Raw genomic sequence first — 55,970 nt, 5'->3', positions numbered from 1 at the left:
GGCCGGCAGGGCAAGCCGCTGCTGGACCCCGTGCCGCCCGAGCATGCGGCCAATCGCAAGAACGAGCGCATGGAGCGCCGCGAACTGCTCTACACCGTGGTGCGTGACGCCATGGTGCGCGCCGGCGTCCTCTCCGCCAGCTACAAGTTCAAGGTGCTGTCGCTGGACCAGCGCGGGCGGCAGTTCCTGGTGATGATGGACCTGGCCCGCGAATATGGCGGCGAGACCGTGCGGCTGTCGGAGATCGAGGCCCTCATCGCCCAGACAGCCAAGACCCGCTACGACATCCTGGTGACGGCGGTGTACTGGCGCATCAACGACCATGTGGCGGTGGGGATTCCGCAAAAGGGCGTGGCGCCCCAGGGGGCCGGCCTGCAGGCGGCGCCCGCTGCCGCCCGGCGCCCTGCGCCAGCCGCCGTGCAGGCCACGCCTTCCGCCCGTGCGCAGGACGCCGTGCCCCTGCCCCTCGTCTCGGCCCCGGCGCCCTTGCGCGCCGCCGCCAGCGAGGGCCCGCTGCTGCGGCCTGCGCCTGCCCCCACGGCGCCGCTGCGGGCCGCCCCGCGCTACGAACCGATCGAGGCGGACGAAGTGGCGGCGTTCAAGCGCGCCCTGGCCGCCGCGGCGAGCACCACGGCCGCCGCTGCCCCTGCAGGCGCCCGGCCCGGGGTTCCCGTGCAGTCGGGGCCGCTGCTGCCCCCGTCGCAGCCCACGGGCTTTGAAGACACTGAAATGCCGGGCGTCGAGCGGGGTCCGGACCTGAGCACCACACAGTACGGCGAACTGAACTGAGCGCGGGCCGTCCCACCCCGCGGCGGCGCGCAGCACCCGCCGGGCGCGCACGCCGCCCCAGGTGCCCAGGCGTTGAGTGGCCGGTTCAGTGGCCGGCGAAGTCCACCAGCGTGTACAGCGACAGCCCGGATTCCCGCAGGCGCTGCGAGCCGCCCAGCTCGGGCAGGTCCACGATGGCCGCGCCTTCGGTGACGGTGGCGCCCAGCTTCTCCAGCAGCTTGCGGCCGGCCATCATGGTGCCGCCCGTGGCGATCAGGTCGTCAATCAGCAGCACCCGGTCGCCCGGCTTCACGGCATCGGTGTGCAACTCCACCGTGGCGCTGCCGTACTCCAGCTCGTAGGTCTCTTCCACGGTGGTGAAGGGTAGCTTGCCCTTCTTGCGGATGGGCACGAAGCCCACGTTCAGCTCGTAGGCCACCACGGCGCCCAGGATGAAGCCGCGCGCATCCAGCCCCGCCACCACGTCCGGGCGCAGGGCCTTGTCCATGTAGCGGTGCACGAAGGCGTCGATCAGCACCCGGAACACCTTCGGGTCCTGCAGCAGCGGCGTGATGTCCCGGAACTGCACGCCGGGCGCGGGCCAGTCTGGCACGGTGCGTATGTGCTGGCGAAGGTATTCGTTCACGCTGAGGGGCTGCATGGGCGGGCTCGGTAGCAAGGAGACAAAAGGACGATGGGCGGGAACGGCCTCCAGGGCCGCCGCTCGCCGCAGGGAGTGTATCCAGCCGCCAGCGCCTTGCGGCCGGGGCCCATCCATCCGGCGGCCCGGGCGGTGTTGGATTCAGTCAGTGCAAAACGCTGCAAATAATATAGCTGCTTGCGCAATGCAGACGGGCGCTGGAGCCGGATTTTTCCTATAACCGCGTGACCGGCGCAACCACTGCCGCAGCCGCTACCCGCGCAGCAGCTTGTCCTCGGCCAGCGCCAGTGCGGCCGGGTGGCCCGAGAGCACCAGCGTGTCCCCGGCGGCCAGCTGCGCGCCATCCACCGCCGCGCTCACGTGGCCGTCGCCGCGCCGCAGGTTGACCACCTGCACCCCCATGGCGGGCAGCGCCAGCTGGCCCAGCGTGCGCCCCAGGGCGGTGGCGCCGGGCGGCAGGTTCAGCGTGGCCAGGCGCTCCTGGTCGCGCTCGTTCGTGGTGTCGTCGTCGGCGCCGTGGAAATAGCCGCGCAACAGGTTGTAGCGCGCGTCGCGCTGGTCCTGCACCAGGCGCAGCACCCGCCGCATGGGCACGCCCACCAGCGCCAGCGCGTGGCTGGCCAGCATGAGCGAGCCCTCGATGGCCTCGGGCACCACCTCGGTGGCGCCCGCTTCCTGGAGCTTGTCGAGGTAGAGGTCGTCCTGCGTGCGCACCACCACGGGCACCTGCGGCGCATGGGCACGGGCGTTGGCCAGCACCTTCAGCGCGGCGGGCACGTCGATGTAGGTCACGGCCACGGCGCTGGCGCGCACCAGGCCGGCGGCCATGAGCGCCTGCAGGCGCGTGGCGTCGCCGTACACCACGGAGTCACCGGCCGCGGCGGCCTGGCGCACGCGGTCGGGGTCCAGGTCCAGCGCCATGTAGGGGATGCTTTCGCGCTCCAGCATGCGCGCCAGGTTCTGCCCGCAGCGCCCGTAGCCGCAGATGATGACGTGCTTGTTGGTGTTGATGGACTTGCGCGCGATAGTGGTCATCTGCAGCGACTGCTGCAGCCAGTCGCTGGCCACCAGCTTCATCACGATGGGGTTGCTGTACATGATGAGGAACGGCGTTGCCAGCATCGACAGCACCATGGCCGCGAGAATGGGGTTCATCAGCGCCGGCTGCACCAGGCCGTTGGCCTGCGTCAGCGACAGCAGCACGAAGCCGAACTCCCCCGCCTGCGCCAGGTACAGGCCCGTGCGCAGGGCCACGCCCGTGGTGGCGCCCATGCCGCGCGCCAGCACCAGGATGAGGGCCAGCTTCAGCACCAGGGGCACCGTGAGCAGCCCCAGCACCAGCGCCCAGCGGTCCACCAGGATGTGCCAGTCCAGCATCATGCCGATGGTGATGAAGAACAGCCCGAGCAGCACGTCGTGGAAAGGCCGGATGTCCGTGCCCACCTGGTGGCGGTATTCGGTTTCGGACACCAGCACGCCCGCGATGAACGCGCCCAGCGCCAGGCTCAGCCCGGCCAGCTCGGTCAGCCAGGCGAGCCCCAGCGTGATCAGCAGCAGGTTCAGCATGAACAGCTCATCGCTCTTGCGGCGCGCCACCAGCGTGAGCCACCAGCGCATCAGCCGCTGGCCGCCGGTGAGCAGCAGCCCGACCAGCACCGTCGCCTTGACCAGCGCCCAGGCCAGCGCCGTGAGCAGCTGGTCGGACGACGAGCCCAGGGCGGGGATCAGCACCAGCAGCGGCACCACGGCCAGGTCCTGGAACAGCAGAATGCCCATCACGCGCCGGCCATGCTCGCTCTCCAGCTCCGCGCGCTCGGCCATCAGCTTGACCACGATGGCGGTGCTGCTCATGGCCATCACGCCCGACAGCGCCAGGGCGGTCTGCCATCCGATGTCCCACACCCCGCCGGCCCAGCGCGCAAGCACCAGGGCGGCGCCCGTGACCACGGCCATGGTCAGCACCACCTGCATCAGCCCCAGGCCGAACACCTGCCGGCGCATGGCGCGCAGCTTGGGCAGGCTGAATTCCAGGCCGATGGCGAACATGAGGAACACCACGCCGAACTCGCCCAGGTGGCGCACACCCTCGGAATTCTGGGCCAGGGCCAGCGCGTGGGGGCCAATGAGCACGCCTGCCGCCAGATAGCCCAGCATGGGCGGCAGCTTGAGGCTGCGGCAGGCCACCACGCCCAGCACCGCGGCCAGCAGGTAAAGCAGTGTGAGGGCGAGAGAAGACATGGGTTCGATGCTATCCGAGCCGCACCCTCCGTTCACCAACTTTCGTGCCGTGGACCAAGGCCCCGCCCCCGCCGGGGAAAGCCGCCCCTGCGGGGCCTCGGGCACCGTCCGGTCGATAGAATCACCCGGATGACCGCACCTGCCTTGCCCCCCCTGGACACCAACAAAGTCCTCCGACTGGCCCGGGACACGTTGGATATCGAGGCTGCGGCCGTGCTGGGCCTGAAGGTCCGGATCGGCGACTCCTTCCTCCAGGCGGTGCAAGCGATCCTGGCCGTACGCGGCCGGGTGGTGGTGATGGGCATGGGCAAAAGCGGGCACATCGGCCGCAAGATTGCTGCCACGCTGGCCTCCACCGGCACCCCCGCCATGTTCGTCCATCCGGCCGAGGCCAGCCATGGCGACCTGGGCATGATCAAGCCCGTCGATCTGGTGCTGGCCGTTTCCAATAGCGGCGAGGTGGACGAAGTCACCTCCCTGCTGCCCGTCATCAAGCGCCTCGGGGCCACGCTGATCGCGATGACGGGGCGCGCCGGCTCTACGCTGGCCAGACATGCGGACATCGTGCTGGACAGCGGCGTGGAGCGCGAAGCCTGCCCGCTGCAGCTGGCCCCCACCGCCAGCACCACAGCCCAGCTGGCCCTGGGCGACGCGCTGGCCGTGGCCCTGCTGGACGCCCGGGGCTTTCGCCCCGAAGACTTCGCCCGCTCCCACCCCGGCGGCTCGCTGGGCCGCAAGCTGCTGACGCATGTCAGCGACGTGATGCGCTCGGGCACCGAGGTGCCGCGCGTGGCCCCCGATGCCTCGTTCAGCGAACTCATGCGCGAGATGAGCACCAAGGGCCTGGGCGCCTCGGCCATCGTGGACGCCGCGGGGCAGGTTCTGGGCATCTTCACCGACGGCGACTTGCGCCGGCGCATCGAAGCGGGTGCCGACCTGCGCACCGCGACCGCCGCCGAGGTGATGCACCCCAACCCCCGCCGCATCGCCCCCGACGCCCTGGCCGTGGACGCCGCCGAGCTGATGGAGGCGCACGCCATCACCAGCGTGCTGGTGGTGGACGCCGCTGGCGCGCTCACCGGCATCGTGCACATTGGCGACCTCATGCGCGCGAAGGTGATATGACGTCCCCCGTGTTGCAATTTCCGCCCGAGCTGCTGCTGCGCGCCCAGCCTGTGCGCGTGGCCTTCTTCGACGTGGACGGCGTGCTGACGGACGGCGGCCTGTACATCAGCGAATCGGGCGAGACCCTCAAGCGCTTCCACACGCTGGACGGCCATGGGCTCAAGCTGCTGCAGCGGGCGGGCATCACCCCCGCCGTCATCACCGGGCGCGACTCGCTGCCCCTGCGAGTGCGGCTCAAGGCCTTGGGCGTGGAGCACGCCGTGTTCGGCACCGAAGACAAGCGCCCTGCCGCCGAGCAGATCCTGGCCACGCTGGGACTGGACTGGCCGCAGGCCGCGGCGATGGGCGACGACTGGCCCGACCTGCCGGTGCTGCGGCGCAGCGCCCTGGCCTGCGCCCCCGCCAATGCACAGGCCGAGGTGCGCCACGCCGCCCATTTTGTGACCCAGGCCCGCGGCGGCGACGGCGCGGCGCGCGAGCTGTGCGACCTGCTGCTGGTGGCCACCGGCCGCTACGCCGCATTGCTGGCGGACTACACCGCATGAGCCGCACCCCCACCACCGTCCGGTGCCGCAAGGCAGAGGTTCGCCCGTGACCCCCGTGAAACGCAACATGCTCCGCCAGGGCTGGGAACAGTTCTCGCTGTACCTGCCCGTGGTGCTGATGGGGCTGCTGGCCCTGGGCACCTGGTGGCTGGTGCGCAACGCGCCCATGCCGCTGCTGCCGGCCACCCAGCGCCAGCCCGCGCACCAGCCCGACTACTTCATGAAGTCGTTCTCGGTGAAGAGCTTTGACGCCACCGGCCGCCTGCAAAGCGAAGTCCAGGGCGAGGAAGCGCGCCACTACCCCGACACCGACACGCTGGAGATCGACCGCGCGCACATGCGCTCCGTCACGCCCACGGGGCGCCGGACGGTGGCCACCGCGAACCGCGCCCTGACCAACGCCGACGGCTCCGAAGTGCAGCTGTTCGGCAACGCCATCGTCACCCGCGAAGCCCTGCCGCCCAAGGCCGGCGCGCCCGCCCAGCCGCGCCTGGAGTTCCGCAGCGAATTCCTGCACGCCTACACCCAGACCGAACGCGTGCGCTCGGACCGCCCCGTGATCCTCACCCGCGGCGACGACCGCTTCACGGCCGACGGCATGGACTACGACAACCTCGAACAGGTGCTGCAGCTGCGTGGACGCGTGCGCGGCGTGCTCCAGCCAGGGACGGCTCGGCGGTAGCCCGGCACGGCCGCCTCGCCACCCGCCAGCCACGTCACCTACACGACCCCTCCATGGCCTCTCCCCTAGTCTTCATCACCGGGGCCTCCAGCGGCATCGGCCAGGCCCTGGCCCTGCGGTTCCACCGGGCCGGCTACCGCCTGGCCCTGGTCGCCCGGCGGACTGACGCCATAAAAACCTGGGCCAGCGCCCAGGGGATCAGCGCAGATAGCTATGAAATTTATAGTGCTGATGTGGCGGTGACCGACAGCATCGTGGCGGCCGGCGAAGCCTGCCTCGCACGGCAGGGCGTGCCCGACGTCGTCATTGCCAACGCCGGCATCAGCGTGGGCATCGACACCGCCGTGCGGGACGACATCGACGTGATGGCACGCACCTTTGCCATCAACAACATCGGCGTGGCGGCCACGTTCCACCCGTTCCTCGCGGCCATGGCCCATCGGGGCAGCGGCACCCTGGTCGGCATCGGCAGCGTGGCCGGCATCCGGGGGCTGCCGGGGCACGGCGCGTACTGCGCCAGCAAGGCCGCGGTCATCAGCTACTGCGAAAGCCTGCGCGGCGAAATGCGCCCGCACGGCGTGCGGGTGGTGACCCTTTCCCCCGGCTACATCGACACGCCGCTGACGCAGCAGAACCGCTACCGCATGCCCTTCCTGATGCAGCCGGCCGATTTCGCGGACCGCGCCTTCCGCGCCATTGCAGCGGGCGTGAGCTACCGCGTCATCCCCTGGCAGATGGGCGTGGTGGCCAAGGTGCTGCGCCTGCTGCCCAATGCCGTCTTCGACAAGCTGCTGGCCGGCCGCCCGCGCAAGCGGCGCCAGCACGAGTAAGCACGCTGCCCCCTGGGAGCTTTCCCGCCGCGCACCCGCCAAACCCATGAAAAAAGCCCCCGGAGGGGCTTTTTCGTTGCCGGCAAGGCGCCAGCGGGGTCAGGCATCAGTAGCCACCGTTGCCGCCGCCGTAACCGCCACCGCCGCTGCGGCCACCGCCGCCGCCATTGCGGGAACCGGAGCCGTAGGGGCTGCGAAAACCGCCTTCGCTGCGGCCGCCGTAGCCACCGCCGCCGCCTTCACGGCCGCCACCGTAGCCGCCGCCACCGCCGCCTTCACGGCCACCGCCATAGCCGCCGCCACCGCTGCGGCCACCGCCGAAGCCACCACCGCCGAAGCCACCGCTGCGGGGTGGGCGGGGTTCCATGGGGCGAGCTTCGTTCACCACGATGCTGCGGCCGCCCAGGGGCTGGCCATTCATTCCGTTGATGGCGGCCTGGGCTTCGGCATCGCTGCCCATTTCCACAAAACCAAAGCCCTTGGACCGACCTGTGTCGCGCTCCATCATGACCTTGGCGCTGGTGACCGCACCGAACTGGCCGAAGGCCTGCTCCAGGTCGTTGTCGCGCACCGAGTACGGCAGGTTGCCGACGTACAGTTTGTTGCCCATCGAGGGACTCCTCAAAAACACATGGATAAAGCGATGGAGTCCCGAAAACGCAGCCAGCTAATCTCAATGACGCTCTCAGCGCGAAACTGACGGATCACCGCAAACTTTGGTATGCGGGGTGTGCCCGCAAACCCATTATGCGCCACACTTTTGAAGAAAAAGCAAGGGGCAAAAACCGACTGTGGCAAGCACGCCCGTGCGGGCATGAAAAAAGGAGCCTGTGGGCTCCTTTGTCATCGCCTTGGCATGCCGCAAGGCATGCTCAGGGGTGCGATTTTTAGTAGCTGCTGCGGCCACCGCCGTAGCCGCCGCCACCAAAGCCGCCGCCACCGCTGCGGCCACCGCCGTAGCCACCACCGTTGCCGCCGCCGAAGCCACCGCTGCGGGGGGGACGGGGTTCCATGGGACGGGCTTCGTTGACCACGAGGTCACGGCCGCCGAAGTTCTGGCCATGCACGCCTTGGATGGCGGCTTGGGCTTCAGCATCGCTGCCCATTTCGACAAAGCCGAAACCCTTGGAGCGGCCGGTGTCGCGCTCCATCATGACCTTGGCGCTGCCCACGGAGCCGAACTGGCTGAAGGTTTGCTCCAGGTCTTGGTCGCGGAAGGAATAGGGCAGGTTGCCCACGTAGAGTTTGTTGCCCATGAAGGACTCCTGAAAAAACATGAAAACGCGATGGAGCCCGACGCAATCAACAAACCTGTGACGACTTCAAAGACGCGAAACTGACCATTCACCGCTGAACTGATGCCCCCTTGCAGGCAAAAGGGCAAACCCATTATTAATCACTTTATGCCCGCTGTGGGGTTTTATTTGAGTGCCTGTTGCGCCGCGCGGGCAGCGCCGCAGGGTTTTTAGGGGAATACCCGCAGGCGGCAGGGTAGAATCGACGGGTCTTTGGGGAGTAGCCCGCCCGCCGCGCAACGCGCCGGGGGCATGCGTCAACAAACTTGGGCTCGGTGAGCCTATGGCGCATGCGGTTCTTGAACTGGGCGAGACCATTGACTGCATGCCGATCCAAGGCCGGAGTCGGGGTGCAGTCAATGCGTTTCGAACCACATCCGGCCGGACAGGACCCCACATGGAACCGTTTTTCGTCTCCACCGCCATCGTCGCGCTCGCCGAAATGGGCGACAAGACGCAGCTTCTGGCGCTAGTGCTCGCAGCGCGCTTTCGCAAACCCTGGCCCATCGTGCTGGGCATCCTCGGTGCCACCCTGGTCAACCACGGCCTGGCCGGCGCCGTCGGCGCGTGGGTCACCACCTTCCTCGGGCCGCAGGTGCTGCGCTGGATCCTGGGCGCCTCGTTCATCGCCATGGCCATCTGGATGCTGATTCCCGACAAACTCGATGAGGGCGAGGCCGACGGCTCGCCGCGCTGGGGGGTGTTTGGCACCACGGTGGTGGCCTTCTTCCTGGCCGAGATGGGCGACAAGACGCAGATCGCCACCGTCATGCTGGCCGCGCAGTACAACGCCTACCTGTGGGTGGTGGCCGGCACCACGCTGGGCATGATGATCGCCAACGCGCCGGTGGTCTGGCTGGGCGAGCGCATCACGCGCCGCGTGCCCATCCGCGCCGTGCACCTGGTCTCGGCGGTGATCTTCCTGGTGCTGGGCCTGCTGGCGCTGTTCGCGCCCACGGGCAGCTGAGGGACGCACTGGCGGGCGCTTTTGGTATATTTGCCGAACGCGCCGATTTGCCACAGCTTGCGGGCGCTTTATAAATTCAGCTAAAGACCCGTCCGACACATCTGCCCGGCCTCGTTTTTAGCGACGCCGGGTTTTTTTATGTCGTTTTTTGCCACGCCCCAGACCATGCACTTCCCGGAGGCGCTGCCGCTGCAAAGCGGCGCGTCCATCCGCGACTACCACCTGGCCTACGAGACCTATGGCACGCTCAATGCCGACCGCTCCAACGCCGTGCTCGTGTGCCATGCCCTCAATGCCTCGCACCACGTCGCGGGCGTGTACGCCGGGCAGGACAAGAGCGAGGGCTGGTGGGACAACATGATCGGCCCCGGCAAGTCGGTGGACACCGACCGCTTCTTCGTCATCGGCGTGAACAACCTGGGCTCGTGCTTCGGCTCCACCGGCCCCATGCACACGCACCCCGACACGGGCGAGGTCTATGGCGCGGACTTCCCCGTGGTCACGGTGGAGGACTGGGTCAACGCCCAGGCCCGGCTGCTCGACCGCCTGGGCATCACGCAGCTGGCCGCCGTGCTGGGCGGCAGCCTGGGCGGCATGCAGGCGCTCAGCTGGACGCTGCAGTACCCCGAGCGCATGCGCCATGCCGTGGTTGTGGCCAGCGCGCCCAACCTCACGGCCGAGAACATCGCCTTCAACGAGGTGGCCCGCCGCGCCATCGTGACCGACCCGGACTTCCACGGCGGCCACTTCTACCGCCATGGCGTGGTGCCCAAGCGCGGCCTGCGCATCGCCCGCATGATCGGCCACATCACGTATTTGAGCGACGACGTGATGAACGAGAAATTCGGCCGCAGTCTGCGTGCCCCCACGCTCCCCGCTGCGCGTGGTTCGCTGCCCCCCGAGGGGGCTGGTCCGGCTCGGGGCGGCCCAGCGCCGGACCTCCGCGATTACCTGTACAGCACGCAGGACATCGAGTTCCAGATCGAAAGCTACCTGCGCTACCAGGGCGACAAGTTCAGCGACTACTTCGACGCCAACACCTATTTGCTGATCACCCGCGCGCTCGACTACTTCGACCCCGCCCGTGCGCACGGCGGCAACCTCACACGGGCGCTGGCCCGCGCCACGGCGAAATTTCTACTGGTGAGCTTCACCACCGACTGGCGCTTCTCGCCCCAGCGCAGCCGCGAAATCGTCAAGGCCCTGCTCGACAACCGCCGCCGCGTGAGCTACGCCGAGATCGACGCGCCCCACGGCCACGACGCCTTCTTGCTTGACGACGCCCGCTACATGAACGTGATGCGCTCTTACTTCAACAGCATTGCCCAGGAGGTGCAACCATGACCGAACGCGCCGCAATGCAAGCGCTGGCCCGCCTAGTGCCCCCCGGCTCGCGCGTGCTGGACCTGGGCTGTGGCGACGGCGCCATGCTCGACTACCTGCAGCGCGAGCGCGGCTGCAGCGGCTACGGCGTGGAGATTGCCGACGCCAACGTGCTGGCCTGCGTGCAGCGCGGGGTGGATGTGATCCAGCTCAACCTGGACGAAGGGCTGGCCCTGTTCGAAGACAACAGCTTTGACGTGGTGCTGCAGATCGACACGCTGCAGCACCTGCGCAACGCCGAGGTCATGCTGCGCGAGACCGCGCGCGTGGGCCGCACGGGCGTGGTGGCGTTTCCCAACTTTGCGCACTGGCCCAACCGGCTGTCCGTCCTGCGCGGGCGCATGCCGGTGACGCGCCGGCTGCCCTACCAGTGGTACGACACGCCCAACATCCGCGTGGGCACCTACAAGGACTTCGAGGTGCTGGCCACCAAGAACCGCCTGCGCATCCTGGACTCTTTCGGGCTACAGGACGGGCGCGAGGTGCGCTGGCTGCCCAACGCCCTCGCGGGCACTGCGGTGTTCCACTTTGAACACGCTTGATGGCCGAGTTGCCACCCTCCCGTTGAGCCGTTCACGCTGAGCGCAGGCGAAGCGCCGCGCAAGGCCATGGCGGCATCCAGCGGTTGCGACACGCCGCTGTCAAGCGCATCGGCTAAGGTGCGGCCTCCACCACCGGAGACCCGCATGAAACGCATTGCTCTGCTGCGCGCCGCGACCGCCGCCGCACTGCTCACCACCGGGGCGCTCGGCGCCATGGCCCAGCAGGCCTGGCCGCCCACCCCCACCGTCATCGCCCACCGGGGCGCCTCGGCCCTGCGGCCCGAGCACACGCTGGCCGCCTACCAGAAGGCGATTGACGACGGTGCCGACGTCATCGAGCCCGACCTGGTGATCACCCGTGACGGCGTGCTGGTGGTGCGGCACGAGAACGCCATGGCCATCCTGAACGCCGATGGATCGGTGAAGGAGGCCACCACCGACGTGGCCGACCGCCCCGAGTTCGCCGCGCGCAAGGCCACCAAGACCATTGACGGCCGCCAGATCACCGGTTGGTTCACCGAGGACTTCACGCTGGCCGAGCTGAAAACCCTGCGCGCCCGCGAGCGCATTCCCGCGCAGCGCCCGGCCAACACGGCCTACAACGGCCGGTTCGAGATCCCCACGCTGCAGGAGGTGATCGACCTGGCCCAGGCGGCGACGGCCCAGACCGGGCGCGTGATCGGCATCTACCCCGAGACCAAGCACCCCACCTACTTCCAGTCCATCGGCCTGCCGCTGGAGGCCCCGCTGCTGGCCGTGCTGGAGAAGAACGGCTGGAACCACCAGCACGCGCCGGTGTTCGTGCAGTCCTTCGAAGTGAGCAACCTGCAGGCGATCCGCCAGCGCAGCAGCGTGCGCCTGGTGCAGCTGGTGGCGCCCTCGGGCCGTCCCTACGACTTTGTGGCGCAGGGCGCGGCCAACACGCGCAGCTATGCCGACCTGATCACGCCCGAAGGCCTGAAGCAGGTGGCCACGTACGCCAACGCCATCGGCCCCTACAAGACGCTGGTGGTGCCCGTGAAGGACGGCATGCCTGGCGCGCCCACCGGCCTGGTGGAACGGGCGCGGGCTGCGGGGCTGGCGGTGCACATCTGGACGCTGCGGCCCGAGAACGCGTTCCTGCCCGCAGGCTTGAAGAAGGCGCCCGCCACCGACGCCACGCTGCGGGGCGACAGCGCGGCCGAAATCACCGCGTACCTGCGCGCCGGCGTGGACGGCTTCTTCACCGACGACCCGGCCGTGGGCCGCGCAGCCGTGCAAGCTTTCCAGGCGGGTCGGTAAGGGGTCGCCGGCCAGTCTGGCCCCGGCAGCGCCGAGCTTGGGTTGGTTTGCTCCTGTATTTATAGCGTATTGCGCTTGCTGCTATTGCGTTAAGGGCGGTTTCTGACGAGCGCCGGCAGGCGGGCATGGCCTGCCTGATGCTCCAGTGTTCGCACCGGGCTTCGTTTATGCTGGCCGTTGCCCCACTGCAAGCTCCTTTCCTGCCCGATGCCGCTCCTTGCCGCCCACGTACCGACCATGCTGGCCGCGATCATCGTGTGCTCGCTCATGATGGCCGCTTCCGTCGCGCTGGTGGGCTGGGGGCGCCACCGCGAGGGGCTGTGCCATTGGGCGGCGGCGCTGCTGGCCAACGCGGTGGCCCATTTCCTCCTGGTGCTGCGGGGCCAGGTACCGGATGGGCTTTCCATCGTGCTGGCCAACGGGGTTCTGTCTGCGGTGGTGAGCGGGCTGACGGTTGCGATCTACCGCTTCCAGGGCCGGACGGCGCCCTGGGCCGTGCTGGTGATTCCGCCCGTGCTGGCGGCGGCCAGCGCCCAGGCGTTCAGCGGCAGCTACCCGGCGCGCGTGGCCTGTGTCGGCATCGTGCTGGGCCTGCAGTCCGCCTGGGCGGTGGCGGCCACGCTGCGCTACCGGCACACCACCGTGGGCCGCGGCTGGTGGCTGCTGGCCACCGGGCTGGGCGTGGAGGCGGTGGTGCTGCTGGTCCGCTCGGTGGCGGCCCTTGCGCTGCATGGCACGGAGGCGAGCCTGCTGCAAAGCAGCGGCTTGCAGACCTTGATGTTCCTGGCCACGCTGTCCGTAGTGCTGGTCAGTTCGGTGGGCTTTGTGTTCATGTCGCGCGACCGTGCCGACGAAAACAACCGCGTGCTGGCCGCCGTGGACCCGCTCACCGACGTGGCCAACCGCCGCTCGCTCATCGCGGCGCTCGACCGCGACGTGGGCCGCGCACTGCGCAGCCGCGAACCCCTGGCCGTGATGATGGTGGACATCGACCACTTCAAGCGCGTGAACGACGTGTACGGCCACCCCGCCGGCGACCAGGTGCTGTGCAGCGTCGTCAACGTGCTGCGCGAGCGCGTGCGCGCGCAAGATCTGGTGGGCCGCTACGGCGGGGAAGAATTCATGGTGGTGCTGCCCGACACGTCGCTGGCCGGCGCCGAGCAGCTGGCGCGGTCGCTGTGCCGGGCGGTGGCGGATTCGCGCTGCCACCTGCGCGGCGGGCGCAGCGGCCCGGCCACCGAAATCGCAGTCACCGTGAGCATCGGCGTCTTTGGCGGCCGGCTGGAGCAGGGCGACAGCTGGGACATGCTGATTGCAGCGGCCGACCGCGCCCTCTACCAGGCCAAGGAAAACGGGCGCAACCGCGTGGAGGTGGCCACCGGCCTGCGCCGTCCCTCAGGTGCCGGCACCGCGCACAGTGAGGAGGCGTCCACCCTTCCCGGCGGCCCGCCGCGCGGCTGACCCGGGTGCCGCGGCGCATGCCCGCGCGCAGGCCCGGGGGATGTGCAGAGCATCCCTTGGCGGCGCCCAGGTGTTGTGTTGGAATGCGGGATTGCACCATGCACCAGGAGAGTTCCCATGAATGCCCGCGTCCCCTCCCAAGTTCTGCAGCCGGCCCTGGCCCTCGAACGGGTCAGCCAGGCGTGGGACAACGACATCGTTCGCCAGCTCACCGACTACATCGCCATCCCGGCCAAGTCGCCCATGTTCTCGCCCGACTGGGCCGCGCAGGGGTTGCTGGACACCGTGGTGCGCAACGCCGCCGCGTGGGTCGAATCGCAGAAGGTCGAGGGGCTGAAGCTCGAAGTGGTGCGCCTCCCTGGCCGCACGCCGGTGCTCTTCTTTGAAATCGACGCCACCCAGGCCGGCGCCACCGACACCGTATTGATGTACGGCCACCTGGACAAGCAGCCCGAGTTCAGCGGCTGGCGCAACGACCTCGGCCCGTGGACGCCCAAATACGAGGACGGCAAGCTCTACGGCCGCGGCGGCGCTGACGACGGCTATGCGGTGTACGCCAGCATTGCCGCCGTGCAGGAATTGAAGCGCCAGGGCGTTGCGCACCCGCGCATCGTCGGCCTGATCGAGACCTGCGAGGAAAGCGGCTCGCGCGACCTGCTGCCCTACATCGATGCGTTGAAGCCCCGCATGGGCCACGTGGGCCTGGTGGTGTGCCTGGACTCGGGCGCGGGCAACTACGACCAGCTGTGGCTCACCACCAGCCTGCGCGGCATGGCCACGGGCACGCTCAAGGTCGAGATCCTCACCGAGGGCATCCACTCCGGCGACGCCTCGGGCCTGGTGCCCTCGTCGTTCCGCATCATGCGCCAGGTGCTGGACCGGCTGGAAGACAGCCAGACCGGCCGCCTGCTGCCCCAGAGCTTCCACTGCGAGGTGCCCGCCGACCGCCTGGCCCAGGCCCGCGCCACCGCCGCCATCCTGGGCGACGAGGTGTACAAGCGCTTCCCCTGGGCGCACTACGACTGCGGCGGCGCCACCACCTTCGCGCTGCCCACCACCACCGACCCCTTGCAGGCGCTGCTCAAGCGCACCTGGGAGCCCACGCTCAGCGTGACCGGCGCCGAAGGCTTCCCGGCGCTGCAGGACGCCGGCAACGTGCTGCGCCCCTACACCGCCTTCAAGCTCAGCCTGCGCCTGCCGCCCCTGGTGGACGCCGCCCAGGCCGTGCAAGAGCTGAAGACGCTGCTGGAGGACAACGCGCCCTACCAGGCCAAGGTCACCTTTGAGGGCGCGGGCGGCGCCACCGGCTGGAATGCGCCCAGCAACACGCCCTGGTTCGAGCAGGCGCTCAACGCCGCCTCGCAGGCCCACTTTGGCGCGCCCTGCGGCTACATCGGCCAGGGCGGCACCATCCCGCTCATGAACATGCTCAGCGAAGGCTTCCCCACCGCGCAGATGATGGTCTGCGGCGTGCTGGGCCCCAAGAGCAACGCGCACGGACCCAACGAGTTCCTGCACGTGCCCTACGCCAAGAAGCTCACCGCCGTCGTGGCGCAGGTGATTGCTGCGATGGCCGCCAACGCGGGTACAACCCCCTGAGGCGCTGCGCGCCTTCCCCCTTCTCTCGAAATCGCTTCGCGACTTCGGGACGGGGGACGATGCCTTCGCTGCGGGGCGGCCCTTGCTCGGCATCCCTCGTACTGCGCTCCGCCTGATCCGCGTTCTGCTCCCTTGTTCGTGCCTGCCCTTTCACCATGACCCTTGATGACGACGAACTCGCGCCCTCGACGCTGACCACGTTCACGGCCAGCGATGGCGAAAACCTGGCGGTGCAGGACTGGCCGCTCCCCGAGGGCGAGACCCACACCCAGCGCGGCACCGTGCTGCTGGTGCATGGGCTGGGCGAGCACGTGGGGCGCTATGACGCCGTGGCCCGCCGGCTGAACGACTGGGGGTTTTGCGTGCGCGGCTATGACCAGTACGGCCACGGCGAATCGGCCGGTCCGCGCGGCGGGCTCACCCGCGACCTGCGCCTGCTGGACGACCTGGCCGACATGGTGGATGCCCTGCGCGCGCGCATGCCCGCAGGGCGGCCGCTGGTGCTGCTAGGCCACAGCATGGGCGGCCTGGTGGCGGCGCGCTTCGTGGCCATGAACCTGCGGCCCGTGGACGCGCTGGTGCTGTCGTCCCCCGCGCTGGACCCGGGCCTGAACGCGGTGCAGAAACTGCTGCTGGCCACGCTGCCGCGCATCGCGCCCGACCTGCGCGTGGGCAACGGGCTCGATGCGCAGTACCTCTCGCACGACCCCGCGGTGCCCGCCGCCTACCTGGCCGACCCGCTGTGCCACGACCGCATCAGCGCCCGCCTGGCGCGCTTCATCGCCGAGGGCGGCCCGGCCACGGTGGCGCGCGCCGCGCACTGGAGCGTGCCCACGCTACTGATGTGGGCCGGCAGCGACAAGCTGGTCAACCCAGCCGGCAGCCGCGCCTTCGCCGCAGCCGCCCCGGCGGGCGTGGTGCAGTCGCATTGCTTTGGTCCGCTCTACCACGAGCTGTTCAACGAAAGCCCGGGGCTGGCCGCCCCGGTTTTCGACCTGCTGCGGCAATGGCTGCAGCACCGATGCCCTTTGCCGGCAGTGAACCCGGCCCGCGCTGCTCTTTGAATGAAACAGGCCTCCAGCGCTTATGCAGCAAGCGCTAGAAGCTATGCTTTTTGAAGCAATCCACCCAGCATCCCGAAGAGGTCGTCGGCGTTGCCGAACCCGCCTTCCGGGGCTTGGCCCTGCGGGCTGAGGTGGTCCACCAGGCCGGGCAGCACCTGCGCCAGCTGGCCCGCCGCCGCCCCCTGGCCCACGCCCAGCTGGGCGGCAATCTGCGACAGGGGGCCGCTGCCCAGCACCTGCGACAGCTGTTCGCCCGAGATGGCCTGGTTGGGGCCGGAGCCCAGCCACGAGGCAATCACAGGGCCCAGCCCGGCCTGCTGGAACTTGGCCATCAGGCCCGGCAGCCCGCCCACCGGGCCGTCGTTGCTGAGCAGGGACATCACCGCCTGCACCAGCTGGGGGTTCTGCGCCGCCAGGCTCAGCAGGCCCCCCAAGGCCCCCCCCAGGCCGTCGCCAGCGTCGCGCGCGCCCGCGCCCTGCGACGCATTGTTGATGACGGCACCCAGGACGGAATCGAGCAAGCCCATGGCGATCTCCTGCACAAGAAGCAAAAAGGAAAGGAAAGAGGAAGGAAGCGCAGCGGAGGTTGGCCCGCAGGCACCCCCACGGCGATGGTACGCAGCCGGGCTGGCATCCGGTGTCAACAAACGTGAATTCCGCGGTGCCTTGCCCTCTGCTTTTGCCGGTGCCACGCCCTGGCTTCGACAGGCTCAGCCCGAACGGGTGGGGGGCCGCCACTTGCGCCGCAATCCACCCCTGCCGCCCCTGCCGGCGCGGCCCCAGGCCCATGACGCCCAGGCGGGCTACTTCGCGGTCCGCTTTTCCAGCAGCGGCTCGCTCACGCCCTGCACGCCCACCAGGCCCAGCACCGTGACCAGCGAGGTCTGCGCGCCCTTCCAGGCGTCTGTCAGGTCGATCCACTCGGACAGCGCGTGGAAGCCGCCCGTCTTGCCGCCGCCGCCGATCACGATGGCCGGGATGCCCAGCGACATGGGCACGTTGGCATCGGTGCTGGCGCCGCCCAGCACCGTCTTGCGGCCAAAGGCGGTGTTGGCGCCCACGGCGGCCTCCACGATCACCGAGTCCGCCGCCGTGCGGCCGCCGGGGCGGTCGCCGATGAGCTTGGTGGATGCGCTCAGGGTATTCACGCCCCAGCGGGCGTTTTCTTCGGCCACGGCGCTGTCCACGGCGGCCAGCACCTGCTTTTCGGTGGCCAGCAGCGGGTCCATGGCGTCGGAGCGGATGTCCACCGCCATGCGCGCATCGGGCGCGATGGTGTTCACCGACGTGCCGCCGCCCACCGTGCCCACGGTGAACGTGGTCTTGGGCGTGGCGGGCGTGCGGATCTCGGCGATCTTGGCAATGGCGCGGCCCATGCCGTGGATGGCGCTGGGCACCTGGCCAAACGCCGCGTAGCTGTGGCCGCCCGGGCCCTTGAAGGTGACCTCGTGGCGGTGGCTGCCCGTGCCCAGCATCAGCACCGTGCCGTCGGGCGCGGGCTCCAGCGCCACCATGCCGTCGATGTCGCGGTGCTCCTGGAAGAGGTGCTTCATGCCGCGCAGGTTGCCCAGCTCTTCCTCGCCCACATTGCCCACGAACACCAGGTCGCCCACGGTGGCGATGTGCTGGTCGTTCAGCACCTTCAGCCACGACAGCAGCACCGCCAGGCCGCGCGCGTTGTCGGAGATGCCGGGCGCGTAGAGCTTGCCGTCGCGCTCCTTCACCTTCACGTCGGTGCCCGCAGGGAACACGGTGTCCAGGTGGGCCGACACCACCAGCTTGGGCCCGTGTCCCGTGCCCTTGCGGATGCCCACCACGTTGCCTTCGGCGTCGATGGCGGCGCTGGCCAGGCCCAGGGCCTTCATGCGGGCCAGGAAGGCCTCGGCGCGCTTTTGCTCCTTGAACGGGGGCGCCTCGATCTCGGTGAGCATGCGCAGGTCCTCGGTCGCGCGGTCGTGGTCGGCCTTCACCGCGTCCAGCAGCTGGCGGACCTGGGGCGCCGCCATGAGCTGGGTGTAGGCCTTGTCCACCGCAGGACGCAGCGTGGTGGGCGTGGGCGCGACAGCGCCGAACTGGGCATGGGCCGCCAACGGCAGCAGGGCGGTGGCGGCAAGCGCCACGGCACCCGCGAGGGACGTGGCACGGAAGGTACGCAGAGGGAGCGTCATGGTGATCCAGCGAAACGAAAACAGAATGAAGAAGCGGGGTGATCGGCCCGTCCAGCGCTGCAGCAGGCGTGCTGGACGGACCGGAATGCCCTGCAATTGTTGGACCGAACCCCACCCGGGGGCTCTGCTTTAATCTGCCCAGCCGGCAGTTTTTCTTACATGCGCAAACACATCCCCAGCACCCGCGCCCTCCTGGTCTTTGACGCCGTGGCGCGCCACCACGGCGTGAGCAAGGCCGCCGAAGAACTGTGCCTCACCCACAGCGCCGTGAGCCAGCAGCTGCGCCTGCTGGAGGGCCAGCTGGGCCTGCAGCTGGTGCAGCGCGGCGCCCGCGGCTCCACCCTCACCGACGTGGGCCGCCGCTACCACGCGCAGATCGCGGGCGACCTGCTGCGCCTGCAGAACCACACGCTTGAAGCCATGGCCCAGCGCCCCGACGGCACGCGCCTGCTGGTGGGCTGCGTGCCCGTCTTTGCCGAGCGCTGGCTGCTGCCCCGCCTGCCCGCCTTTCTGGCCGCGCACAAGGGCTGCAGCCTGCACCTGCAGGTGTACCCCACGCAGATCTACATGGCGGAGATCCCGTTCGACGTGGCGGTGCAGTACGACGACGCGGCCTGGCCCGGGGTGGTGCCCGCGCCCTTGATGCCCGAGGTCTGCGTGGCGGTGTGCGCGCCGCAGTCGCGCCACCGGCGCGCCATGGAGCGCGGGGACTTCCGCGCCGTGCCGCTCTTGCAGCTCAGCTCGCGCCTGGGCGCGTGGGACGACTGGCTGGGCCGTGCGGGCATCACGCGCGCGCCGGGCCACACCCTGGGCGGCCACCGTTTCGACCTGTTCTCGATGCTGGTGGAGGCGGTGCGCGCCGACTTGGGGATAGGCCTGGTGCCGCGGTACTTTGTGGAGCGCGAACTGCAGTCCGGCGAGCTGGCGCTGGCCCACCCGCACCACGACAGCGGCACGCGGGGCTACAGCCTTTTTGTGGCGCCGGGGCGTGCGCAAGACCCGGCGGTGGCGGCCTTTGCGCGGTGGCTTTCCGCCACCGCGGCGGCGGTGTCAGACGGCGCTTGAAACCCGTTTGCGCTGCGCCCCCAGCCAGGCCAGCGCCAGCCCCGTCGCCACGATGGGCACCAGCGAGCCCGCGTTCAGCAGCGTCCAGCCCTGGGTGGTGACCAGCACGCCCGAGGAGAACGCGCTCAGCGCCAGGGTGGCGTACACGCAGAAATTGATGGCCGCCTGGGCGCGGTCTTTTTCCTCCGGTCGGTAGGCCGTGAGCGCGAGCGTGGTGGAGCCGGTGAACAGGAAGTTCCACCCCACGCCCAGCAGGAACAGCGCAATGCCGAAATGGTGCAGCTCCACGCCCATCAGCGCCACGGCCACGCAGGCCAGGTTGAGCAGCACGCCCACGCCCATCACCGGCAGCACGCCAAAGCGCTTGATGAGGTGGCCGGTGAAAAAGCCCGGCGCGAACATGCCGATCACGTGCCATTCCAGCACCAGCGCCGACGCGCTGAACTCAAAGCCGCACACCTGCATGGCCAGCGGCGTGGCGGCCATCAGTAGGTTCATCACGCCGTAGCCCAGCGCGGCCCCGATGATGGCCACGGCCAGCGCCGGCTGGCGCAGCAGTTCGGACAGCGGCCGGCCCGTGGCCTTCTGCCCCGCGGCGTTGAGCACCACCGGCTGCGCCTCGAAGCGGATCGCCGCCATGCAGGCCATGGCCACCAGCGCCACGCCCACCAGCGCGATGTAGGCACCGGCAAACGGCACGGGAAACAGCGTGCGCGTGGCATTGGCCAGGTTGGGGCCGGCCACCGCGCCCAGCAGGCCGCCGGCCAGCACCAGCGACACTGCCTTTTCGCGGTATTCGGCGGTGGACAGCTCGGCCGCGGCAAAGCGGTACAGCCCGCCGTTGGCGCTGTAGTAACCGGCCACCATGGTGGCGGCGCACAGCAGCCAGAAGTTGGCGCTGAACGCGGCCCAGGCGCATAGCGCGGCCGAGCCCGCGCCCACGGCCAGCCCGATCTGGAACGACACCTTGCGCCCCCACAGCGTCTGCGTGCGCGCCACCAGGGGCGTGGCCAGCGCGCCGCCCACCACGTAGCCCATCACCGGCAGCGTGGCCATCCAGCCAAAGGGCGCCAGCTGCAGGCCCACCAGGCCGTTGATGGCGATGAAGACCACGTTGTTGGTCAGAAAGAGCCCCTGGCACAGGGACAGCAACCACAGGTTCTTGTTCACAGGAGGTGCGCCAATCCGAAAAAAGGGAGAAGGAAGGTACGGGGAAAGCGGAGGAATCGGGGCGGGACCGTGCCACCGCCAGTATTGCGCTGCCGGGCCAGGTCAAAGTCCGACTTGTTTGCTCTGGAATTATGCAGCGCCGTTGATGAAGATCAGCGGAACGGTGGGGCCGCGTGGCTAAGGTGGCGCCCTGCGTCGCGGCACCCGCCGTGGGTGCCGGCGCTGGAACCTGTTTGTGATGCAATCCCCCACCCCTGCCGCAGCGCAGCCCGCCGCTGCCCTGCCCGCCCTGGAACTGGTCTGCCCCGCCGGCAGCCTGCCCGCCCTCAAGGCCGCCGTGGACCACGGCGCCAGCTGTGTCTACCTGGGCCTGCGCGACGCCACCAACGCCCGCAATTTTGCGGGCCTGAACTTCGACGAAGCCGCCATTGCCAATGGCATTGCCTACGCGCATCAACGGGGCTGCAAGGTGTTCATGGCGCTCAACACCTACCCGCAGGCGGGCAACCCCGGCCCCTGGCGCAGCGCGCTGGACAAGGCGGTGGACCTGGGCGTGGACGCCGTCATCCTGGCCGACCCCGGCCTGATGCAGCACGCCGTGCAGCGCCATCCCGCGCTGCGGCTGCACCTGTCCGTGCAAGGCTCGGCCACCAACTACGAGGCCATCAACTTCTACCGCGAGCAGTTCGGCATCGTGCGGGCCGTGCTGCCGCGCGTGCTGTCGCTGGAGCAGGTGCGCCAGGTCATCGACCGCACGCCGGTGGAGATCGAGGTGTTCGGCTTCGGCAGCCTGTGCGTGATGGTGGAGGGGCGCTGCGCGCTGTCTTCGTACGCCACGGGCGAATCGCCCAACACCCACGGCGTGTGCTCGCCCGCCAAGGCCGTGCGCTGGCAGGAGACGCCGCGCGGCCTGGAGTCGCGCCTGAACGGCATCCTCATCGACCGCTACGGCGCGGGCGAGAACGCGGGCTACCCCACGCTGTGCAAGGGCCGCTTCGACGTGGGCGACGACGAGAACTACTACGCCATCGAGGAGCCCACCAGCCTCAACACCCTGGAGCTGCTGCCCCAGCTGCTGAAGATGGGCGTGCGCGCCATCAAGATCGAAGGCCGCCAGCGCAGCCCCGCGTATGTGGCGCAGGTCACGCAGGTCTGGCGCGAGGCCATCGACCAGTGCCTGGCCGGCCCCCACCGCTTTGCCCCCAAGACCCACTGGATGGCGCGCCTGGACCAGGTGGCGGAGGGGCAGCAGCACACGCTAGGTGCCTACCACCGCCCCTGGAAATGATGGCTTTGAGATGACTTGTGCGGCCGTCCACTGCAGCCCTTTTGCCGGGCCGCGTGAATCCTTACAAACCGTTCACGCTGAGCTTGTCGAAGCGCGGCACCAGGCTTCAACAGGCTCAGCCCGAACGGGCGGGGGATGGCTGGAGGCCCTTGCGCCGCTGTGACGGCCTGCCATGCGAACCGCGCCCCGTGAACCACCTCTGGAATGCTTCCCCATGAAACTCTCCCTCGGCCCCCTGTTGTACTACTGGCCCCGCGAAACGACCTTTGCGTTCTACGAGGCCGTGGCGGCCACGCCCATCGATGTGGTGTACCTGGGCGAGACCGTGTGCTCGCGCCGCCATGAGCTGCGCCTGCCCGACTGGCTGGCCCTGGCGGGCATGCTGCAGGAGGCGGGCAAGGACGTGGTGCTCTCCACGCAGGTGCTGATCGAGTCCGGCACCGAGGTGGCGGCGCTGCACAAGATTGCCGCCCAGGACGAGTTCGCGGTGGAGGCCAACGACATGGGCGCGGTGCATTGCCTCACGCGCCATCCCGGCGGCCCCCGCGGCTTCGTGGCCGGCCCGCACCTGAACCTGTACAACGCCGATGCACTGCGCTGGATGGCCGGCCTGGGCGCGCGCCGCTGGGTGATGCCGCTGGAGATGTCGCAGCAGGCGCTGGCCACCGTGCTGGCCGAGCGGCCCGAGGGCCTGGAGACGGAGGTCTTCGTCTACGGCCGCATGCCGCTGGCGCACTCGGCGCGGTGCTTTACCGCCCGCCACCGCAACCTGCCCAAGGACGACTGCCAGTTCAGCTGCCTGCAGCACCCCGACGGCCTGCCGCTGCGCACGCGCGAGAACGAGGGCTTCCTGGTGCTCAACGGCACGCAGACCCAGTCGGCCCGCGTGTACAGCCTGGCCGGCGAAGTGGCCGCGCTGCGCGCCCTGGGCGTGGATGTGCTGCGGCTGAGCCCGCAGAGCCGGCACATGGAAGACGTGATCGCCGTGTTCGACGAGCTGCGCAGCCCCGGCGCGCAGCCGTCCGACGGGGCCGCGGCGCAGCGCCTGCAGCCGTGCCTGCCCGACCAGCCCTGCAACGGCTACTGGTTCGGCCGCCCCGGCCTGGAGCAGGCCGGCGCACTTGCGGCGCAGCCGCGCTGACACGCCGCAGGCCCCACGCCGCCGCGCCGCCCCGATGTACGCCGGAGAACGTTTCAACAGCATCAGCCACCTGGTGGGTGCGCTGCTGGCCGCGGCCGGCACGGCCGTGCTCGTCACGCTGGCGGCGCGCCTGGGCGACCCGTGGAAGGTGGTGTCCTTCAGCATCTACGGCGCCATGCTGGTGGCGCTGTACGCGGCCTCCACGGCCTACCACAGCGTGCGGCGCCGGGCAGCCAAGGCGGTGCTGCAAAAGCTCGACCACTGCAGCATCTACCTGCTGATCGCGGGCAGCTACACGCCGTTCGCGCTGGTGTCCCTGCGCGGGCCGTGGGGCTGGGCGCTGCTGGGCACGGTGTGGGGGCTGGCGGTGCTGGGCATCGTGCAGGAGGTCTGCTGGGCGCGCGGGGCGCGCGTGCTCTCGCTGGTGCTGTACGTGCTGATGGGCTGGCTGGCCCTGGTGGCCGTGGTGCCGCTGTGGCAGGCGCTCACCCCCGGCGGCTTTGCCTGGCTGCTGGCGGGCGGGGCCTGCTACACGCTGGGCATTGTTTTCTACGCGCTGGACCACCGCGTGCGCCACGGCCACGGGCTGTGGCACCTGTTTGTTCTGGGTGGCAGCGTCTGCCACTTTTTCACCGTGCTTTTCTACGTTGCGCTGCCATGAACCTGCCTTCCCACTCCGCGCTGCCCGAGCCCTTGCGCATTCCCGCGCCCGTGGGCGCCGTGCTGTCGCGCCTGCCCGCCTATCCCGGCTCCGTGCTGCTGGTCACGGCATTGAACCTTGCGCTGGCCCGCCATCTCCCCGACGACGTGGGACAGCTGCTGCAGCACAAGAAGATGCGCGTGCACGTGCGCGACGCGCGGGTGGGGTTCGACTTTGCCTGGACGGGCCGGCGCTTTGCGCCCCACGCGCCCCTGGTGCCGCCCGCAACGGCCGACGTGACGCTCAGCGCCACGGCGCACGACTTCCTGCTGCTCGCGCAGCGGCGCCAGGACCCGGACACGCTGTTCTTCAGCCGGCGCCTGTCGATGGAAGGCGACACCGAACTGGGCCTGGTGGTGAAGAACGCGCTCGACGCCATCGAGCTGCCCGTGCTGGACCCGCGGGAATGGGCCCGCACCCTGTCGCCGCGCGCCGTGCGGGCGCGGCTCTTCGGGGGCCGGCCATGACGGCCCCCGGCCCGGACTTTCCCCTGGTGTATTCCTGCTCGGGCTGCTCCAGCGCCGCGCAGCTGGCCAACCACGTGGCCCTGCAGCTGGACCGCCGCGGCGTGGCCGAGATGTCGTGCATTGCCGGCGTGGGCGGCGACGTGCCGCACCTCATGAAAATCGTGCGCTCCGGCCGGCCCATCATCGCGCTGGACGGCTGCCCGCTGGTGTGCGTGAAAAGCACCCTGGCGCGCCACGGCATCGCCGCCGGCCGGCACTACCAGCTGCAGCACTACGGCGTGAAGAAGCGCACGCACGAGGACTTCGACCCCGTGCAGGCCGCGCTGGTGCTGGAACAGGTGGAGGCGGACCAGGCAGCGCAGCCCCTGCAGCGCCCCGCCGTGGCGGAGGCCTCGCATGGCTGACCCCCACACCGCCGCGCGCCGCGTCATCGTCGCCATCTCCGGCGCCAGCGGCGCCGTCTATGGCGCGCGGCTGCTGCAGGTGCTGCAGGGCCTGCCCGGCATCGAAACGCACCTGGTCGTCTCCGGCGCCGGCTGGCGCAACCTGCAGCACGAGCTGGACATGGACCGCCTCGCCGTGGAGGCGCTGGCCCACCACGTGCACGACGTGGACAACGTGGGCGCGGCCATTGCCAGCGGCTCCTTCCGCTGCCACGCCATGGTGGTGGCGCCATGCTCCATGCGCACGCTGGCCGCCATTGCGCACGGCTTGGCCGACAACCTGCTCACCCGTGCGGCCGACGTGGCCCTCAAGGAACGCCGCCGCCTGGTGCTGATGGTGCGCGAGTCGCCCCTGCACCTGACCCACCTGCGCAACATGGTGGCCGTGACCGAAATGGGCGCCATCGTCTGCCCGCCGGTGCCGGCGTTCTACCTGCGGCCCACCACGCTGGGCGAGGTGGTGGATTTCAGCGTGGCGCGGGCGCTGGACCTGATCGACGTGGAGCACCAGCTCGCGCCCCGCTGGCAGGGACTGGCGCCGGATGCTCCTTGATTCATAGCTGCTTGCGCTTGTCCAGCAAGCGCTGCAGGCCGATTTCATTCAAAAAACTTCCTCCCCATGGCCTACCGCGACCTGCGCGACTTCATCGCCCAGCTTGAAGCCGCGGGCGAACTGCGCCGCGTGCACGAAAGCGTCTCGCCCCACCTGGAGATGACCGCGCTGAGCGACCGCGTGCTGCGCGCCGGCGGTCCCGCGCTGCTGTTCACCCAGCCCACGGGCCACCGCATGCCCGTGCTGACCAACCTGTTTGGCACCCCCGCCCGCGTGGCCCGCGCCATGGGCGTGGCCGACCTCTGCGGCGTGCGCGCCCTGGGCGAGCTGCTGGCCACGCTGAAAGAGCCCCAGGCCCCCAAAGGCTTCAAGGACATGCTGGGCATGGGCCAGCTGCTCAAAACCCTGTGGAACATGGCCCCGCACACGGTGGCGCGTGGCGCACCCTGCCAGCAGGAAGTGTGGGAAGGCGCGGACGTGGACTTGGCCCGCCTGCCCGTGCAGCACTGCTGGCCCGGCGACGTGGCCCCGCTCATCACCTGGGGCCTCACCATCACCCGCGGCCCGCGCAAGGCGCGGCAGAACCTGGGCATCTACCGCCAGCAGGTGCTCTCGCGCAACCAGGTCATCGTGCGCTGGCTGGCCCACCGCGGCGGGGCGCTGGACTTTGCCGACCACTGTGCCCGGCACCCCAGCCAGCCCTACCCCGTGGCCGTGGCGCTGGGCGCCGACCCCGCCACGCTGCTGGGCGCCGTCACGCCCGTGCCGGATTCTTTAAGCGAATACCAGTTCGCCGGCCTGCTGCGCGGCGCGCGCACCGAGGTCACGCCCGCGCTGGGCGTGCCCCTGCAAGTGCCCGCCACCGCCGAGATCGTGCTCGAAGGCCACATCCAGCCCGACCCGAACCACGCCAGCGGCTGGCAGCACGCGCTGGAAGGCCCCTACGGCGACCACACCGGCTACTACAACGAATGCGCCGAGTTCCCCGTGCTCACCGTGGACCGCATCACCCTGCGCAAGGATGCGATCTACCACAGCACCTACACCGGCAAGCCGCCCGACGAACCCGCCGTGCTGGGCCTGGCGATGAACGAGCTGTTCATCCCGCTCTTGCAAAAGCAGTTCCCCGAGATCGTGGACTTCTACCTGCCGCCCGAAGGCTGCAGTTACCGCATGGCCGTGGTCAGCATCCAAAAGGCCTACGCCGGCCACGCACGCCGCGTGATGATGGCCGTGTGGAGCCACCTGCGCCAGTTCATGTACACGAAGTTCATCGTGGTGGTGGACGACGACGTGGACGTGCGGGACTGGAAAGAAGTGATCTGGGCCATCACCACTCGCATGGACCCGGCCCGCGACACGATGCTGGTGGAGCACACGCCCATCGACTACCTCGACTTCGCCTCGCCCGTGAGCGGCCTGGGCAGCAAGATGGGGATGGATGCCACGAACAAGTGGCCGGGGGAGACGCAGCGGGAGTGGGGGCGGCCGATGCGGATGGATGATGCAGCTACGGCGCGAGCTGAGGCGCTGTTTGCGCGGCTGGGGCTGTGAGGGACTTGGTCGTGGTCCCGGAGGTTTTTGGAGTGATTCCTCGACTTGGTAACGAAGCCCGTTCGACTCATCGTCCCCATTGAGCTGGGTCAGCCACAAATCACCCACATGGAGCGGCGATTTAAAGATATGGAATTTCGTTCAAAAAGCGCGATGGGAGGTGTTGCGGCAGTTAAAGGTCACGAAGCGTCCACGATATTTTGACAATCGTTGACATTCCCAACAGGGGTTACAGGGAGTAAATGCAGTGATGATCAACATCTCCGTTCTCAGCATTCCTCCCTATGTCCACGCTTTTCCGCAAGCTATTTGGTTTTTTGCTGCTCATCAGTGGCGGGCTGGCTTATGCCCAACTCAGCATTTTCAATTCCCTTGAAGCCGGCTCTACCCCTGATTCCGGTTATTGCGCTGCCACACCTTACAAAATGGCCGTTGTTTTGGATGTGCCGCCCGATAGAAACTACCGGCTGTCCGAAATTACATGGTCATTAAGCTATGAAGCGATCGACCCGACGGCAGACTTTGAACTTGCGGTTTATACCGATGGCGGAACCGGACCAGGTTCCATCGTGGGATCCAATTGGAGTCAGCAAACCCCTTGGTCCAGTTTCCCGTCTGTGAACGATGTCTTCATATCAGGTGGCGATGTAGTCTTCACACCGGCCAGCCCGGTCACGCTGCAAGCGGGGCAAAGATATTGGGTGGTAGGTGGATTCTCGGATCTTACAACCTGCTCTGGATACGCTCGGCAAGGCGGGAATACCACTCCGAGTGGCCCCCTGGTGCTCAATAGCTATTGGCAGTATTACGCGGCCTCGGGCGCTCCCACTTGGCAACCAAGGCCCACTCCGACGAGTGTTAAGGTGGTCGCTCTCGTCGTCAGTCTGGCGGACGATGCGTACGCCGTGCCCGTGGGCGTGCCGACGCCTTTGAATGTCACGAGCAATGACGATATTGGCGCCACCCTCGACACGAATTACCCGCTGACGCTATCGAACCCGGCTGCAGGTACGCTGAGTTACTCGGGCAACCAAGTGCTGTTTACGCCCAACGCAGCCAGTTTTACGGCGCCGGTGACTTTTACGTACCAAGCCTGTCACGTAGATGAGGGATGCGGTACAGCCACCGTGACCCTCACACCTGCGCGGACGACGGCGGTACCCACGCTAGAGACGGCAGGATTGCTGTTGACAGCGTTGTTTGTCGGAGCGGGAGGCGTGCTGCGAAGCCGCCGGGGCAGGCGTCTCGGGTCGTAGTGATTCCAGCACGCTTGAAGCCGATGGGTCCTCTGTATCTGTCGGCTTCGGGCTTATCAGACACCTAGTTCGACAGGGGTTGAACCCATTGTCGGGCCAGGGTGTCTCCTGGGCCTTGTCGGGCTGCACGGTCAGCAGCGCACGGTAGTTCGTGTCCGCCGCGAGGCTTGGCCGGACGAGTCACCCAGACGACAACGACCCCCGCTGTTGTTTGCGACCATGCGCCAGCCCCGGCAAAGAAAAGAGGGCTCTGCACCGGCACCCTATGGATGCCGCGATGCAGCAAGGCGCACATCCCAAGGAGACAACGGCAATGCAGCAGCACCCGCCCGGCAGCATGATGGACCGGCCTTTACTGGTTTCGGCCATCCTCGAACATGGCGAGCACCAGTACGGCGACCAGCAGATCGTCTCGCGCAACACAGAAGCTGGCGGCGGCCTGCACCGTTACCGCTTTGCCGACATGGCCCGGCGCGCCCGGCAGCTCGCCAACGCACTGCAGGCGCTGGGCCTGCGCCCCGGCAGCGTGGTGGGGTCGCTGGCCTGGAACAACCACCGGCACCTGGAGGCGTACTACGCCGTGTCGGGCAGCGGCATGGTCATGCACACCTGCAACCCGCGCCTGCACCCCGAGCAGCTGGCCTACATCGTCAACCATGCCGAGGACGAGGTGGTGCTGTTCGACACCACCTTCGCGCCGCTGGTGCGCGCCATTGCACCGGCGTGCCCCCGCGTGCGGCACTGGGTGGCCTTGTGCGATGCGGACACGCTGGGCGCCCTGGATCTGCAGGGCATGCCGGCGGCCGTCACAGCCTATGAGCCGCTGGTAGCCGGCCAGAGCGACACCTTTGCCTGGCCCGAGGTGGAGGAAAAATCCGGCGCCGCGCTGTGCTACACGTCGGGCACCACCGGCAACCCCAAGGGCGTGCTGTATTCGCACCGGGCGCTGGTGCTCAGCGCCCTGTCGGCCTGCATGCCGGGCGTGCTGAGCATCAGCGCGCGGGAGACCATCCTGCCCGTGGTGCCCATGTTCCACATCAACGCCTGGTGCCTGCCTTATGCGGCGCTGATCGGCGGCGCCAGGCTGGTGCTGCCCGGCCCGCGCCTGGACGCCGCCAGCCTGTACGAGCTGATGGAGACCGAGCGTGTCACCGTCAGCGCGGGCGTGCCGACGATCTGGATGGGCCTGATCCAGCATGTGGAGCAGCACGGGCTGCGCTTTGGCACCATGCGGCGCACGGGCGTGGGCGGCTCGGCCATGCCCAAGGCGCTGATCGCCAAGTTCAACGACGTGTACGGCGTGGAGGTGCGCCACGGCTGGGGCATGACCGAGACCACGGCCATCGCCACCATGAGCGTGCTGGGCGCGGCCGATGCGGAGCTGCCGGCCGAGGAGCGCCACGCGCTGGTGGCCAAGCAGGGCAAGTCGGTGTTTGGCATCGAGATCAAGCTGGTGGACGAAAACGGTGCCGAGCTGCCGCGCGACGGCGTGGCGCAGGGCGAGCTGATGGTGCGCGGCCAGTGGATCGTGGACCGGTACCACAAGGCCGAGCGCTCGGCGCTGGTGGATGGCTGGTTCCCCACGGGCGACATCGCCACCATCAACCCGCAGGGCGTGGTGCAGATCCGCGACCGCACCAAGGACGTGATCAAGTCGGGTGGCGAGTGGATCAGCTCCATCGACCTGGAGAACGCCGCCGTGGCGCATCCGGCGGTGGCGATGGCGGCGGTCATCGGCGTGAAGCACCCCCGGTGGGACGAGCGCCCGCTGCTCTTCATCGTGCGCAAGCCCGGGCAGGCGCTGGACAAGGCGCAGATCCTGGATTTTCTGGCGCAGCGCGTGGCCAAGTGGTGGCTGCCCGACGAGGTGCTGTTTGTCGAGAGCCTGCCGCTGGGCGGCACCGGCAAGGTGCAGAAAAACGAGCTGCGGCAGCGCCATGGCGCGGTGTTCGGCGGCGAATGACGCCATCACGCGCTGACAGTTTTCGGTCTTGGCTTTCCTTTCGTTCCCACTCACCCACCCCACGGAGACACACATGAACATGGTTCCCAGGAAATGGCCCCGCCATTGGTTGAAGGTTGGCGCATGCGCCGCGGCGCTGGTGATGTCCGCGCACGCCGGGGCGGCCGAGACGGTGAAGATCGGCTTCATCGACCTGCTGTCTGGCCCGTTTGCGCTCACCGGCCAAAGCTCGCTCAACCAGCTGCGTGAGGTGGTGGCCCAGGTCAACGCCAAGGCCGGGCCCAACGAGCCCCGGTTCGAGGTGGTGGACTTCGACAACAAGGGCACGCCCCAGGAGAGCCTCAACGCCCTCAAGGCCGCCACCGACCGGGGCATCCGCTATGTCACGCAGGGCGGCGGGTCGGGCGTGGCGCTGGCGCTGGTGGATGCGCTCAACAAGCTTGCCGAGCGCGACCCGGAGCGCGCCACCGTGTACCTGAACTACGCCGCCATGGACCCGCAGCTCACCAACGAGCGCTGCAGCTTCTGGCACTTCCGCTTCTATCCGTCGAGCGAGATGAAGATGGAGGCGCTGACCACCTACCTGCAGGGCCGCAAGGACGTGAAGCGCGTGTACCTGCTCAACCAGGACTACACCCACGGCCGCCAGGTTTCCAAGGCCGCCAAGGAATACCTGGCGCGCAAGCGGCCGGACATCGAGATCGTGGGCGACGACTTCGTGCCCATCGCGCAGACGCGCGACTTCGCCCCGTACGTGGCCAAGATCGCCGCCGCCAAGGCCGACACCGTCATCACCTCCAACTGGGGCAGCGACCTGACGCTGCTGTTCAAGTCCTCGCGCGACTACGGGCTGAACATCAACTACTTCACGCTCAACGCCAACAACCCCGGCACGCCCGCGCAGATCGGGCCGTGGGGCGACGGCAAGATCGGCGTGGTCTGGAACTGGGTGCACAACGCCCCCACGCCCGAGCTGGAAAAGATCTACGTGGACTACAAGAAGAAGACGGGCGAGGACTTTGTGTTTGCCGCGCACTGGAACAGCGTGCACATGCTGCGCGAAGCCATGCGCAAGGCCCAGTCCACCGACGCCAAGAAGGTCGCGCTGGCGCTGGAAGGCATGACCTACAAGAGCCCCATGGGCGAGGTGCGCATGCGCAAGACCGACCACCAGCTGGAAGCGCCGCTGTACCTGGGCATCTGGGCCAAGCAGGGCAGCAAGGGCGTGAAGTACGACGCCGAAAAGACCGGCTACGGCTTCCGCTCCGAAGTGGCGTGGGACAACTACATCAGCGCGCAGCCCACGTCCTGCCAGATGAAGCGCCCGTCCTGAGCGCTCATTCGGGTTCGCGTTCAATCATCCAACACCGTTCGGGCTGAGCCTGTCGAAGCCCCGCGCGGCGCTTCGACTGTGCTCAGCGTGAACGGTTGGGTGTTTTGGAAAGCCCGGGGATGTGCCCCTGAGCGGGCGGGTGCAGTGCCGCGTCACTCCAGCCAGCCCTTGGGCACCTTGTCCGCCTTCTTCTCCACCGGGTTGGCCAGCAGCGACTGCGCCGCGTACTGGCGCAGGAACTCCTTGGCCTTCTCGGGCCGCGCCGCCAGCCAGGCGTCGTAGGCGCCTTCGTTCAGGATGGCGGGCATGTTCCTTTCGGCGCCCGGCGGGCCGTAGCGGCGCAGCAGCGCGTGGTTGTTGGCGTTCACCGTGAGCAGGCAGTAGCTGACGATCACCTCGCCGTCCGCGCCCTGCCAGCGCGCCCACAGGCCGGCCACGCCCAGGGGCTTGCCGTCCACGCGGGCGATGCGCGTGGGCACGGCCTTGCCGGAGCGCCAGTCGTCTTCAAAGAACGCCTGCAGGGGCACGATGCAGCGCTGGCCGTTCTGCCACGCGTCGCGGAACGCGGTGCCGGTGGAGGCCAGGTCGGACTTGGCGTGCGCAAGCTTGGGGGCGCGCAGCCTGGCGTCCGATGCGGACTTGACCCAGTGCGGCACCAGGCCCCACTGCGCGGCCACCAGCACGCGCGCGGGGCGGCCGGCGGCGCCGGCCTCGGGGGTGGCGGAGGTATCGGGGGTGGCGGAGGTATCGGGGGTGGCGGAAGCCTCGGGCGCGTCGCCGGGCTCCGGGGCGGCCAGGGCTGCCGCTGCACGGGCTGCGGGCACGATGAAGCCACCGGCCTGGCGCGGCCGCAGGAGGCGCTCGCCCAGCGCGGCTGGCGGCTCGACCGCAAAGGCCTCGCGGTAGGTGTCGGCAAAGCGCAGGGTTTCGTAGTGGGTGGCCATGGGGCCGATGGTAGCGGGTCGTGGCCGGCATTTGAAAGAAATCGGCCTCCAGCGCCCGCCAAGCAAGCGCAACAAGCTATCAAAAATGTAGTGCTTCAGGCCCTGCAGATCCTGCGGCGGCGCCGCCGTGATGCGCGTCAAGCCGGGTGTCGCCTGCGTTGTGACGGCGGCGCGCACCGTTTTCACAATGCCTGCATGGACTTCGCACCGTCACCCCGCGCGCGTGAACTGCAGGCACGCCTCACGGCCTTCATGGACCGCTACCTGCTGCCCTACAACGCTGCATGGCATGCGGCGGTGCAGTCGGGTGACTACCCGCCGCCCTTCCTGGAAGACCTCAAGGCCCTGGCGCGCGAAGAGGGGCTGTGGAACCTGTTCCTGCCCACGCTGCGCGACGACGAGCCGGGCACGCGCCTGTCCAACCTGGACTACGCGCCGCTGGCCGAGGCCATGGGCCGCCTGCCCTGGGCGGCCGAGGTTTTCAACTGCCATGCGCCGGACACCGGCAACATGGAGCTGCTGCACCGCTTTGCCACGCCCGCGCAGCGCGCCGACTGGCTGGTGCCGCTGCTCGACGGCCGCATGCGCTCGGCCTTTGCGATGAGCGAGCCCGACGTGGCCTCGTCCGACCCCACCAACCTGCAGACCACGGTGCGGCGCGAGGGCGATGCGCTGGTGCTGCACGGGCGCAAGTGGTTCATCACCGGCGCGGCGCACCCGCAGTGCCAGCTGCTCGTCGTGCTGTGCCGCAATGCCGATGCCGACCCGGCGGACAGCCACCACGGCCACAGCATGGTGCTGGTGCCGGCCGACGCGCCGGGCGTGCACATCGTGCGCAACATTCCCGTGCTGCACCACCATGCGCCCGAAGGGCACTGCGAGATCCTGCTGCAGGGCGTGCGCGTGCCGGCCCGGCAGCTGCTGGGCGCGTGGGGCGAAGGCTTTGCGATGGCCCAGGCGCGCCTGGGGCCGGGCCGCGTGCACCACTGCATGCGCACCATCGGCCAGTGCGAGCTGGCGCTGCAGCTGGCCACCGAGCGGGCGCTGGAGCGCACCGCCTTCGGCAAGCCGCTGGCCGACCAGGCCAATGTGCAGGAGTGGATTGCCGAGTCGCGCATCGAGATCGACCAGGCGCGGCTGCTGGTGCTGCACGCCGCATGGCTGCTCGACCAGGGCGATGCCGCGCCGGCCCGTGCGGTGCGCGCGCAGGTGGCTGCCATCAAGGTGGTGGCCGCGCGGCTGCAGCAGCGCGTGGTGGACCGCGCCATGCAGGTCTTTGGCGCCATGGGCCTGTCGCCCGACACGCCGCTGGCCGCGTTCTGGACCTGGGGCCGCGCGCTGCGGCTGATGGACGGGCCCGACGAGGTGCACCTGCGCACGGTGGCGCGGCACGAGCTGCGCCAGGCGCGCGAGGGGCTGGGCACGCTGGCGGCTTTTTTCACCACGCCGGAGCAGCTGCGCGCGCCGCCGCGCCTGCACTGACCCGGGGCTCGGCCGTGGCCGTGCCGAGGCTCAGGCGCGGGCGCCGCGGGCCGCGCCGGGGCCTGAGCCCGCCCGCGGGCCCGGCGCTGCGGTGACGATGCGGTTGCGCCCGAGCGATTTGGCGGTGTACAGGGCCTGGTCCGCGCGCTCCAGCGTCAGCTCCACCGTGTCGCCCGGCCGGTGCTGGGCCAGCCCGACGGACACCGTCACCCGCAGCGGCCCGGACGGGTGCGGGATCTCCAGCGCGGCCACGGCCAGGCGCACGCGCTCCAGCAGCTCCCGCGCGTCCTCGGCGCTGGTTTCCGAAAGCAGCAGCACAAATTCCTCGCCGCCCCAGCGGGCCAGCACGTCGGTGTCGCGCACGCAGGCCCGCACCACGCCCGCGAAGGCTTGCAGCGCCCGGTCGCCGGTGGCATGGCCGTGGGTGTCGTTGATGCGCTTGAAGTGGTCGATGTCCAGCTCCGCCAGCTGCAGCGGGCGGCCGCTGCGCAGGCTGCGGCGGCGCTCCAGTTCGATCATGTCCTGCATGGCGCGGCGGTTGGGCAGGCCCGTGAGGTCGTCGCGCGTGGCCAGTTCGCGGTTGATGGCCAGGGCCTGGGCCAGGGCCTCACGCTGCTCCCGCAGCCGCTGGCGGATGCGCTGGATGCGCAGGTTCAGCGCAATGCAACCGCCCAGCACGATGAGCACCATGAGCGCGTAGGCCGCGTCCAGGTAGCCGAACGGGCCCGCGTTGAAGCGCGTGGTGGCGGCCACGGCGCAGGCAAACGCCAGCAGCGCATACACGCCGATGCCGATCACCTCGGCCACGTTGAGCCCGAAGGTGCCAAAGAACAGGATCATCGCCAGCACGCTGGGCACCACGCCGCGCGCATCGCCGGCCAGCACGTAGGCTACGGCGCCGCTGGTGATGGTCCACACCATCTGTGGCACCGTGAGGGACGGGTCCTTGAGCCGCGCGGTTTCGCCCGAGCGGATGAAGGCCGTCATCACCACCAGGCCGCCCACCGAAATCGCGGCCCACCATTGCACCGCGACGGCGTTCACCCGGCTGTCGGCCGCCGCGATCATGAGCATCACGCACGCGCTGCTGACCATCAGCGCCAGCGCGAGCAGCGCCATGGCCACCAGCGTGCGCCGCCGCGGATCGGTGGAAAGAAACAGGTCCCTGGCGCGTTGCCTGCGGGAACGTGTGCGCACGTGGTTGTCTCCTGCCCGGCTGTCGGCGCCGGTGTCGGGGCGGGCGTGCTGGCAGGCCGGGAGGAAGGAAGAGAGTGTGGCCGCGCGCGCCCTTTGCTTTCGGCCATTCTAGAAGTCTGCCGGGCTGGGGAGCGCCGAAAGCGGAAATTGACCCCGGCGGGGACCGTTCTTGCCGGGCGGCGCCCGCTACTGGAGGGTGAGCGCCGCCAGGGCGGCCAGCGGCGCGGTTTCGGCGCGCAGCACGCGGGCGCCCAGGGTCACGGGGGCAAAGCCCTGGGCCAGCGCCAGGTCTTCCTCGCCCGCCGAGAGGCCGCCCTCCGGGCCCGAGAGGAACACCACCGGGCCGCCGTAGCCCGCCGCCGCGCGCAGCGGCACCGCGCCGCCGCGCAGCGACAGCAGCAGCCGCTGCCACCCCGCCGCGGCGCCCGCCGCCGCCGGCCCCTGCAGCCAGCCGGCCAGGTCGACCGCCGCGTGCACCACCGGCACGCGGTTGCGCCCGCACTGCTCGCAGGCCGCCACGGCCACGGCCTGCCAGTGGGCGATCTTCTTGTCCGCGCGTTCGCCCTTGAGCTTGAGCACGCTGCGCTCGGCCACCAGCGGCGTGATGCTGGCCACGCCCAACTCGGCCGCCTTTTCCACCAGCCAGTCCATGCGCTCATTGGCGGTGATGCCCGCCAGCAGGTGCACGGCGCGCGGCGCCTCGCGCTCCAGGGCGTGGTGCGTTCCCACCTGCACGCGCACGTCGCTGCGGCCCATCTTGAGCACGGTGGCTTCGAACTCGCCGCCCTCGCCATTGAAGAGCATCAGCGCATCGCCCGGCTGCAGGCGCAGCACCTGCACATGGCGCGCGGCGCCCGCAGGCAGGTCCAGTTCCAGGCCGGTGGCCAGGGGGGCGGGGCAGTGAAAGCGCGGCATTTGCTAGCCTATTGATAGCTTGTGGCGCTTGTCAGATAAGCGCCAGAGCCGTTTTTGCTTGAATTTTCTGAGCCGTGGCCAGGCTACATGCGGCCATAGGCAAAGCCGGTGACGGGCTCGGTGCCTTCGATCTGGTCGAGCATCTTCAGCAGCGGGCCCAGCTGGCGGTAGCGGTTGGCGGTGGCCCGGATGTAGGCCAGGAAGCGCGGGGCGTCGGCCAGGTACTTGGGCTTGCCGTCGCGCAGCGTGAGCCGCGCGAAGATGCCCGCGACCTTGAGGTGGCGCTGCAGCCCCATCCATTCCACCGCGCGGTAGAACTCGCCGAAGTCGTCGCCCCAGCCGCTGGCGCTGCGCGCGCCCAGCAGGCCGGCCTTGCGGGCCTTTTCCCAGTAACGGACGGTAATGTCGATGACGAACTCTTCTTCCCAGCTGATGAAGGCGTCGCGCAGCAGGCTGGCAATGTCGTAGGTGATGGGGCCCTGGACGGCGTCCTGGAAGTCCAGCACGCCCAGCGGCGCGCCGTCCTGCACGGGCACCATCAGGTTGCGGGTCATGAAGTCGCGGTGGACGAACACGCTGGGCGCGGCCAGGTTGTGGGCCACGATGGTGTCGAACGCGCCCTGCAGGGTGGCCTGCTGCCGCTCGTCCAGCGCCACGGCCCGGTGGCGGCCCAGGTACCAGTCGGGGAACAGGGCCAGCTCGCGGCGCAGCAGCGCCTCGTCGTACGCGGGCAGCACGCCGGGCCGGGAGGCCTTTTGCCAGTCGAGCAGCACGTCGGTGGCCTGCACGTACCAGGGGTAGGCGGCTGCGGGCTGCGCCGGGTCCAGCCGCTCGATCACCGTCTGGCGCCCCAGGTCGGACAGCAGCATGAACCCGCCGGCCTCGTCCCAGGCCAGGATCTGCGGCACATTCAGGCCCGCGCCGGCCATGAGCGCCTGCACCTGCACGAAGGGGCGGCAGTTCTCCTTGTCCGGCGGGGCGTCCATCACGACCAGGCTGGCGCCTGTGGCGGTGTCCAGGCGCAGGTAGCGCCGGAAGCTGGCATCGGCCGAGGCCGGGCGCAGCGTGGCGGGCAGCAGCTGCTGCGGCCCCACCAGCGGCGCGAGCCAGGCATGGAACGCGGCCTCGCGGGCCGGGTCGGGCCAGGCCACGGAGGCGGCGGGTGCCGTGTCCCGGGAAGTGTCCCGGGCCGGATCCGAGGGCGGGCGGGCGGTAGAAGGTGCTAAGGGGTGGCTCATGGATAATCCGATTTTACAAACCCGCTCCCCGGCTCCCTTGGGGTGGACGGGGCCGTTCCTGTTCCTTGTTCCACCCTCTGCCCAGCCACCGTCCCACGTGCCACGCCGCAAGCCATCCCCCGTGAAGACTTCCGCCCCACGGCGCGGGCCCGCCCCGGCCCCGCGCGGATTGTCGCGCCCCCCCGTGCCCCGCGCCCTGGCCTATGGCGTCGCCCTGGCCTGGTGCGGGCTGCCGTGGTCCGCACTGGCGCAGCCCGGCAGCGCAACGCCCGGCAGCGCAACGCCCGGCAGCGGCTGGGACGCGCCGCCCGCGCTGCGCAGCTCGCCGCTGCTGCAGGAAAAGATTCCCGACGCCGTGCGCTCCCAGCTGCCGGTGTTCGTGAAAGGCGACCACATCAGCGGCCAGACCGACCTGAACGCGGTGATCGAGGGCAATGCCGAACTGCGCCGCGGCGACACCGTGATCCGCGCCGACCGGCTGGACTACGACGTGCCCGAAGACCTGGCCAAGGCCCGCGGCCAGGTGCGCATCAACCGCGCAGGCAACGTGTACGAGGGCACGGCCCTGGAGCTGCGGGTGGATGCCTTCGAGGGCTTCTTCAGCGACGCGCGCTACAAGTTCCTGGCCACCCAGGCCCATGGCGACGCCACGCGCGTGGATTTCATCGACCGCGACCGGGCCGTGGTGCACGACGCCACCTACACCACCTGCCAGCGCGGCGACGAGGCCAGCTGGCAGCCCGACTGGGTGCTGCGCGCCGCCAAGATCCGCATCGACAACGAGGAAGAGGTGGGCACGGCCGAGGATGCCGTGCTGGAGTTCAAGGGCGTGTCGCTGCTGCCCATTCCTTACATCACCTTCCCGCTGTCGGAAAAGCGCAAGTCGGGCTTCCTGCCGCCCACCATCGGCCTGGACAGCCGCGACGGGGTGGCCTACATGCAGCCCTACTACTGGAACATCGCGCCCAACCGCGACGCCACGCTGCGCACCGCCCTCATGACCAAGCGCGGCGCCAGCCTGGGCGGCGAGTTCCGCTACCTGGAGCCCACCTACAGCGGCCAGCTCAGCACCGACGTGATGCCCGCCGACCGGCTGCGCGACCGCATGCGCTGGAGCTTCTCCGGCCAGCACCAGGGCACCTTCGACACGCCCGTGGGCGGGCTGGGCATGAGCCTCAACCTCAACCGGGTGAGCGACGACAACTACTGGCGCGACTTCGGCCGCGCCTCCGAGCCGCTGCGCCAGCGCCTGCTGCCGGGCGATGCCAACCTGTCCTGGGCGCAGAACGACATGACGGTCCGCATGCGCACGCTCAAGTGGCAGACGCTGCAGGACCCGACATCGCCCATCGTGCCGCCGTACGACCGGCTGCCCCAGCTGCAGTGGCGCTATGCGCCGTCGCAGCTCGGCGGCGGGCTGGACGCCAGCGTGGAGCTGGACGCCACCCGCTTCCAGGCGGCGCGCGAGCTCACGGGCCAGCCCAACGCCAACCGCAGCTACGCCGTGGCGCAGATCAGCCGGCCGTTCCTGTCGCCCGGCGGCTTCATCACGCCGCGCCTGCAGCTGCACGCCACGCAGTACCAGTTTGACGCCGCCGTGTCCAACGGGCAGCGCTCGGCCAGCCGCACGCTGCCCACCTTCAGCCTGGACAGCGGGCTGGTGTTCGAGCGCGACGCGGCCTACTTCGGCCGCGCCTTCCTGCAGACGCTGGAGCCGCGCGCGTTCTACACCTACACGCCCTACCGCGACCAGAGCATGCTGCCGGTGTACGACACGGCCGCCAATGACTTCAACTTCGCAACCATCTACACCGAGAACGCCTTCGGCGGCAACGACCGCATCGCGGACAACAACCTGCTCACCCTGGGCGTGACCACGCGGCTGCTGGACCCGGGCACCGGCGCCGAGGCCGCGCGCTTCGGCATCGCCCAGCGCGTGCGTTTCTCCGACCAGAAGGTCACGCTGCCGGGCGGCACCCCGGTGAGCGAGCGGCTGTCGGACCTGCTGCTGGGCGCGGGCATCACCTGGGCGCCGCAGTGGGGGTTTGACTCCACCGTGCAGTACAACCCCAAGACCGGCCGCTCCATCCGCTCCACCATCGGCGCGCGCTACAGCCCCGGCAACTACCGTACCGTGAGCGCCGCCTACCGCCTGCAGCGCGGCACCAGCGAGCAGATCGACATCGGCTGGCAGTGGCCGCTCAACGACCTGTGGGGCGACAAGGGCCAGGACCTCGGCCCCGGCCGCGGCCAGGGGCCCGGCCGCTGGTACACCGTCGGCCGCCTGAACTACAGCCTGCAGGACCGCAAGCTGGTGGACACCGTGGTGGGCGTGGAATACGACAGCTGCTGCTGGATCGGCCGCGTGGTGCTCGAGCGCCTGCAAAACAGCGTCAGCACGTCCAACACCCGCCTGCTGTTCCAGATCGAATTCGTGGGCTTCTCGCGCCTGAGCCTGGGTTCCAGCCCGCTGGACACCTTCCGCCAGCACGTGCCCCGCTACCAGAACCTGCGCGATCAGGTCACCCCTCCCAGCCGTTTCAGCAACTACGACTAATGCCCAACGCCATGAATCACCGAGTCATCGCAGTCGCCCTTGCCACCCTGGCGTCCCTGCTGTCGCAGGGCGCGCTGGCCCAGGGGCTGCGCCCCTCGGGCGTCCCGTCGGGCAAGGGCCTCTCGGCACGCCCCGGCCCCGCGACGTCCATCACCCTGCCGCCCGCAGACGCGGTGCCGGCCGGCGGCGGCAGCGGCTCGGCGCCCCGGCAGGCCGATTTCATCGTGGCCGTCGTCAATTCCGAGCCGGTGACCAACAACGAGGTGCGTGCGCGCCTGGCTCGTGCCGAGGTGCAACTGGCGCGGCAGGGCGGCCCGATGCCGTCGCGGGACGCGCTGGCCCGCGAGGTGCTGGAGCGGCTCATCCTGGAGCGCGTGCAGCTGCAGCAGGCCCGCGAGGCCGGCATCAAGGTGGATGACTTCTCCATCGGGCAGGCCGAGCAGGGCGTGGCCCGCCAGAACGGCATGACCGTGGACGAGCTGTACCGCCGCCTCGGCCGCGAGGGCATGACCCGCGACCGCTTCCGCGACGACCTGCGCAACCAGCTGACGCTGCAGCGCCTGCGCGAACGCGAGGTGGAGGCCCGGGTAAAGGTGTCCGACCTGGACATCGACCAGTACCTGCGCGAGCAGCAGCAGGGCGCCGATGCGGCGGCCACCGAGATCAACCTGGGCCACGTGCTGGTGCTGGTGCCCGAGAACGCGAGCCCCGCGCAAGTGGCCGAGCGCCAGGCGCGCGCCCAGCAGGCGGCCGACAAGATCCGCGCCGGCGAAGACTTCGCCGCCGTGGCGCGGGAGTATTCGGACGCGCCCGAAGGCCAGCGCGGCGGCGGGCTGCTGGGCCTGCGGCCCGCGGACCGCTATCCCGAGCTGTTCGTGAACTCCACCCAGGGCTTGCCCATCGGCAGCATCGTGGGGCCCGTGCGGTCGCCCGCGGGGTTTCACGTGCTGAAGGTGGTGGAGCGCGTGACGGCGGGCATGCCGACCACCGTGGTGCAAAACCACGCCCGCCACATCCTGCTGCGCACCGGTCCGCAACTGTCCGAAAGCGCCGCCGCCGCACGGCTGGCGAACTACCGCCGCCGCGTGCAGTCCGGCCAGGCCGACTTTGCCGCGCTGGCGCGCGAGCATTCGCAGGACGGCAGCGCCAAGGAAGGCGGCGACCTGGGCTGGGCCAGCCCCGGCCGCTATGTGCCGGAGTTCGAGCAGGCCCTGGAAGCCCTCAAGCCGGGCGACATCAGCGAGCCGATCGTCTCCCGCTTTGGCGTGCACCTGATCCAGCTGCTGGAGCGCCGCGAAGCCAAGCTCACGCAGCGTGAGCAGCGCGACATGGTGCGCGACATGGTGCGCGAGAAAAAGCTGGACGAGGCCTATGCCACCTGGGCCCAGGAACTGCGCGGGCGCGCGTACGTCGAGTACCGCGAGCCGCCGCAATGAGGATGGCAGCGTACATGCCCCTGCGGTCTGGAGGGCGCCCCGTGCCTGGCGTGCGGGCCGCAGCGTGGCCTGTTGAAAACACCAGTGAGCCCAAGGCGTGAAACACATTCCCCGCAAACGCTTCGGCCAGCATTTCCTGTCCGACCACGGCATCATCGACGGGATCGTGCGGACCATCGCGCCCCAGCCGGGCCAGCCCATGGTCGAGATCGGCCCCGGCCTGGCGGCGCTGACCCAGCCGCTGGTCGAACGCCTGGGCCGGCTCACGGTGATCGAGCTGGACCGCGACCTGGCCGCGCGGCTGCGCGAGCATCCGCAGCTGGACGTGATCGAGTCCGATGTGCTGAAGGTGGACTTCGCCCAGGTGGCGCAGCGCCTGGGCGCGCCCCGGATCCGCGTCGTGGGCAACCTGCCCTACAACATCTCCACGCCCATCCTCTTCCATCTGCTGGACCATGTGCAGGTGATCGAAGACCAGCACTTCATGCTGCAAAAAGAGGTCATCGACCGCATGGTGGCCTCCCCCGCCACGGGCGACTACGGGCGGCTGTCGGTGATGCTGCAGTGGCGCTACGCCATGGAAAACGTACTGTTCGTGCCGCCGGAGAGCTTCGACCCGCCCCCGCGCGTGGACAGCGCAGTGGTGCGCATGGTGCCGCACGCCGAGCCCGCGCCTTTGTCGGTGCCTGTGCTCGAAGAGCTGGTGCAGGTGGCCTTCAGCCAGCGCCGCAAGCTGCTGCGCCATACGCTGGGCCGCTGGCTGGAAGCGCGCCAGTTCGCTGGCACCTTCGACACCCAGCGCCGCGCCGAGGAAGTGCCCGTGCAGGAGTACGTGGCGCTGGCGCAGGCATGCTCTTGAATTGATAGCTGCTAGCGCTTGCTGGATAAGCGCTGGAGCCTGTTTTGATGGTGATGGTGCGCGGAGAATGTCGGGTTGCGCTTCGCTCACCCGACCTGCGGCGCTGTGATGGCATGGCCTCGCGTTTGCAGCCTCGGCGCCTCATTTCGCCGCTACCGGAGCAACTGGCACGGCCCAGGCGAGGGACACCGCGCAAGGGCCGCCCCGCCGCGCGGGTGTCGTCCCCCTTCCCGAATTGCGAAGCAATTCGAGAGAAAGGGGAAGGCGCAAAGCGCCTCAGGGGGACGTTCCGATTTCAGGCTGCGCTCAGCCAATACCCCGAGTTGAAGGGGCTGCTCATGCGCAGCGCCATCGGGGACACGTCGACCAGTTTGTCCGTGGGCATCTTCTCGGCCGGCTCGCCGCCAATTTCGATACCTTCAACGGCCTGGGTTCCGGTAGCCTCGTTCGCCCGTTCTGCTTGGCTGGTGGATGCAGAACGGGCTACAGAAAAGAATAGAAGCACCGGAAGGGAATCTTGCGGTCGCCCCAGTAGTCGGCGGCGTCGCGGAAGATGTCGAGCAGCTGCTCCCGGGCTTCCTTGTCGAACTTGGCGGTGGCCGGGATCTGCTCCAGCACCACAATGAAGCCGGGCTGCGGGCCCGATTTGTGCAAGGGGTCCGTCATGCAGTCGTACAGCGCATCAAAGTTCTTGCCGAAGTGCGACGGAAAGGTGAACTGCGCGGCGATCAGGTCCAGCACGTCCTGCTTGGATTGCGCGTGGGCCAGGTTGGCATACAGGAAGTGGTGGCCCATGGACGTGGCGGCATCCTGCAAGTCTTGCACGCGGAAGGCACGAATGGACTGCACGATGTTGGTGCGTACGCCACGCAGTGGCGTCTCCAGGTCTTTACGAAGTGGCGTCTGCATCTCCGCTACTCTTTCTTTATAAAGTCCACAAACTTCTGGCACTTCGCTAGGCTGCGCGGGGCAGCTTGCGGGTGGGGGATTCGGTTCAAAAACGGGTGCACCAACCGCCGCCAGGGTATCGCCGGCCTGCGGACTGCGCAACGGGGTCACTCAACGATCTCGCGAAAACTGGCGTAGTGATCGCCGGTGTAGTAGCAAGCATCCGGCGTCCGGGGCTTGCCGCCACACACGATGCGCCGGGCTCCCCGGTTGCGCGATCCTGGCGTTCTGACGGTGTACTCGCGGTAGTAGCCCCGCTTGTGTACGGGCAAGAGCCGCTCGCGATTGCCAAAAACTGTTCCATCCTTTTCATAGGGAAAAGGTCCTCCCTCACGGATCAGCGCATAGGTTTCGCGGCCCTCTCGGGGCAGCTCGGCCAGTGCAATGGGGGATATGGAGCCGTCGGGGGACGGAGAGTTCCGGGCATGCCCCGCCACCGGGGACAGCACGAATGCAACACCCAGAGCGCACAAAACAGCGGCTTTGCGGGCCTGGATGGCTACAGCCTTCAGCATCAACGAACCTTTCAGAAACTACGGGTTAACCCGAAATTTCAAGGCGTTAGTGTCGCTCAACGGCCCCCAAAAAGCAAGCGTCTGCCCAAAGATTAGGCAGACGCTGAAGGGGGAAAAGGTTGTTAAAAGTTAGCGCTTGCTACTTGAAAGAACCTTACCGTGCTGCGTTCGCGTCGGCCACCGTCAGGGCGGTCATGTTGACGATGCGGCGCACGGTGGTGCTGGCTGTCAGGATATGGACCGGCTGCGCGGCGCCCAGCAGCACCGGGCCGATGGCGATGTTGCCGCCGGCGGCGGTCTTGAGCAGGTTGTAGGAGATGTTGGCCGCGTCGATGTTGGGCAGCACCAGCAGGTTGGCATCGCCGATCAGGTCGCTGTGCGGCATGAGCGCCGCGCGCGCGGCGCCGTCCAGGGCCACGTCGCCGTGCATCTCGCCGTCCACTTCCAGCCAGGGGGCCTGCACGCGCAGCAGCTCGAGGGTCTGGCGCATCTTGACGGCGCTGGGCTGGTTGCTGGAGCCGAAGTTGGAATGCGACAGCAGCGCCGCCTTGGGCTTGATGCCGAAGCGCATCATTTCCTCGGCGGCCATGACGGTGATCTCGGCCAGCTGCTCGGCGGTGGGGTCGTAGTTGACGTGCGTGTCCACCAGGAAGACCTGGCGGTCGGGCAGCAGCAGGCCGTTCATGGCGGCGTAGGTGTTGACGCCGGCGCGCTTGCCGATGACCTGGTCGATGTAGTTCAGGTGCAGGGCGGTGTGGCCCCAGGTGCCGACGATCAGGCCGTCGACCTCGCCCTTGTGCAGCAGCATCGAGCCGATCAGCGCCAGGCGGCGGCGCATCTCGATCTTGGCGATCGACACCGTCACGCCCTTGCGCTCGGTCATGCGGTGGTAGGTCTGCCAGAAGTCGCGGTAGCGGTGGTCGTTCTCGACATTGACGATGTCGTAGTCGCGCCCTTCCTGCAGGCGCAGGCCGAACTTCTCGATGCGCTGGGCGATGATGGCGGGCCGGCCGATCAGCGTGGGACGGGCGATCTTCTCGTCCACCACGATCTGCGCGGCGCGCAGCACGCGCTCTTCCTCGCCTTCGGCATAGGCCACGCGCTTCTTGGCGGCGGTCTTGGCCGCCGTGAAGATCGGCTTCATGGTGGTGCCGGAGGCGTACACGAAGGTCTGCAGGTGGTCGCGGTAGGCGTCCATGTCGGCGATGGGGCGCAGCGCCACGCCGCTGTCGGCCGCCGCCTTGGCCACGGCGGGGGCGATCATCATCATCAGCCGCGGGTCGAACGGCTTGGGGATGAGGTATTCGGGGCCGAACGCCAGGGGCTCGCCCACGTAGGCAGCGGCCACGACCTCGCTTTGCTCCGCCTGGGCCAGCTCGGCAATGGCGTGCACGGCGGCGATTTCCATCTCCAGGGTGATGGTGGTGGCGCCGCTGTCCAGCGCGCCGCGGAAGATGTACGGGAAGCACAGGACATTGTTGACCTGGTTCGGGTAGTCCGAGCGGCCCGTGGCCATGATGGCGTCGTCCCGCACGGCCTTGACGTCTTCGGGGGTGATCTCGGGGTTGGGATTGGCCAGGGCGAAGATCAGCGGCCGCGTGGCCATCTTGCGCACCATGTCCTGCTTGAGCACGCCGCCGGCCGACAGTCCCAGGAACACGTCCGCGTCCTCGATCACCTCGCCGAGCGTGCGGGCGTCGGTCTTTTGCGCGAAGACGATCTTGTCCTCGTCCATGAGCTCGGTGCGGCCTTCGTACACCACCCCGGCCAGGTCGGTTACCCAGACGTTCTCACGCCGGATGCCCAGCTTGACCAGCAGATTCAGGCACGCTAGCGCCGCAGCCCCGGCGCCGGAGGTGACGAGCTTGACGTCCTCAGGCTTTTTGCCCGCGACCTTCAGGCCGTTCAGGATGGCCGCCCCGACGGTGATGGCCGTGCCATGCTGGTCGTCGTGGAAGACCGGGATCTTCATGCGCTCGCGCAGCTTGCGCTCGATGTAGAAGCAGTCCGGCGCCTTGATGTCTTCCAGGTTGATGCCGCCGAACGTGGGCTCCAGGCTGGCGATGATCTCCACCAGCTTCTCGGGGTCCTTCTCGTTGATCTCGATGTCGAACACGTCGATGCCCGAGAACTTCTTGAACAGCACCGCCTTGCCTTCCATGACGGGCTTGCCGGCCAGCGGGCCGATGTCGCCCAGGCCCAGCACGGCCGTGCCGTTGGTCACCACGCCCACCAGGTTGGCCCGGCTGGTGTACTTGAAGGCTGCGTTCGGGTCCTTGACGATCTCTTCGCACGGGGCGGCGACCCCGGGCGAGTAGGCCAGCGCCAGATCGTGCTGGTTGACCATCTGCTTGGTGGCGGCAATGGCGATCTTGCCGGGCTTGGGAAACTCGTGGTACTCGAGAGCGGCACGGCGCAGCAGGGCGCGCTTGTCGGGGTTGTTGTTCTGGGCCGTGGTGTTCTCGGGCATGCAGTGTCTCCAGCGCAATCTGAAAGGGTGAAGAAGCCGGCGACCGCCGCCCGGCGGGCCGCACGTTGTCAGCTTTGTAAGGGTCTGCGATTGTAGGGGGTCGTTCGTAAAAACCCTAGTAAGCGGATCTGCGTACCGCCGTCCGGCAGCCTTCGCGCCAGCGGTTCATCGGCTGCAGCCCGCCCGGCGGCGGGCCGCTACGCGCCGGCCGCGGCGGGGGTGCGCACCTGGTTGCGGCCGGTGTCCTTGGCGCTGTACAGCGCCCGGTCGGCGCAGGCCAGCAGGGCATCGGCCTGCGCCGCGTGCTCCGGATAGCACGCCACGCCGCAGGACAGCGTGGCCCGCACCTCGGCTCCGCCCGCCGCCACCCGCAGCGCGGCGAAGTCTTCGCGCAGCCGCTGCGCGCGCTGCACGGCCTGCGCCCCGGTGGCGCCCTCCAGCAGCAGCACGAACTCTTCGCCGCCGATGCGGCAGGCCACGTCGCTGGGGCGGGCGTGGCGCAGCAGCAGCTGCGCCGTTGCCTGCAGCACGGCGTCGCCGGCGGCATGCCCGTGCGTGTCGTTGATCTGCTTGAAATGGTCGATGTCGATGAGCAGCAGGGCCAGGGGCGCGCCGCCGGCCCGGCCCCGGGCCAGCACGGCACCGAGCTGGCGGCGGTTGAACAGGCCGGTCAGCGGGTCGCGCAGGGCCTGCTCGCGCAACTGCGCCTGCAGCGAACGGATCTCCTCGAACTGCTCGCGCAGCTGCAGGTGCGCCTCGTGCTGCGCCATGGCGCGGCGAAACCCGTCGCTGGCGAACGCGAACAGGTACAGCGCCATGGACAGCATGCACAGCACGGACGTGCGCAGATCGGTCTCGGGCCGCCACGACAGCGGCGCAAACAGGGCCGCCAGCGCCGTGCCGGCCGCCAGGCCCGCCAGCAGGCGCCAGCCGCCGCGCGGTCCGTGGAACACCACCATGTTCAGGCACCCGGCCGCGCACAGGGTGAAGGCGATCCACAGCGGAAACCCCAGCGCTGCCGACCAGAAGCCGAACAGCACGATATCCGCGTCCATGTTGTACTTTTCACAGCGCAGCGGATCGGCCGCCCGCGCGGCAAAGGCGTAGGCGGCCTGCGGAAAGACCAGGTAGTTCAGCGCCAGCAGGCCCCAGGTCCACGCGGGCGCCCCGATGGCCAGCAGGTGCGAGCCCACGGCCAGCAGGAGCAGGGGATAAAAGACGGTGCGGTTGCGCCGGTTCATGCGCACCGCCCAGTGCACAGCGGGGCGCGGCGGCAGCGTTTCGGCAGGCAGGTTCATGGTCGGACGGCGGGATCCGGGCCACTGTAACAGGCTGTGAACCGCTGCCCCGCCCGCTGCAGACGCCCTGGCGCGCCCTCGCACCAGGGGCGGTCACCGGGCGCGCCACGGCCGGCGCCGGCCGCGCCGTGCGGCCGCGTCAGCGGCTGCTGGGGAAGCTGAACACCGCGCCTTCGCGCACGCCGGCGCTGGGCCAGCGCTGGGTGATGGTCTTGCGCTTGGTGTAGAAGCGCACGGCGTCAGGACCGTAGGCATGCAGGTCGCCGAACAGGCTGCGCTTCCAGCCGCCGAACGAGTGGTAGGCCACGGGCACGGGCAGGGGCACGTTCACGCCCACCATGCCGACCTGGATGTGGTCGGTGAAGTAGCGGGCGGCCTCGCCGTCGCGGGTGAAGATGCAGGTGCCGTTGCCGTATTCGTGGTCGTTGATGAGCTGCATGGCTTCCTGCAGCGTCTTCACGCGCACCACGCCCAGCACGGGGCCGAAAATCTCTTCCTGGTAGATCTTCATGCCGGGCTTGACGTTGTCGAACAGGCAGGCGCCCAGGAAGTAGCCTTCCTCATGGCCTGCCACCTTCACGCCGCGGCCGTCCACCACCAGCGTGGCGCCTTCGGCCACACCGCTGTCCACGTAGGCCTTCACTTTCTCGAAGTGCGGCTTGGTCACCAGCGGGCCCATGTCGTTGCTGTTGTCGGTGCCGGGGCCCACCCTCATCTTGGCGATTTCGGTCTTCAGGCCCGCGATCACGGCATCACCCACTGCGTCGCCCACGGCGACCAGCAGCGGGATGGCCATGCAGCGCTCGCCGCACGATCCGTAGGCCGCGCCCATCAGGGCGCTCACGGCGTTGTCCACATCGGCGTCGGGCATGAGCACGGCGTGGTTCTTGGCACCGCCCAGGGCTTGCACGCGCTTGCCGTGCTTGCAGCCTTCGGCGTAGATGTATTCGGCAATGGGGGTGGAGCCCACGAAGCTCACGGCCTTGACGCGCGGGTCTTGCAGCAGCGTGTCCACGGCCAGCTTGTCGCCGTTGACCACGTTCAGCACGCCGGGCGGCAGGCCGGCTTCCAGCGCGAGCTGGGCCACGAACAGGGTGGACGAAGGGTCGCGCTCGGACGGCTTGAGCACGAACGTGTTGCCGCAGGCCACGGCCATGGGCCACATCCACAGCGGCACCATGGCCGGGAAGTTGAACGGCGTGATGCCGGCGGTGACGCCCAGTGCCTGGAATTCGCTCCAGCTGTCGATGCCCGGGCCCACGTTGCGGCTGTGCTCGCCCTTGAGCAGCTCGGGCGCGTAGCTGGCGTACTCCACGTTCTCGATGCCGCGCTGCAGCTCGCCGTGCGCGTCGGCCAGCACCTTGCCGTGCTCGGCGGTGATCAGTGCGGCGATCTTGTCGGAGTTTTCTTCGAGCAGCACCTTGAGCTTGCTCATCACCCGCGCACGCTTGAGCGGCGGGGTGTTGCGCCAGGCGGGGAAGGCGGCTTCGGCCGACGCGATGGCGGCCTCCACCGTGGCCTTGCTGGCCAGGGCCACGCTGGTGGTCGATTGGCCGGTGGCGGGGTTGAACACCGGCTGCGTGCGCTCAGCGTCGGCAACGAGCTTGCCGTCGATCAGGTGGCCGACGGTGGTGGTGACGTTCTTGTCGTGGTTCATGGTGATTTCAAGCAAAAAGTGCCGCCAGCGCTTATCCATCAAGCGCAAGCAGCTATTAAAACAGGAGTATTCCGCTAGGCGGCCTGCGCCTCCAGCGTGGGCAGCACATGGGCCAGCGCACGGTCGATGAAGGCCTGCTTCTCGCCCACCGGGGCAAAGTAGTGCAGTACCTCGCGCGCGGTGTCCACGCCCTTCAGGCGGGCCAGCAGCCACGCCACCAGGTACTGCGACGCCAGGCACCCGCCCGCGGTGGCCACATTGCCACGGGCCGCAAAGGCGCGCGGCACCACGTCCACGCCGGACTCCACCACCCAGGGCTTGCTGGTCAGGTCCGTGCAGGCGGGCGTGCCGCTGAGCAGGCCCAGGCGGCTGAGCAGGAAGGTGCCCGAGCACTGCGCGGCCAGCAACTGGCGTTCAGGGTTGAGTGCACGCAGCTGCTCCATCAGCGCCGGGGTGTTCGCCACCTCGCGGGTCTTCATGCCGCTGCCGATCAGCACCGCGTCGGCATCGGCCAGCCGGTCCAGCCCTTCGTGCGCGTCGATGGTGAGCCCGTTCATGGACGTCACGCGCGGCGTGGGGCTGGCAATGCGCACCTGCCAGTCCGTGTCGCCCAGCAGGGCGATGCGGCCCAGCATGCCAAACGCGACCAGCGAATCCAGGTCGTTGAAGGCGTCGAAGGTCAGGATGGCAATGCGCATGGCTTGGCTGCGTGTGCCGGCTTACGCCGTCTCGTGCAGGGCGTCGCCCAGGGCGCTGACCAGGCGGTCGATCTCGGCCTCCGTGCTGATGAAGGGGGGCGCGAGCTGGATGGTGTCGCCACCGTAGCGCACGTAAAAGCCCTTGTCCCAGCACTTCATGGCGATCTCGTAGGGGCGCTTGGCCGGCTCGCCGGGCACGGCGGCGATGGTGATGCCGGCGGCCAGGCCGTAGTTGCGGATGTCGGCCACATGCTTGGCGCCTTTGAGGCCGTGCACGGCGTTCTCGAAGTACGGCGCCAGCGCCTTTACGCGGCCGGGCATGTCTTCCTTTTGCAGGATGTCGAGCACCGCGTTGCCGGCGGCGCAGGCCACGGGGTGGGCCGAGTAGGTGTAGCCGTGGGTGAACTCCAGCATGTACTCGGGGCCGCCGGCCGCCATGAAGGTGTCGTAGATCTCCTTGGTGGCGATCACGCCGCCCAGCGGCTGGGCGCCGTTGGTGACCTGCTTGGCAAAGTTCAGGATGTCGGGCGTCACGCCAAAGGCTTCGGACCCCGTCCAGGCGCCGCAGCGGCCAAAGCCCGTGATCACTTCATCAAAAATCAGCAGGATGTTGTTCTGCGTGCAGATCTCGCGGATGCGCTCCAGGTAGCCCTTGGGCGGGATCACCACGCCGGCCGAGCCCGAGAAGGGCTCCACGATCACGGCGGCGATGTTGGAGGCGTCGTGCAGGGCGATCACGTCCAGCAGCCTGTCGGCCAGCGCGCGGCCATCGGTGTCGGGCATGCCTTTGTAGAACGAGCCTGCGGGCGGCTGGGTGTGGGGAATGTGGTCGGCCTCGATGCCCTGGCCGAAGGTCTTGCGGTTGCCCACGATGCCGCCCACGGAGATGCCCCCGTAGTTCACGCCGTGGTAGCCCTTTTCGCGGCCGATCAGCCGCGTCTTGCTGGCCTGGCCCTTGGTGCGCCAGTAGGCGCGCGCCATCTTGAGCGAGGTATCGGCCGACTCGGAGCCCGAGCCGGTGAAGAACACGTAATCGAGGCCCGCGGGCGTCAGTTCCTTGAGCTTGTTGGCCAGCGCGAACGAGGCCGGGTGGCCGAACTGGAACGCCGGTGCGTAGTCCAGCGTGGCGGCCGCCTTGCCGATCGCCTCGGCCACTTCCTTGCGGCCATGGCCCAGGCCCGAGCACCACAGGCCCGAGAGGCCGTCAAAAATCTTGCGCCCTTCGGCGTCGGTGTAATAGGCGCCCTGGCCGCTCACGATCATGCGCGGCTTGGCCTTGAAGTTGCGGTTGCCGGTGAAGGGCATCCAGTGGGCGTCGAGCCAGGCGGCGTCGGTGCGCACCGCGGCGCCAGCTGCGGGGGTGTCGATGGGGGCAAAGCTCATGGGAGTTCTCCGGTACAGATTGCGGCCCCAGCCGGGCCACGGAGCGCCATTGTTGCGTCGGTTGCCAATTGCTCAAATGGAGCAATATCAATGTTCACTTGCTGCTTTATGCAAGTATTGGCAGGCCTTTCGGCACACCGCCGGTGCGCAAGATGCTATCGAAATAATAGCTGTCAGCGCTTTGCAGGAAAGCGCCAGGGCTGGTTTCTTTGAAAACCCGGGCACGGCCGTGTTTACAATTTGTGCATGCCCAGGCCCGCCCCCTTCCCATGCGCCCGCGCAGCCCGGCGCTGGCTGGCGGCGGCCTGCCTGCTGGTGGCCCCGCTGGCCGGGGCGGGCCCCGTCCCTGCGGCGGCCCCGCCCCGCATCGACATCGGCGTGCTCGCCGTGCTCGACGGCGAGGAAACCGAGCGCCTGTGGCAGCCCCTGGCCGACGGGCTGGCGCACGCCCTGCCGGGGTACCGGGTGCACCTGCAGGTGTATGACCCGGCGGCGCTGGACGCCGCGCTGGCGCAGGGCGCCCTGCATTTCGTGGTGACCAACCCGGGCCACTACGTGCGGCTGGAGGCGCGCCACGGCGCCACGCGCATTGCCACGCGCACCACCGCCGAGAGCGACGATCCCGCGCACGCCGTGGGCTCGGCCGTGGTCGTGCGCGCGGGCACCCCCGTGCCCGCCACGCTGGCGGGCCTGCGGGGGGGGCGCGTGGCGGCGGTGGCCGAAGATGCCTTTGGCGGCTACCAGCTGGTGGCGCACGAATGGCTGCAGACCGGCCTGGACGCCGAGGCAGGCGCGGTGCAGCGGGTGTTCACCGGCTTTCCGATGCAGCGTGTGGCCGACGCGGTGCTGCAGGGCCAGGCCGACGCAGGCATTCTGCGCACCTGCCTGCTGGAGCAGCTGGAGCGCACCGGCCGCGTGGCCCCCGGCGCGCTGGTGGTGGTGGGCGCGCGCGCCGATGCGCCGGCCGCCTGCCGGTCGTCCACGCCGCTGTACCCCGGCTGGGCCTTTGCCGCACTGGCCAGCACGCCGCCCGAGCTGGCCCGCACCGTGCTGCTGGCCCTGCTGACCCAGCCTGCCGATGCCCACGGCGGCCGCTGGTCGGTGCCCGCGGACTACCAGCGCGTGCACGACGTGCTGCGCGGGCTGCAGGTGGAGCCCTACGCATTCCTGCGCGAGACGCGCCCGCAGGCGCTGCTAGGCCGCTACTGGTATTGGCCCGCCGGCATGGTGGCCTTGCTGATGCTGGGCGCGGCCTACATGCTGCGGGTGGAAGTGCTGGTCAAGCGGCGCACGGCCGAACTCTCGCGCAGCCTGCGCGAGCGCGAACGCCTGGCGCAGCAGATTGCGCAGGGCCAGGAGGCCATGGACCACCTTTCGCGCCTGTCCATTCTGGGCGAGCTGTCGGCCACGCTGGCGCACGAGCTCAGCCACCCGCTGGCCACCATCGCCAACTACGCCGCCAGCGTGCAGCGGCGCGCCACGCGGGGCAATCTCACGCCCGAGGCGCTGGCGCTGGCGTTGCAGGACATCGGGCAGGAGACGGAGCGCGCCACGCGGGTCATCGAAGGCATCCGCGCGCTGGCGCGCAAGCGCGTGCCGGTGCGCTCGCTCAACGACCCCGTCGCATTGGCGAACGAGGCGGTGGCCTTGTTTGGCGGCCTGCTGGGCCAGGCACCGCCCATCCGTGTGGAGTGCGCGCAGGACAGCGCGGGCCTGCGCGTGCCGGGCGATCCGCAGCAGATCCAGCAGGTGCTGCTCAACCTGCTGAAAAATGCGCTGGACGCCCACCGCGCCGCCGGCCGGGCAGACGCCCCCATCACCATCGCCATCACGCGCGAGGGCGACCGCCTGGCCCTGGCCGTGCAAGACCAGGGCGCGCCCTTGAGCGAGGCCGAGCGCGCCCGGCTGTTCGAACCCTTCTACACCACCCGCCCTGACGGGCTGGGCCTGGGCCTCGCCATCTGCCGCGGCATTGCCGAAACGCATGGCGGCGCGCTGCAGGCCCGCCCGGCCGGCCCGGCGGGCAGCCCGGGCATGGTGTTTGAACTGCTGCTTCCGCTGGCCCCGGCCCCGGCTACGGCTACGACTACGGCATCTGTGCACCCGCCTTCCCAGGACCTTGCGCCATGACTGCACCCCTTCCGGTCGTCCATGTGGTGGACGACGACCCCGTCTTCTTGCGGTCCACCCTGTTCATGGTGGAAGGCCTGGGCTTTGCGCCCGTAGGCTACGCGCAGGCGCAGGATTTCCTGGATGCCGACCCGGCGCCCGCGCCGCAAGGCTGCTGCCTGCTGCTGGACATCCGCATGCCGCGCATCAGCGGCCTGGAACTGCAGCGGCGCCTGTCCACGCTGGGGCGCGCCTTTCCCATCGTGTTCATGACCGGCCACGGGGACATCGACCAAGCCGTGCAGGCCATGCGCGCCGGGGCCATCGACTTCCTGCAAAAGCCCTTCCGTGAACAGGCGCTGCAGGACGCGCTGAACCACGCCGTGCGCGTGAACCTGGCCGCCCAGCGCGAACAGGGGCTGCGCGCCGCCGCGCAGGAGCTGCTGGGGCGGCTGTCGCCGCGCGAGCGGGACGTGGCGCGCCTGCTGGCCCTGGGCCTGAGCAACAAGGAAGTGGCGCGGCAGCTGAGCATCAGCGACCACACCGTGCATGTGCACCGCCAGCGCATCACCGAAAAGACCGGCAGCGGCCACGCCGCCGACCTGGCCCGCCTGATCCTGCGGGCCGACCCCGAGAGCCTGGAGGGCGGCTGATCCGGCAGCCCCGCGGGCCGCCGAGGGGCGGCGCCTCAGTACCGGGCGTCCGCCGGCTTCTTGTCCTTGGGCCAGTCCTTCACCTTGGCGGCAAAGTCCGGCCGGGGCTGGTGGCTGAAGTACTCGGCCACATCCACGGCTTCCTGGTCCGTCAGGCCGCCCTGGCCCAGCGGGAACTTGTTGTGCATCGCGATGGGCATGTTGCGCTTGACGAAGGCGGCGGCCGTGTAGGTGCGGGCCATGCCGGCGCCGATGTTGAAGGACTCGTCGCCCCACAGCGGCGGGTACACCCACTGGCCCTTGGCGTTCTTGACGCCCTCGCCATCGGCGCCGTGGCACAGCGCGCACTGGGCCTGGTAGATCTTCTTGCCGTTCTCGGTGTTGGGCAGGATGCTCTGGCTGACCTTGCCCACGCCCCGGCCTTCCACCTTGTCCTCGGGCTTGGTCTCGCGGCGCATCCAGTCGAACAGCGCCACCATGGCCTTGAGTTCCTCCGAGTCCAGCGGCAGCGGCTTGCCGTTCATCGAACGCAGGAAGCAGCCGTTGATGCGGTCTTCGAGCGTGATGGTGCGGCCGGCGCGCGGTGCGTAGCTGGGGAAGAAGGCGGAGATGCCGATGTAGGGCGAGCCGTCGGCCACGGTGCCGGCGTTCAGGTGGCAGCTGGCGCAGTTCAGCGCATTGCCCACGTTCTTGGGCAGCAGGTCGCGCGTTTCGATGTTCAGGCGCGCGCCGTAGACCAGTTGCTGGGCGTTGGGCTCGGCCAGCAGGGCGGCCAGGCGAGGGGTCTCGAACGGCCGCGTGTTGTCGGGCTGCGCGTGGAGCTGCTTGCGCTGGCTGGCAATCTCCCCGGCCTGGATGTCCGGCGCCGCCTTGCTGCCCCAGTTGCGGCGGGTGAAGTTCAGGATGTCGGCGATCTCCTGGTCGCCCAGCTGGGCGAAGGCGGGCATGGTCAGCGGCCGGGCGTGGCTCTGGGTCACGGGCGTCGTCCAGCCGGTCAGCATGATGTGGATGAGCGTGCTGGGGTTGTCCGCGCGCAGCGAACGGTTGCCGTCCAGCGAGGGGAAGACGTCCTTCACGCCGCCGCCGTCCGCGCGGTGGCAGTCCGCACAGAACTGCAGGTACCCCAGGCCGCCCCGGGTGGTGTACAGGTCGGCCGGCACGTTGTAGTGCGCTGCGCCGGCGGCAATGGCTTCGGTGCTGCCCAGGGCGCGCGCCGGGACCGCAATGCGCGGCGCCGGCCCCTGCGCCACCTGCATGGGCAGGTCGTCCTTGCCCGCGGGCAGCGACTTGAGGTAGGTGCCGATGGCCAGCAGGTCGGCATCGGTCATGTACTGCGTGCTGTGCTGCACCACGTCCACCATGTTCCCCGAGACCGTGCCATGGCGGTTGCGCCCGGTCTTCAGCATCTCGGCGGTTTCCTGGGGCGTCCACAGGTCCCGCAGGCTCAGCGCACGCCAGCCCTCCACCGTCTCGCCGGCCAGGAAGTAGGCGCCGTTGCGGCCCTCGCCGGTCATGGCCTTCTCCTGGAACGCCATGCCGCGCGGCGTGTGGCAGGCCCCGCAGTGGCCCAGGCCCTGCACCAGGTAGGCCCCGCGGTTCCACTCGGGCGCCTGCTGGGCGCTGGGCTGGAACGGCGTGGCGTCCAGGAACAGCCAGTTCCACAGCGACAGGCCCCACCGCTGGTTGAAGGGGAAGCCCATTTCCGACGCCTTGTTGGGCGCCTGCACCGGCGCCACGCCCTGCATCAGGTAGGCATACAGCGCCTGCATGTCGTCGGCGGTCATCTTGGCGTACGACGGGTAGGGCATGGCGGGGTACAGGTTGCGGCCGTCGGCCGCAACGCCCTTGCGCATGGCACGGTCGAACTGCTCGAAGCTGTAGCCGCCCATGCCGGTGGCCTTGTCGGGCGTGATGTTGGTGGAGTAGAGCTTGCCGAACGGCGTTTCCAGCGCGAGGCCGCCGGCCAGGGGCTGGGACTTTTCGCCGGTGTGGCAGGCGACGCAGTCACCCAGCCGGGCCACGTAGCGCCCGCGCTCGATCAGGCTGCGCTGCTGTGCCGGCAGGTCGGC

Annotated in this window: 48 protein-coding genes and 1 riboswitch (2 of these 49 cut by a window edge); of the genes, 29 read left to right on the top strand and 19 right to left on the bottom strand. The window is 69.3% G+C overall.

Annotated features, from left to right (window positions below; genetic code table 11):
- Nucleotides 1-789 carry the 3' portion of a hypothetical protein gene (locus ACOYR3_RS22350; protein ID WP_422844489.1) on the top strand. The gene continues 105 nt to the left of window position 1, outside the view, so only the last 789 of its 894 coding nucleotides appear in the window; the start codon falls outside the window, past its left edge; the stop codon is at nt 787-789.
- A gap of 85 nt (nt 790-874) precedes the next feature.
- Here the strand turns inward: ACOYR3_RS22350 and ACOYR3_RS22345 are convergent, their stop codons facing one another.
- Together ACOYR3_RS22345 and ACOYR3_RS22340 are read right to left on the bottom strand one after the other, a co-directional pair.
- On the bottom strand, nt 875-1,429 hold the full coding sequence (locus ACOYR3_RS22345) for an adenine phosphoribosyltransferase (RefSeq protein WP_291488257.1): 555 nt from the start codon (nt 1,427-1,429) through the stop codon (nt 875-877).
- Between the two features lie 252 nt (nt 1,430-1,681).
- Nucleotides 1,682-3,667 carry a monovalent cation:proton antiporter-2 (CPA2) family protein gene (locus ACOYR3_RS22340; RefSeq protein WP_422844488.1) on the bottom strand — a complete coding sequence of 662 codons (1,986 nt, stop codon included), beginning with the start codon at nt 3,665-3,667 and terminating at the stop codon, nt 1,682-1,684.
- A gap of 129 nt (nt 3,668-3,796) precedes the next feature.
- Between ACOYR3_RS22340 and ACOYR3_RS22335 the strand changes: the two genes are divergently transcribed.
- The 4 genes from ACOYR3_RS22335 (at nt 3,797) to ACOYR3_RS22320 (ending at nt 6,849) form a co-directional block, all read left to right on the top strand.
- Nucleotides 3,797-4,792 carry a KpsF/GutQ family sugar-phosphate isomerase gene (locus ACOYR3_RS22335; protein WP_422844487.1) on the top strand — a complete coding sequence of 332 codons (996 nt, stop codon included), beginning with the start codon at nt 3,797-3,799 and terminating at the stop codon, nt 4,790-4,792.
- A complete protein-coding gene (locus tag ACOYR3_RS22330) occupies nt 4,789-5,337 on the top strand; it encodes a KdsC family phosphatase (RefSeq protein WP_422844486.1) in 549 nt (182 codons plus the stop codon). Before ACOYR3_RS22335 ends, ACOYR3_RS22330 begins: the two co-directional genes overlap by 4 nt.
- Nucleotides 5,338-5,404: 67 nt before the next feature.
- The gene (lptC, locus tag ACOYR3_RS22325) at nt 5,405-6,019 is read left to right on the top strand and encodes an LPS export ABC transporter periplasmic protein LptC (RefSeq protein WP_422846642.1); all 615 of its coding nucleotides are present in this window, start codon (nt 5,405-5,407) and stop codon (nt 6,017-6,019) included.
- A gap of 53 nt (nt 6,020-6,072) precedes the next feature.
- Nucleotides 6,073-6,849 carry an SDR family oxidoreductase gene (locus tag ACOYR3_RS22320; protein ID WP_422844485.1) on the top strand — a complete coding sequence of 259 codons (777 nt, stop codon included), beginning with the start codon at nt 6,073-6,075 and terminating at the stop codon, nt 6,847-6,849.
- Nucleotides 6,850-6,955: 106 nt separating this feature from the next.
- Here ACOYR3_RS22320 and ACOYR3_RS22315 read toward each other — a convergent pair whose 3' ends face one another.
- Both ACOYR3_RS22315 and ACOYR3_RS22310 read right to left on the bottom strand, forming a co-directional pair.
- Nucleotides 6,956-7,459, bottom strand: a complete 504-nt coding sequence (locus ACOYR3_RS22315) for an RNA recognition motif domain-containing protein (RefSeq protein WP_422844484.1) — start codon at nt 7,457-7,459, stop codon at nt 6,956-6,958.
- A 277-nt stretch (nt 7,460-7,736) separates the two neighbouring features.
- On the bottom strand, nt 7,737-8,105 hold the full coding sequence (locus ACOYR3_RS22310) for an RNA recognition motif domain-containing protein (RefSeq protein WP_291488250.1): 369 nt from the start codon (nt 8,103-8,105) through the stop codon (nt 7,737-7,739).
- A 242-nt stretch (nt 8,106-8,347) separates the two neighbouring features.
- Nucleotides 8,348-8,537, top strand: a riboswitch (yybP-ykoY riboswitch).
- Nucleotides 8,538-8,541: 4 nt separating this feature from the next.
- Between ACOYR3_RS22310 and ACOYR3_RS22305 the strand changes: the two genes are divergently transcribed.
- The 7 genes from ACOYR3_RS22305 to ACOYR3_RS22275 all read left to right on the top strand — a co-directional run bounded on the left by ACOYR3_RS22305 (nt 8,542) and on the right by ACOYR3_RS22275 (nt 16,441).
- Entirely contained in the window at nt 8,542-9,111 is a 570-nt protein-coding gene (locus tag ACOYR3_RS22305) for a TMEM165/GDT1 family protein (RefSeq protein WP_422844483.1), read from the top strand.
- A 138-nt stretch (nt 9,112-9,249) separates the two neighbouring features.
- Nucleotides 9,250-10,455, top strand: a complete 1,206-nt coding sequence (metX, locus tag ACOYR3_RS22300) for a homoserine O-acetyltransferase MetX (protein WP_422844482.1) — start codon at nt 9,250-9,252, stop codon at nt 10,453-10,455.
- Nucleotides 10,452-11,036, top strand: a complete 585-nt coding sequence (gene metW / locus ACOYR3_RS22295) for a methionine biosynthesis protein MetW (RefSeq protein ID WP_422844481.1) — start codon at nt 10,452-10,454, stop codon at nt 11,034-11,036. The genes metX and metW overlap by 4 nt, the downstream gene beginning before the upstream one ends.
- A 144-nt stretch (nt 11,037-11,180) precedes the next feature.
- Nucleotides 11,181-12,317 (top strand): glycerophosphodiester phosphodiesterase, encoded by a 1,137-nt coding sequence (locus ACOYR3_RS22290; protein WP_422844480.1) that lies wholly within the window; start codon nt 11,181-11,183, stop codon nt 12,315-12,317.
- Nucleotides 12,318-12,524: 207 nt separating this feature from the next.
- Nucleotides 12,525-13,778, top strand: coding sequence for a GGDEF domain-containing protein (locus ACOYR3_RS22285; RefSeq protein WP_422844479.1), 1,254 nt, complete (start codon nt 12,525-12,527; stop codon nt 13,776-13,778).
- Between the two features lie 117 nt (nt 13,779-13,895).
- A complete protein-coding gene (locus tag ACOYR3_RS22280) occupies nt 13,896-15,377 on the top strand; it encodes a M20 family metallopeptidase (protein WP_422844478.1) in 1,482 nt (493 codons plus the stop codon).
- Nucleotides 15,378-15,532: 155 nt separating this feature from the next.
- On the top strand, nt 15,533-16,441 hold the full coding sequence (locus tag ACOYR3_RS22275) for a lysophospholipase (protein WP_422844477.1): 909 nt from the start codon (nt 15,533-15,535) through the stop codon (nt 16,439-16,441).
- 41 nt (nt 16,442-16,482) lie between these two features.
- Here ACOYR3_RS22275 and ACOYR3_RS22270 read toward each other — a convergent pair whose 3' ends face one another.
- Both ACOYR3_RS22270 and ACOYR3_RS22265 read right to left on the bottom strand, forming a co-directional pair.
- A complete protein-coding gene (locus ACOYR3_RS22270) occupies nt 16,483-16,968 on the bottom strand; it encodes a YidB family protein (RefSeq protein ID WP_422844476.1) in 486 nt (161 codons plus the stop codon).
- Nucleotides 16,969-17,244: 276 nt separating this feature from the next.
- Nucleotides 17,245-18,609 (bottom strand): M20/M25/M40 family metallo-hydrolase, encoded by a 1,365-nt coding sequence (locus tag ACOYR3_RS22265; RefSeq protein WP_422844475.1) that lies wholly within the window; start codon nt 18,607-18,609, stop codon nt 17,245-17,247.
- A 159-nt stretch (nt 18,610-18,768) separates the two neighbouring features.
- Between ACOYR3_RS22265 and ACOYR3_RS22260 the strand changes: the two genes are divergently transcribed.
- Nucleotides 18,769-19,674, top strand: a complete 906-nt coding sequence (locus tag ACOYR3_RS22260; protein ID WP_422844474.1) for a LysR family transcriptional regulator — start codon at nt 18,769-18,771, stop codon at nt 19,672-19,674.
- On the opposite strand, the gene ACOYR3_RS22255 is transcribed toward ACOYR3_RS22260, so the two are convergent.
- Nucleotides 19,660-20,844 (bottom strand): MFS transporter, encoded by a 1,185-nt coding sequence (locus ACOYR3_RS22255; RefSeq protein WP_422844473.1) that lies wholly within the window; start codon nt 20,842-20,844, stop codon nt 19,660-19,662. The genes ACOYR3_RS22260 and ACOYR3_RS22255 overlap by 15 nt on opposite strands.
- A 238-nt stretch (nt 20,845-21,082) precedes the next feature.
- On the opposite strand from ACOYR3_RS22255, the gene ubiU reads away from it, so the two are divergent.
- From ubiU to ACOYR3_RS22205, 10 genes are all read left to right on the top strand, one after another.
- Nucleotides 21,083-22,132, top strand: a complete 1,050-nt coding sequence (gene ubiU / locus ACOYR3_RS22250; RefSeq protein WP_422844472.1) for a ubiquinone anaerobic biosynthesis protein UbiU — start codon at nt 21,083-21,085, stop codon at nt 22,130-22,132.
- A 214-nt stretch (nt 22,133-22,346) separates the two neighbouring features.
- Complete coding sequence (locus ACOYR3_RS22245) at nt 22,347-23,273, top strand: U32 family peptidase (RefSeq protein WP_422844471.1); 927 nt, start codon at nt 22,347-22,349, stop codon at nt 23,271-23,273.
- Between the two features lie 34 nt (nt 23,274-23,307).
- Nucleotides 23,308-23,934, top strand: coding sequence for a PAQR family membrane homeostasis protein TrhA (gene trhA, locus ACOYR3_RS22240; protein ID WP_422844470.1), 627 nt, complete (start codon nt 23,308-23,310; stop codon nt 23,932-23,934).
- A complete protein-coding gene (ubiT, locus tag ACOYR3_RS22235) occupies nt 23,931-24,440 on the top strand; it encodes a ubiquinone anaerobic biosynthesis accessory factor UbiT (protein ID WP_422844469.1) in 510 nt (169 codons plus the stop codon). Before trhA ends, ubiT begins: the two co-directional genes overlap by 4 nt.
- A complete protein-coding gene (locus ACOYR3_RS22230) occupies nt 24,437-24,844 on the top strand; it encodes a putative zinc-binding protein (RefSeq protein ID WP_422844468.1) in 408 nt (135 codons plus the stop codon). Before ubiT ends, ACOYR3_RS22230 begins: the two co-directional genes overlap by 4 nt.
- Nucleotides 24,837-25,436, top strand: a complete 600-nt coding sequence (locus ACOYR3_RS22225) for a UbiX family flavin prenyltransferase (RefSeq protein WP_422844467.1) — start codon at nt 24,837-24,839, stop codon at nt 25,434-25,436. Before ACOYR3_RS22230 ends, ACOYR3_RS22225 begins: the two co-directional genes overlap by 8 nt.
- A 66-nt stretch (nt 25,437-25,502) precedes the next feature.
- Nucleotides 25,503-26,990, top strand: a complete 1,488-nt coding sequence (gene ubiD, locus ACOYR3_RS22220) for a 4-hydroxy-3-polyprenylbenzoate decarboxylase (RefSeq protein WP_422844466.1) — start codon at nt 25,503-25,505, stop codon at nt 26,988-26,990.
- A gap of 284 nt (nt 26,991-27,274) precedes the next feature.
- Nucleotides 27,275-28,246, top strand: coding sequence for a choice-of-anchor R domain-containing protein (locus ACOYR3_RS22215; protein ID WP_422844465.1), 972 nt, complete (start codon nt 27,275-27,277; stop codon nt 28,244-28,246).
- Nucleotides 28,247-28,559: 313 nt separating this feature from the next.
- Complete coding sequence (locus ACOYR3_RS22210) at nt 28,560-30,209, top strand: long-chain-fatty-acid--CoA ligase (protein ID WP_422844464.1); 1,650 nt, start codon at nt 28,560-28,562, stop codon at nt 30,207-30,209.
- Between the two features lie 73 nt (nt 30,210-30,282).
- The gene (locus ACOYR3_RS22205; protein ID WP_422844463.1) at nt 30,283-31,542 is read left to right on the top strand and encodes a branched-chain amino acid ABC transporter substrate-binding protein; all 1,260 of its coding nucleotides are present in this window, start codon (nt 30,283-30,285) and stop codon (nt 31,540-31,542) included.
- Between the two features lie 152 nt (nt 31,543-31,694).
- Here the strand turns inward: ACOYR3_RS22205 and ACOYR3_RS22200 are convergent, their stop codons facing one another.
- On the bottom strand, nt 31,695-32,486 hold the full coding sequence (locus ACOYR3_RS22200; protein ID WP_422844462.1) for an SOS response-associated peptidase: 792 nt from the start codon (nt 32,484-32,486) through the stop codon (nt 31,695-31,697).
- Between the two features lie 195 nt (nt 32,487-32,681).
- Here ACOYR3_RS22200 and ACOYR3_RS22195 point away from each other — a divergent pair, with 195 nt between their 5' ends.
- Nucleotides 32,682-33,968: an acyl-CoA dehydrogenase family protein gene (locus ACOYR3_RS22195; protein ID WP_422844461.1), complete on the top strand. Its 1,287-nt coding sequence runs from the start codon at nt 32,682-32,684 to the stop codon at nt 33,966-33,968.
- A 30-nt stretch (nt 33,969-33,998) separates the two neighbouring features.
- Here the strand turns inward: ACOYR3_RS22195 and ACOYR3_RS22190 are convergent, their stop codons facing one another.
- The 3 genes from ACOYR3_RS22190 to ACOYR3_RS22180 all read right to left on the bottom strand — a co-directional run bounded on the left by ACOYR3_RS22190 (nt 33,999) and on the right by ACOYR3_RS22180 (nt 37,318).
- Nucleotides 33,999-35,165 carry a diguanylate cyclase domain-containing protein gene (locus ACOYR3_RS22190; protein ID WP_422844460.1) on the bottom strand — a complete coding sequence of 389 codons (1,167 nt, stop codon included), beginning with the start codon at nt 35,163-35,165 and terminating at the stop codon, nt 33,999-34,001.
- Between the two features lie 186 nt (nt 35,166-35,351).
- Nucleotides 35,352-36,080 carry a 16S rRNA (uracil(1498)-N(3))-methyltransferase gene (locus ACOYR3_RS22185; RefSeq protein ID WP_422844459.1) on the bottom strand — a complete coding sequence of 243 codons (729 nt, stop codon included), beginning with the start codon at nt 36,078-36,080 and terminating at the stop codon, nt 35,352-35,354.
- Between the two features lie 83 nt (nt 36,081-36,163).
- The gene (locus ACOYR3_RS22180) at nt 36,164-37,318 is read right to left on the bottom strand and encodes an aminoglycoside phosphotransferase family protein (protein WP_422844458.1); all 1,155 of its coding nucleotides are present in this window, start codon (nt 37,316-37,318) and stop codon (nt 36,164-36,166) included.
- Between the two features lie 121 nt (nt 37,319-37,439).
- Between ACOYR3_RS22180 and ACOYR3_RS22175 the strand changes: the two genes are divergently transcribed.
- The 3 genes from ACOYR3_RS22175 (at nt 37,440) to rsmA (ending at nt 42,170) form a co-directional block, all read left to right on the top strand.
- The gene (locus tag ACOYR3_RS22175) at nt 37,440-39,875 is read left to right on the top strand and encodes an LPS-assembly protein LptD (RefSeq protein WP_422844457.1); all 2,436 of its coding nucleotides are present in this window, start codon (nt 37,440-37,442) and stop codon (nt 39,873-39,875) included.
- 11 nt (nt 39,876-39,886) lie between these two features.
- The gene (locus ACOYR3_RS22170) at nt 39,887-41,311 is read left to right on the top strand and encodes a peptidylprolyl isomerase (RefSeq protein WP_422844456.1); all 1,425 of its coding nucleotides are present in this window, start codon (nt 39,887-39,889) and stop codon (nt 41,309-41,311) included.
- A gap of 97 nt (nt 41,312-41,408) precedes the next feature.
- Entirely contained in the window at nt 41,409-42,170 is a 762-nt protein-coding gene (gene rsmA / locus ACOYR3_RS22165; RefSeq protein WP_422844455.1) for a 16S rRNA (adenine(1518)-N(6)/adenine(1519)-N(6))-dimethyltransferase RsmA, read from the top strand.
- 483 nt (nt 42,171-42,653) lie between these two features.
- Here the strand turns inward: rsmA and ACOYR3_RS22160 are convergent, their stop codons facing one another.
- The 7 genes from ACOYR3_RS22160 to ACOYR3_RS22130 all read right to left on the bottom strand — a co-directional run bounded on the left by ACOYR3_RS22160 (nt 42,654) and on the right by ACOYR3_RS22130 (nt 51,139).
- Nucleotides 42,654-43,079 (bottom strand): barstar family protein, encoded by a 426-nt coding sequence (locus tag ACOYR3_RS22160; protein WP_063461487.1) that lies wholly within the window; start codon nt 43,077-43,079, stop codon nt 42,654-42,656.
- 146 nt (nt 43,080-43,225) lie between these two features.
- Entirely contained in the window at nt 43,226-43,633 is a 408-nt protein-coding gene (locus ACOYR3_RS22155; RefSeq protein WP_422844454.1) for a ribonuclease domain-containing protein, read from the bottom strand.
- Between the two features lie 154 nt (nt 43,634-43,787).
- Nucleotides 43,788-46,103: an NADP-dependent malic enzyme gene (locus tag ACOYR3_RS22150; RefSeq protein ID WP_422844453.1), complete on the bottom strand. Its 2,316-nt coding sequence runs from the start codon at nt 46,101-46,103 to the stop codon at nt 43,788-43,790.
- Between the two features lie 197 nt (nt 46,104-46,300).
- Nucleotides 46,301-47,401 (bottom strand): diguanylate cyclase, encoded by a 1,101-nt coding sequence (locus ACOYR3_RS22145; protein WP_422844452.1) that lies wholly within the window; start codon nt 47,399-47,401, stop codon nt 46,301-46,303.
- 139 nt (nt 47,402-47,540) lie between these two features.
- Nucleotides 47,541-49,058 (bottom strand): CoA-acylating methylmalonate-semialdehyde dehydrogenase, encoded by a 1,518-nt coding sequence (locus ACOYR3_RS22140; RefSeq protein WP_422844451.1) that lies wholly within the window; start codon nt 49,056-49,058, stop codon nt 47,541-47,543.
- A gap of 74 nt (nt 49,059-49,132) precedes the next feature.
- Nucleotides 49,133-49,756 carry a DJ-1/PfpI family protein gene (locus ACOYR3_RS22135; protein WP_422844450.1) on the bottom strand — a complete coding sequence of 208 codons (624 nt, stop codon included), beginning with the start codon at nt 49,754-49,756 and terminating at the stop codon, nt 49,133-49,135.
- A 21-nt stretch (nt 49,757-49,777) separates the two neighbouring features.
- Nucleotides 49,778-51,139: an aspartate aminotransferase family protein gene (locus ACOYR3_RS22130; protein WP_422844449.1), complete on the bottom strand. Its 1,362-nt coding sequence runs from the start codon at nt 51,137-51,139 to the stop codon at nt 49,778-49,780.
- Nucleotides 51,140-51,385: 246 nt separating this feature from the next.
- Here ACOYR3_RS22130 and ACOYR3_RS22125 point away from each other — a divergent pair, with 246 nt between their 5' ends.
- Together ACOYR3_RS22125 and ACOYR3_RS22120 are read left to right on the top strand one after the other, a co-directional pair.
- Nucleotides 51,386-53,269, top strand: coding sequence for a sensor histidine kinase (locus ACOYR3_RS22125; protein WP_422844448.1), 1,884 nt, complete (start codon nt 51,386-51,388; stop codon nt 53,267-53,269).
- The gene (locus tag ACOYR3_RS22120; RefSeq protein WP_422844447.1) at nt 53,266-53,901 is read left to right on the top strand and encodes a response regulator transcription factor; all 636 of its coding nucleotides are present in this window, start codon (nt 53,266-53,268) and stop codon (nt 53,899-53,901) included. The genes ACOYR3_RS22125 and ACOYR3_RS22120 overlap by 4 nt, the downstream gene beginning before the upstream one ends.
- 35 nt (nt 53,902-53,936) lie before the next feature.
- Here the strand turns inward: ACOYR3_RS22120 and ACOYR3_RS22115 are convergent, their stop codons facing one another.
- Nucleotides 53,937-55,970, bottom strand: partial view of a c-type cytochrome gene (locus tag ACOYR3_RS22115; RefSeq protein WP_422846641.1) — the 3' portion only. The gene runs 111 nt beyond the window's last position; 2,034 of the gene's 2,145 nt are visible here — the last part of the coding sequence; the start codon falls outside the window, past its right edge; the stop codon is at nt 53,937-53,939.

Origin of the sequence: Acidovorax sp. M2(2025) (assembly GCF_049330835.1) — a bacterium.
Taxonomy (GTDB): Bacteria; Pseudomonadota; Gammaproteobacteria; order Burkholderiales; family Burkholderiaceae_C; genus Acidovorax.
This window is presented reverse-complemented; position numbering and strand designations above follow the sequence as displayed.

Bases quoted from the DNA above. Each gene is read 5' to 3' on its own strand.
- ACOYR3_RS22210 (WP_422844464.1), top strand. From the start codon at position 28,560: ATGCAGCAGCACCCGCCCGGCAGCATGATGGACCGGCCTTTACTGGTT.
- ACOYR3_RS22230 (WP_422844468.1), top strand. From the start codon at position 24,437: ATGACGGCCCCCGGCCCGGACTTTCCCCTGGTGTATTCCTGCTCGGGC.
- trhA (WP_422844470.1), top strand. From the start codon at position 23,308: ATGTACGCCGGAGAACGTTTCAACAGCATCAGCCACCTGGTGGGTGCG.
- ACOYR3_RS22305 (WP_422844483.1), top strand. From the start codon at position 8,542: ATGGAACCGTTTTTCGTCTCCACCGCCATCGTCGCGCTCGCCGAAATG.
- ACOYR3_RS22155 (WP_422844454.1), bottom strand. From the start codon at position 43,633: ATGCTGAAGGCTGTAGCCATCCAGGCCCGCAAAGCCGCTGTTTTGTGC.
- ACOYR3_RS22345 (WP_291488257.1), bottom strand. From the start codon at position 1,429: ATGCAGCCCCTCAGCGTGAACGAATACCTTCGCCAGCACATACGCACC.
- ACOYR3_RS22260 (WP_422844474.1), top strand. From the start codon at position 18,769: ATGCGCAAACACATCCCCAGCACCCGCGCCCTCCTGGTCTTTGACGCC.
- ACOYR3_RS22195 (WP_422844461.1), top strand. From the start codon at position 32,682: ATGGACTTCGCACCGTCACCCCGCGCGCGTGAACTGCAGGCACGCCTC.
- ACOYR3_RS22200 (WP_422844462.1), bottom strand. From the start codon at position 32,486: ATGGCCACCCACTACGAAACCCTGCGCTTTGCCGACACCTACCGCGAG.
- metX (WP_422844482.1), top strand. From the start codon at position 9,250: ATGTCGTTTTTTGCCACGCCCCAGACCATGCACTTCCCGGAGGCGCTG.
- ACOYR3_RS22315 (WP_422844484.1), bottom strand. From the start codon at position 7,459: ATGGGCAACAAACTGTACGTCGGCAACCTGCCGTACTCGGTGCGCGAC.
- ACOYR3_RS22285 (WP_422844479.1), top strand. From the start codon at position 12,525: ATGCCGCTCCTTGCCGCCCACGTACCGACCATGCTGGCCGCGATCATC.
- ACOYR3_RS22215 (WP_422844465.1), top strand. From the start codon at position 27,275: ATGTCCACGCTTTTCCGCAAGCTATTTGGTTTTTTGCTGCTCATCAGT.
- ACOYR3_RS22185 (WP_422844459.1), bottom strand. From the start codon at position 36,080: ATGCCGCGCTTTCACTGCCCCGCCCCCCTGGCCACCGGCCTGGAACTG.
- ACOYR3_RS22270 (WP_422844476.1), bottom strand. From the start codon at position 16,968: ATGGGCTTGCTCGATTCCGTCCTGGGTGCCGTCATCAACAATGCGTCG.
- ACOYR3_RS22245 (WP_422844471.1), top strand. From the start codon at position 22,347: ATGAAACTCTCCCTCGGCCCCCTGTTGTACTACTGGCCCCGCGAAACG.
- ACOYR3_RS22275 (WP_422844477.1), top strand. From the start codon at position 15,533: ATGACCCTTGATGACGACGAACTCGCGCCCTCGACGCTGACCACGTTC.
- ubiD (WP_422844466.1), top strand. From the start codon at position 25,503: ATGGCCTACCGCGACCTGCGCGACTTCATCGCCCAGCTTGAAGCCGCG.
- ubiT (WP_422844469.1), top strand. From the start codon at position 23,931: ATGAACCTGCCTTCCCACTCCGCGCTGCCCGAGCCCTTGCGCATTCCC.
- ACOYR3_RS22160 (WP_063461487.1), bottom strand. From the start codon at position 43,079: ATGCAGACGCCACTTCGTAAAGACCTGGAGACGCCACTGCGTGGCGTA.
- ACOYR3_RS22135 (WP_422844450.1), bottom strand. From the start codon at position 49,756: ATGCGCATTGCCATCCTGACCTTCGACGCCTTCAACGACCTGGATTCG.
- ACOYR3_RS22125 (WP_422844448.1), top strand. From the start codon at position 51,386: ATGCCCAGGCCCGCCCCCTTCCCATGCGCCCGCGCAGCCCGGCGCTGG.
- ACOYR3_RS22120 (WP_422844447.1), top strand. From the start codon at position 53,266: ATGACTGCACCCCTTCCGGTCGTCCATGTGGTGGACGACGACCCCGTC.
- ACOYR3_RS22335 (WP_422844487.1), top strand. From the start codon at position 3,797: ATGACCGCACCTGCCTTGCCCCCCCTGGACACCAACAAAGTCCTCCGA.
- ACOYR3_RS22330 (WP_422844486.1), top strand. From the start codon at position 4,789: ATGACGTCCCCCGTGTTGCAATTTCCGCCCGAGCTGCTGCTGCGCGCC.
- ACOYR3_RS22130 (WP_422844449.1), bottom strand. From the start codon at position 51,139: ATGAGCTTTGCCCCCATCGACACCCCCGCAGCTGGCGCCGCGGTGCGC.
- ACOYR3_RS22340 (WP_422844488.1), bottom strand. From the start codon at position 3,667: ATGTCTTCTCTCGCCCTCACACTGCTTTACCTGCTGGCCGCGGTGCTG.
- ACOYR3_RS22205 (WP_422844463.1), top strand. From the start codon at position 30,283: ATGAACATGGTTCCCAGGAAATGGCCCCGCCATTGGTTGAAGGTTGGC.
- ACOYR3_RS22140 (WP_422844451.1), bottom strand. From the start codon at position 49,058: ATGAACCACGACAAGAACGTCACCACCACCGTCGGCCACCTGATCGAC.
- ACOYR3_RS22265 (WP_422844475.1), bottom strand. From the start codon at position 18,609: ATGACGCTCCCTCTGCGTACCTTCCGTGCCACGTCCCTCGCGGGTGCC.
- ubiU (WP_422844472.1), top strand. From the start codon at position 21,083: ATGCAATCCCCCACCCCTGCCGCAGCGCAGCCCGCCGCTGCCCTGCCC.
- ACOYR3_RS22150 (WP_422844453.1), bottom strand. From the start codon at position 46,103: ATGCCCGAGAACACCACGGCCCAGAACAACAACCCCGACAAGCGCGCC.
- ACOYR3_RS22170 (WP_422844456.1), top strand. From the start codon at position 39,887: ATGAATCACCGAGTCATCGCAGTCGCCCTTGCCACCCTGGCGTCCCTG.
- metW (WP_422844481.1), top strand. From the start codon at position 10,452: ATGACCGAACGCGCCGCAATGCAAGCGCTGGCCCGCCTAGTGCCCCCC.
- ACOYR3_RS22290 (WP_422844480.1), top strand. From the start codon at position 11,181: ATGAAACGCATTGCTCTGCTGCGCGCCGCGACCGCCGCCGCACTGCTC.
- ACOYR3_RS22180 (WP_422844458.1), bottom strand. From the start codon at position 37,318: ATGAGCCACCCCTTAGCACCTTCTACCGCCCGCCCGCCCTCGGATCCG.
- lptC (WP_422846642.1), top strand. From the start codon at position 5,405: ATGCTCCGCCAGGGCTGGGAACAGTTCTCGCTGTACCTGCCCGTGGTG.
- ACOYR3_RS22320 (WP_422844485.1), top strand. From the start codon at position 6,073: ATGGCCTCTCCCCTAGTCTTCATCACCGGGGCCTCCAGCGGCATCGGC.
- ACOYR3_RS22310 (WP_291488250.1), bottom strand. From the start codon at position 8,105: ATGGGCAACAAACTCTACGTGGGCAACCTGCCCTATTCCTTCCGCGAC.
- ACOYR3_RS22280 (WP_422844478.1), top strand. From the start codon at position 13,896: ATGAATGCCCGCGTCCCCTCCCAAGTTCTGCAGCCGGCCCTGGCCCTC.
- ACOYR3_RS22225 (WP_422844467.1), top strand. From the start codon at position 24,837: ATGGCTGACCCCCACACCGCCGCGCGCCGCGTCATCGTCGCCATCTCC.
- ACOYR3_RS22145 (WP_422844452.1), bottom strand. From the start codon at position 47,401: ATGAACCTGCCTGCCGAAACGCTGCCGCCGCGCCCCGCTGTGCACTGG.